This window comes from Mesorhizobium sp. YR577 (assembly GCF_900116595.1).
Taxonomy (GTDB): domain Bacteria; phylum Pseudomonadota; class Alphaproteobacteria; order Rhizobiales; family Rhizobiaceae; genus Mesorhizobium_M.
Genome location: NZ_FPBI01000023.1, coordinates 1 through 56224, shown reverse-complemented (window position 1 = coordinate 56224; position 56224 = coordinate 1). Strand labels below are relative to the sequence as shown.

Below are 56224 nucleotides of genomic sequence, written 5' to 3'. Positions count from 1 at the left end.
AATTCGTAGCCGTCGTACGATGAGGATGGCATTTTTCTGCGCTGCGATTGCAGCAGTGACAGCTGGGTGCACATCATCGCCAGATATGTCTGCCACGACATCATCGGTATCCAATGTTTCCGGCTATCCTGAACTTTTGATCGACAAGAAGCCGGTAGTACAGGAGAAGGCGAGCAAGAGCGTGTTGCCGGTCAGGCTGACCAGCGGTGTCTATGCGGGCCGAGCGCCCTATATCTGCACGCCAAGCGGATTTGGCCGGACATCAAGCTGTTTTCTTCGCGGCTCTGCATCATAGTCCAGACCACAACTGCGGCCGAGCTGGGCCATCGCAGTTGCGGGATTTGGATCCGATCAGCTAGAGCGGGCATGTTACGTTGTCTGGCTATGAACGCGCTGAGACCTGCGGCGCTGTTGTCAGCTGACCACGGTCTCGGCTTTCCACTCCGCCATGGTCTGCGGGCGGTGAATATGTGTGGCGAGAGCGGAGCGTTTTGAGCGAGGTGGAACGAAGAGGTTGCGCCGTGTTCTGCAGGTAATTGACGTCAGTTGCCGGCGCGCGGCCCAACTGGCCCAGTTCGTCGAGAATATCGACAGGAGGGCCGACCGGATCGTTCATGATGATCTCGGTCCCGACGCAGTTCGATACAGAATGATCCGTCCGGTCGGTATGATCTGGGTAAGGAAATCAAAGTCGCGGACGTTGCCGGTCAGTACGCTCGCGCCCAGCTGACGCGCCTGCAGGAACACGAGGGCGTCATTGATGAAGCGGCGTTCGTGCCCCTCGCCCTTTGGCAGATTGCTCAGCCGAAAGAGTAGGCCCGCCAACACGCCGGCCTGCCCCCAGATGGCTGCGTCTGGCGCATGAAGTCGATGGTCCGGAATGTCTTTTACCGTGGCTACAATCGTCTCGAGAACAGCTTTTGTGGAGGCATGCTTTGGGTCCAGCCGACCAAAGGCGTGGGTCAGCTCGGACAGGCAGACAGCGGAATGGTGGCATCGGCGATAGGTAAGCAGCCTATCGACTTCAACCGGCGATCGTCCCTGCAGGACATCCAGATAGACGCTCGTATCCAGAAACATCGGCCCCCCGATCGCGGCTTCGTCAGCAATCCATGGGAGATCGTCATCGGCCCTGCGCTCCAGCGTTCCGTTGTACTTTTGCGGCTTAAGTGATCGGAGGGTTTCGGAAAGATCAAACCCCAAGATCTATGTCCGCGGGGATGCTGCCCTTACGTCCAATCAGGCGGGCACCAAAGTCATCTTCGAGGGCCAGGCGCGACAGCGCCAGTTCCAACAGCTCCGTGTCCGAGGTGACATGGGCGCGCTTCTTGGCCGCCTCGATCAACTCCGAGGGCACCCGCCCCGAAAGACGGGTATTCTTCGCGGCACCAAGGAGTCCGGCGGCTTTCGCTTGCTCGAGCACGAGCTTATTGCGGGTCGATGCGACCTTTGCTTCGCTTTCTGCAGCGTTCCGTGTTTGCGCAACCATCAGAATCTCCTGTGTTGAACAGAATATAGATTGCGTTGAACGTCTAAGCAAGGCTTATTAGTCGCAGGCCAGCGTGACACAAGGCAGCCGAAGCAGATTCATCATAGTGATAGAATGGGGGAGACCGATGGATTCTGTGCAAACCGAGATCGCACGTTTCCTTGCGGAAAAAGCGATGCGGCAAACGCGTGCGACGTATCAGCAGGTGGGAGACTCCGTCGGTTGGAACCATCCGACTGGTCGCGGTCTGAGCAAGAAACTGGAGGTCGTCCTCCACGCGTTGCATGATCGCGGACTGCCGCCGCTCACGGCGATTCTAGTCAAGCGCGGCGAGAGACATCCGGCGCCCGACGCCATGGCCTATATCCGCGGAGCCTTGGGCGATATCAACATCAAGGCCGCCCAGCGCGAAGTGTTCGCGTTCGACTGGCGATCGCTTCCAGACTTGGCTCCTGAGAGGGTGTCGGCGTTTCTGTTAGAAGCCGAACCGCTCTAAATTCTCGGCGACATTCGGGCGGCATAGAGGTGTCGCTCAAACGAGTCCGATCTTTTTTGTACCCTTGAGCGGAATAGCCCGCTGCGTCGCCTTGGTACGGACAGCACTGGGGGTTCTTCCCAGTTCCTTTGCTATCGCGTTCAAATCGACGCGCTTGGCCGCCAGTTGCTTCAGTTGCTTCAGTTCTTCGCGCGTCCAGCGACCTTTCGACCGATCTCTTTCCATCCAAACCACCCCCATTGCCCGTCACTCCATACACTCAAAATTCCGGTAGCCCGACGCTCTCCTGCTCATCCGTCACGCGGCGTCGCAGGAGAGTGATGTTTCTGTCGGGGACCTATTTGCTGCCCGATAGCCGCGCCTCGACCCGCTTGAAACGAGCATCGACATAGTTGCCCAGACGCAGCTTGCGATACTCGTCGCCTGCCTGCGCTCGCGCATGTTTGAAGACGTACCAGTCGCCGTCAGGCTCCCGCTTCTGGAAAACAACCCCGTTCTTCTCGCGATGACTGAAGCAGGTCAGAGCCGAGGACGCGCCGTCCTTGGCATACCATTTAGCGTCAAAGCAGAGTTTTCCCGGATCGGTAATGAACCAGCGCCCGACCGCATAAGAACCTTTGCTGCCGTTGCCGGTCGAGGCGACAAAACGGCGTTCCTTTGCCGGGAAATAGCCGGAGCCGTCCTTCCACATCCACGACCTATTGGCGTAGAGGCGATAAACCTCTTGCGTCGAAAGAGGCTCGGCAGATTGAGCGGCCACACTGTCCTTGCTTGGGGCCGCTGCTGCTGCCTCCTGGATGGCAAAACCCATGCCTATGGCTACCAGGGCCATGACTGTTGAAAGCTTTTTCATGATCGTTCTCGTTGCCTGAGTTGATTTGAGGTGCCTTAGTTCACTGCCGGTCCGCCGACCCGCCAGTTCGGACGGCCGTAATTGCCCGGCCACGGATAGACCTCACGATCGTTGAAATAGACAACGCTCGTCAGCTTCGGGAATGCGGGATTGGACTTGGCGACGTTTTCGGCCCAGTTGCGGACATACCCTTGGTCGCCCTCGTAACCGAGTTCGGCCACGACGATTGGCTTGCCGTAGGCCTCGGCCAGGCGATAGCCGGGCTCGAGTGCCTCTGCGAAGGTTCGGTCCTTTCCGAAATTATCCTTGTCAAACTGCTGCAGGCCAAAGACGGTCAGGCCCACGACATCGACATAGTCGGCGCCTGGATAGAAATCACCCATGTCGGGATTCCCCAGCGGCGACCACATGTATTTCGCCGTCTTGTTATGGTCGCGGCATACCGTGATCATTCGCTGGTAGGCAGCAACATAACTCTTCGGTTCCCAGTGAGCCCATGTGAACTGGTTATTTGTTTCGTCCATTTCCTGGGCCCAGCGAATGGTAACCGGGCTTTTCAGATCTGCGGCCGCCGAACAGACCGACGCCATATAGCTGTCATAGCGGCCGGCCAATATTCCCTTCAAAAGCTCGTCCGACGTTACACGCCAGTCGACCGACCACGACCATGGCTCGACCGTTATCAGGAGTGACCGCCCGCGCTGCAGAGCATACTCGTCTGCGAGAGCCAGCGTGGAGAGATCGACGTCTTCCCAGGGCAGGAAGAGATGTTCGATCTTCGAATTCGGATCGTCACCGAAATCGCCGTGCGGATCATATGCCCCGAAAACAATCGAGTTGTTCGTGATGATCGGGCGTTTGTCCGTAGCCTCGCCCGTCGTTTGCGTGACACTGCCGGGAAGACCGCGGGGTTTGCTCGCGGCCAGCACTGCTCCTGACAGGGCCAGCGAGGCGAATGAGAGCGCAATCACCAGTGAAGCGCTTTTTCTGCTCTTACTCATGGCTGAATACTCCAGTTGATGTTGGCCTCTAAACGAGGTTTCTCAGGCTTGATCGTGGGTCTGATCTTCTGCAGTTTCGAGGAGACCAGATCGCCCCTGACCAATTTGTTGAATTCGTCGTCCTGCGCGGGCGTCGCATGTTTGAAGACGTACCAGGCCTGCGCGGGCTCCCGCCTCTGATAGATTGTGCCGCCGACCCGCTTGTGACTGAAACAGGTCGTGGCCGGGCCGACGCCGGATGAGGAGTGCCATTGGGCCTTGAAACAGAGCTGGCCGTTGTCTGAGAGCGTCCAGCGCCCTTCTGCCCAGGTGGCCTTATCGCCTGATCCGGCCCAGGCGGTGAAACGGCGTCCATCGGACTGCATCCGCCCCGCGCCGTCGCTCCACTGCCACGATCTGTCGCGGTAGAGCATGTAAAGCTCTGCGCTGGTCATGGCCTGCGCACCATGCGGCAGGACCGAGGCTTCGCTGTCGGCGGCCTGCGCCGCACCGGCGATAGCAAGGATCGAAACCATCGCCGATCCGACGACAAGACGCCACCGTAAGCGAATGCCCTTCGTTTTGCTGGTTGAATTAAAGAACGTTGCCATAGCGTCAGCCCTCCCGCGCCGTTTCGGTCAATACGGCATGTGACATCGGCGCAGATCCTGACTCCTGCCGGACCGGCCTATGACCGGAGACCGAAGGGACCTCGCCCGACATGATGCCGGATAGCTGCGGCACAGGCTGACCGATACTCGATACATGAAAGCCGGCTGCCTGTGCCGCGCCCCGCCCAAACGCATTGCGAAGATCGATCATGATCGCAGACCGCATCGCTTGTTTGAGGCGATAGAGATCGAGCTGGCGGATGCTCTCCCATTCCGTGACGACAACCACGGCGTCCGCGTCGCGAACACATTCGTAAGGGTCGTCGAACATCGCGACGTTCTCGAGGATGCGAGCGGCGTTTTCCATCCCGACGGGATCATGCGCCTGTACGTTGGCGCCGAAGCGCTGCAGGGTTTCGATCAGCGCCAGGGACGGCGCCTCGCGCATGTCGTCGGTGTCCGGCTTGAAGGTCAGGCCGAGCACCGCAATCGTCAGGCCGTCGACATCGCCACCGACCGCGTCGAGAACCTTGAGCGCCATCTTGCGTTTACGCGCCTCGTTGGCGGCGACGGTTTCCTCGACGACGCGCAGGGCGACGCCGTAGTCCTGGGCCGTCCGCAGAAGCGCCAGCGTGTCCTTGGGAAAGCACGAGCCGCCATAGCCCGGTCCCGCCTTCAGAAAGGCCCTGCCGATGCGATGGTCAAGCCCGATGCCGAGAGCCAGTTCGCCGACATCGGTGCCGACCTGCTCGCACAGATCGGCGAGTTCATTGATGAAGGTGATCTTTGTCGCCAGGAACGCGTTCGACGCATATTTGATGAGTTCGGCAGCGCGACGCTGGGTGATGACGATGGGCGTTTTTGCATCCGCTAACGGACTGTAGAGCACGGCCATTTTCTCACGCGCCACGTCATCCTCGATTCCGATGACGACACGGTCGGGAAACAGGAAATCGTCGATCGCCGATCCTTCGCGCAGGAACTCAGGGTTTGAGGCGACGGAGAAGCTGCCCTTGGGGCGGATGGTTGCGATGATCTTTTCGACGGCATCGCCGGTGCCGACCGGAACCGTCGACTTGACCACCACCACCGCGTGGCTTTCCAAGGCATGCCCGATCTCCTTTGCCGCTCCATAGACAAAGGAGAGATCGGCATCGCCATGGCCGGGCCGCGGCGGCGTGCCGACCGCGATGAAAACGACGTCGGCGCCAGCCATCGCCTCTGTGATGCTGGTCGTGAAGACCAGGCGGCCGGTCGCATGGTTGCGAAGCACGAGCTTTTCCAGGCCCGGCTCGTAGATCGGCAGCTTGCCCTGCCTGAGTTGCGCGATCTTTTCCGCGTTCTTGTCGACGCAGACGACCGTGTTGCCCCATTCAGCAAAGCAGGTTCCGCTGACAAGACCGACATATCCGGTTCCGATGACTGCAATTTTCATGATCTTCAGCGCTCCCTGGCGCACTTGTGGTCTAGTGATTGAAACGCGGCTCATCGCTGAGCCACCGGGGTCTGAACGTGATCTTGCGAAGAGCCTCGCCGCCATTTCCCGCGCCGGCGACGGCATATTTCTCATCAAACAGGCTGACGCGGCCGAAACCGAATGCCAGAGATTCCAAGCCATCCAGGCCGCGTTCGGCAGTTGCCATGCCCGGCAGCAGGAAAAGCGAAAGAAGGCCTGCCGCCATCGCCGACCGATAGGAACGATGCGAAACCCTGACGACGTTTTCGCGAGAGTGTTGGACCACGATCACCAGCAGCAATATTGCGTAGAGCGCCGCATTGATGATCGCGAAGATGTAGAAGCCGCGCGCATCGCTCGCATCCTTCACCAGCAGGACCGGGACCACCGAGGCGATCGAGAGGAAGCCGTAGGGCGCCAGGACGCGCAGCGGCAGCGGATCGACTTCCGAGGTGCCCTTCGGCGTAATGCGAAAGTCCACGAACGAGCCGGTGAGCCAATCGCGAATGGCGGCGATGGTTCCCGCCAGCGCCCAGGGCCACCGCGCGAAGAGGAAGAGCATGAACTCCCAGCTCAAGATCCTGGCGTCGACCGGCCGGAACGAGCCGCTTGCCCGCCAGCGATAGGCCAGAAGGATCAGGATCGCGGAAAGCGGAGCGAAATGCGCCAGAAAGCCGGGATAGGTAACGCTGACAAAATTCTCGCCACGAACCAGCGCCACGATCGGCAAGGCGAACATCAGCGCCATGAAGAGCGCGAACAGCGGATACCAGAACTGTGAAAACACGAACTGGAGCTTCAGCCGCATCGGCAGCCGCGGAACATAGACCGGAGAATATTGCAGAAGCAGCGTAACCAGGCTTCGCGACCACTGGAATTCTTGCGTAACGAGATCAGCAAAGGTGCGCGGGCCATCGCCATGGGCGATCGCGTCCAGCGCATGAACGCCGCGCCAGCCATATGCGTTCATCATCAGCGTGGTCGAGTGATCCTCGGCGAGTTCCGGCCCGAGACCACCGATTTCCTTCAGCGCCGCGGTGCGTACCGCATAGTGCGATCCGATGCAGAGCGGGGCGAGACCGCCATTGTAACCGGCCTGCAGCGAACCATGCATGCTGGCCTCGGCATAGAGCCGTCCACGCGCCGACCAGCTCTCGGCAGCGTTGCTATCACAGATGCTCGGCGCCGAGACATACCCGACAGCCGGATCGGCAAACGGACGCAGCATCTCGCGCAAATAGCCAGGCTCCGGAACATGATCGGCATCCAGCTGGACGCAGAAGTCATAGAGTTCATAGCCGTAGTGATCATAGAAGAAGGCAAGGTTGCCTTCCTTGCAGCGCGTGCGGCGCGGCCAGGTGGCGCGATGATAGTCGGCCCTGCCCTTGCGCGTCGAAACGAGCACGCCGTGCTGCCGGCACCAGTCGAGCGTCTCAGTCGAGGGGTCTTCATCTGCAAGCCATGTCTGGTGAGGCACGCCCTGTGCCAACATTGCCTTTAGCGTCACAGCCACCACCGAAAACGGTTCCGAAGGCGCCTTGGTCACGACCATGGCGACGCGGCTGCCCGCCGGCAGCCGCAGCGGGCCGTTCGGCTTGCGGGCACGATAGAAGATGGCAAGGAAATAGCCCGGCAGAAAAGTGACCCAGGCAAGCGGCAGCGAAACCGCGAGAAACCCGAAAAGTCCAAGGTAGTGCGCGGGATCGATCCACCACGCCCAGAAGTAAACGAGCGCGGCGAGCCAGACACAGGCGCCAGCCAGAAACTCGGCGCGGCCATAGCCGGTAAGCAGCGAAACCATCAGCGGTTCGGTTGCCCGGTCGCCGATATCCGTCGCGCGCATGGCTGTTGACGTCGTCACGCCCGTGCCTCCAGCCCGAAGAAGGGAGCGGCGGTGCGTACGATCGTGTCGAGATCGGAAAACTCGGTCGAAAACCCCAAGGTCTTTTCAGCCAGGGTCGGGTCGGCATAAAGCGTGGGCGGATCGCCGGCGCGCCTGGGGTGGAGTTCTATCGGAACTTCCCGTCCGGTGGTCCTTGCAACGGCATCCAGGATTTCCCGGATGGAAGACCCTTTGCCTGTGCCGAGATTGACCGCCAGGTTTTCACCGCCGGCATTCAGATAGTCGAAGGCAAGCAGATGGGCGCGCGCCAGATCGTTGACGTGGATGTAGTCGCGAATGCAGGTGCCGTCGGCTGTCTCATAGTCATGGCCGAAGACAGTCAGGTGCGCAATTCTGCCGCCCGCCGCAAGCAGCGCGCGCGGGATCAGATGCGTTTCGGGATCATGCCATTCACCGAGTTCGCCATCCGGATCGGCACCGCAGGCGTTGAAATACCGTAAGGCGACGTAACGCTGGCCATAGGCTGCGGCATAGTCCTGCAGCATGTGCTCGGCGATCAGCTTCGTCCTGCCGTAAGGATTGATCGGAGCCTGCGGCGTCGTCTCCTTGATCGGAAGGGTCGCCGGCACGCCATAAGTGGCGCAGCTCGAGGAAAAGATGATCTTGTCGACCTTCGCCAGACGGCAGGCGTTCAGAAGCGACTGCGTCCCCGCCACATTGTTCCGATAGTATTTCGAAGGATCTTCGACGGACTCTCCGACATAGGCCGAGGCGGCGAAATGGATGACCGCCTGCGGCTGGTATTGCATCAGCGTCTGCGCCAGATGCGTTGTGTCGAGAATGTCGCCATGAACGAACGGTCCCCAGCGCACCGACGAGCGGTTCCCGGTCACCAGATTGTCGTAGACGACAGGCTCCAGGCCCTTCGCGCTGAGCAATTTCGCCGTATGACTGCCGATGTAACCGGCGCCGCCGGTCACCAGAACGCGGTGCGTGGACATCATGCCGTCTCCGCGAGCTTCCGCGATTCCCGGGTCAGCAGGTCATCGAAATAGAGGATGGTCTTCTGCAGGCCGACCGTCAGCGCCACTTTCGGCGACCAGCCCAGTGCGCTTGTTGCAAGCGAGATATCGGGACGGCGCTGGCGCGGATCGTCGACCGGCAGCGGACGATAGACGATCTTCGAACGCGAGCCCGTGAGATCGACCACCTGCTCGGCAAGCTCGCGAATGGTGAATTCGCCTGGATTGCCGAGATTGACGGGAGCAGCCGGCGCATTCGGCGATGTCATGAGTCGCAGGAAGCCATCGATAAGATCATCGGCGTAGCAGAACGAACGTGTCTGCGAGCCTTCGCCATAGATGGTTATGTCCTCACCCTGTAGCGCCTGCACGATAAAGTTGGAGACGACACGGCCGTCATCGGGACGCATGCGAGGACCGTAGGTGTTGAATATGCGGGCGATCCTGATGTCGACACCATGCTGCTTGTGGAAGTCGAAGAACAGCGTTTCGGCGCAGCGCTTGCCTTCGTCATAGCAGGAGCGCGGACCGAACGAATTGACGTTGCCCCAGTACGATTCCGGCTGCGGATGGACGTGCGGATCGCCGTAAACTTCCGAGGTGGAAGCCTGAAAGATGCGGATGCCGCGTTCCTTTGCCAGCTCAAGCAGGTTGAGTGCGCCGAGCACGCTGGTTTTCATCGTCTGAATTGGGTCGGCCTGATAGTCCGGCGGCGAAGCCGGGCAGGCCAGGTTGTAGATCTCGTCAACCTCGGCAGCCAAAGGCTGCGCGACGTCATGGCGGAGAACCTTGAAGTTCCGGTTGTTTCTGAGGTGGTCGATGTTGCTGAAACGGCCCGTCAGGAAATTGTCGACGCAAAGAACTTCATGTCCTTGCGAAAGCAGCTTGTCGCACAGATGTGATCCTAGAAAACCGGCGCCGCCCGTCACAAGGACACGGCGCGGCGCCAGAACCGGGCGAGAAATGCGGACATCACTCGACCTTGGTTCGGCGACAGACGTCGCCGATACCGAACGCAGTATTGTCATAATTAACCCCAAATGCCCTTGCTATACTTGTAGTTCGATCGATACGCTTTCTAAGCTTGCGATCTACACAAATACAGCTACCCAGATACGCAGTTACTCTTTACGCTACGCACTTCAGTTTACTTGAAGGTTTCGGACAAGTTTTAAAAATTTCGAAGAAGCATTTCCTCCGCCTTCTTGTGTTTTTATATGCAATGGGAGCCACTATGTCGTTATCTTCGAATCCAAAATATTGTCATGGAATACATATCTTGAGCTAATACGACGGAGTTGCCTACTTGACCGACCGGCGTAAGGCTCCCACCCGTTATGATCTGAACTTGCGGCCCGGGGCCGATCAAAGCGCCCGCCCGGCGGGGCTGGGCAGAACATCTTGCTATATCCAGAAACTACGCCACATAATTAACTGGGGCTGGGGCATAACCGGATTCGGATATGGCACCACCTGATGGGGAAGTGACTAAACCAAACGACGCGTCGGAAGGGCTCAGCGAGCACCCGCACCGCGAGAGACGCCGTTGGCCGCGCGACGATCGGCAGCAAATGGCTTCACCCGGACCGCCAGCGCTTGAACCGCTCGTTTTTTCGACCCGGGAGCTAGAGCCGACACAGCAGTTTGCGGCTTGGCAGGCGCATGTGGCAGCGCTCGTGGACGTAAAGCTGCCGGACAACAAGTCCATCGACGACGGCTTCCCGGCCGACCACACCGCCTGGAACCTTGGCCGCATGCTGATCGTGCAACAGACCGTTCCAGGCCACAGCTACGTGCGATCCGCCGCGAAGCTTCGATCCAGTTCGATCGATCACTGGAACGTCGTCTTGCCGCGCACTGGGCGGGCCTGGACAGAGGTCAACGGCCGTGTCGTCGAAGCTCCACCGGGTGGCGTCCAGATCAGATCGCTTGGCTATCCCTTTCGCGGACGCGCGACGGACTCCGAAAGCCTCTGCCTCTATTTGCCCCGTGATCTGTTTACCGATGCTACGGCGCCCTTCGATGCGAAGAACAATTCAGTCCTGTCGGACAATTTCGCCAATCTCCTCATCAGCTACGTCAATGGCATCGAAGCAAGGCTGCGGAATCTGGCCGCCGATGATCTGCCCCGCGTCGTGCAGGCTACGCGCGATATCATCATTGCCGGTCTTTCGTCGCCAGCCGAGCACGACGCAGCTTTCGAACACCTGACGGGCGTGGCGCTGATGGAGCGGGCGCGCCGTTACATCCAGACCCATCTCGACGCGCCTGACCTGACACCGGAGGTGATGTGCCGGGCACTCGGCGTTTCGCGCTCGCGGCTCTATCAATTGTTCGAGCCGAGCGGCGGGGTCGCGCACTACATCCAGAGGCGGCGGCTTCTGGCAGCGCACGCCGCCCTGAGCGACCCGGTGGATATCCGGCGCATCATCGATATTGCCGAGGCAGTCGGTTTCAACTCGTCTGCCAATTTCAGCCGGGCGTTTAGCAAGGAATTCGGCTATAGCCCCCGCGAAGCGCGCAATGCCGAGGCCTGGCTTCGGCCCGCCCACTCGAACTCCTTGGCCGAGCACGAAAAAGCCGGGTCGTTCGAAGACTGGCTAAAGGCTTTGGGGAGCTGACGGCGTCCCCGTCAGTCAACCCACCAACAGCGTCAGATCGGGATGCAGTTTCTTGAGATTGGGCAATGATTTCGATTGCCACGGTATCTCCGACGTTCCCCGCACCGTCAGACGCACGCCGGGATGTTTTCGTGCCTCGATGGTGAATTTCGCCAGGAGATTGATGCCGGACGAGTTGAGAAACTGCAGGTCCGTCAGGTTGAGCGTTATCGCAGGCGGTTCGGCGGCAAGAACGCTCATCGCCAGCGACAGAATAGGTGCATATTCGGCCGAACTGGCCAGCCGCATGATGCCGTCGAAATAAATATCGTTTCCGTCAGCCCATACCCGGTAGTCTTCTGTCTTTATTTCCATGGCGTGGCGTTGTTCCGCTCAATTATGGGTTTGCGAGATAGGGATAGAAGCATAAGTTTCTAGACAAATACGATCATTTTCATCCGTCGGGCTGAAAATCCAGGCCAGCCGTGCGCCATAGTCGCTCATCAAGGTCAAAAGCCCAAGGCCCGAACCAGTCATCTCCGGATCGGCGGCGTTCGCCTCGATGCGCTGAATGAGAAGATCGCCGGGATCACCGACCGTTATCTCAGACAGAAGTCCCTGGAAACCGGAGGCCACATCACCTTCGACGACATTGGAGACTTTTACCTTGAAGGTTTCCGCGTCCATCGACGCCTCCACCATAATCTCACCCGGAGCGCGAAACTTAACCGCATTCTCGATGAGTTCATTGACCAGATAGCCGATGCTGTGCCGCACTTCCCTATAGTCATTGCGGGATGCCTGAAAGCGCACGGCAAACAGATCGGCAATGAAATCCGACGTCGTGGCGCAATGGTGCCAACTCAATTCCAACGGTCCATCGAAAAGTCGCACGCGACTGAGGCCTCCGCCCATTCCGATTGCAACGTCGGCTGTTCCAAAAAGCGTTGTCATCTACCTATGCCTCATGATCACGAGGGTTATGTCGTCGTGGATCTTCTGAGTTCCGATATAGGCCATCAGATCATCGATGATTCCGGTCTTGATCTCCTCCGCGCTGCCACCGTGATGTTCGCTTGCGCTCTTGCAGAGGCGGTCCAGACCAAACAGCTTGCCCTCCATGTTCTCTGCCTCGGTCACACCATCGGTATGAAGAACGATGACATCGCCGCTGGCGAAGGGGATATCGCGTGTGGCGATAAACGGCTTGATATCCTCCTCCAGCCCAACCGGAAGGCCAAGATCGATCGTGTCGATGCGCTCGACCTCGCCAGCGCCTCGCACGACCAGAACCTCTTCGTGCTGGCCCGACAACGTCACCCGTTCATCCCTGAAATCGAGGAAGGCCAGCGAAAGATGCTTGTCCGTGTTCGTCCGCTCGATGTTCTTGAAGATCGCTCTGTTCAGGCGATCCAGGAACTGCCGCGGATCGCCCTCGCCCGTCTCCTGCAAGGCGCGCGCGACGGACTGGACCATCAGCATCAGGACGCCGCTCTCCAGCCCATGCCCGGTCACGTCGCCGATCCCGATCTTGACGTGTGCTCCATCCTGCAGAACGTCATAATAGTCCCCGCCGACCTCGTCGGCAGGCCGCATATAGGCAGCAATCTCCACCTGCGGCATCGCTTCGAGTTCGCCTGCTTTCGGCAGGACCATCATCTGTATGTGTCTAGCAACAGCGAGCTCGGCACCGAGCCGGACATTCTCGTCGCGCAACTTATTGTTCAGGGCCGAGATTTCCTTGTTTGCGCCCTCGAGTTCCTTGGTTCGGTCGTCGACCAATTGTTCCAGGTTTTCGGTATGGAAGCTGATTTGCTCGGCCATACGGTTGAAAGCGGCCCCCGCCTCTCCGACCTCGTCGCGCGTTGGAATGTTGACCCGGACGGAGTAGTCCTTTGCCTGAAGCCGCTTGGCAGCACCGGCGAGCGCACTGAGGCCGGCGGTAATTCTCTTCGAGATTCCGGCTACCGCGGCAAAGACGATCAGAAGGGAGAGGGCGATTGCCGCGATCTGATAGAGCAGGATACGGTTCGTCGCACGCGAAATGCTGCTCTGTGCGGCAAACAGCGATGCATAGATTTCCCGTTCCGGCACGACGATACCCACTGACATCGTCTCGGGCTTCACCGGCCCGGAGCTCCAGAGATTCGTCGGATTGAGCTTTTTGAGAACCACTATGTAGGGAACGTTCTCGCCTTGCTGGTCGAGCATTATGTGCTGAATCGCACCATCATTGTTCCTGTCGAGCGGCAGGGAGGCGATGGCAGGCTGCGTGCTTCCGCGCAGCGACCGCTCCAGCCCGGTGACGCCCTGCGTAGCCTTGTCGCTAGAAGATTTCAGGCCGATGACCGATTCGCCGGCCGGGTTGATGGCTACCACATTGCCGTTCGACATGGTCAGGAAGCCGAAACCGGTATCTGAGATCTTCACGCTCTCGACAATCTCGGCAAGCTGATCGAGCGTGATGTCGGCCCCCGCCGTTCCGGCAACGCCAGTGCGGTCACGCGTCCACAGCGGGCTGAAGAAGCTGACGATCAGCTTGCCGGTGATCGCGTCGGTATAGGGTGCAGTTTGTGTGATATCGTCCGCAACTGGACGCGACGCCGGGTTGGCAGCCCATTGCTGCCAGGAGCCGTAGATTCCGGGAAAGAAGAATTCCCAGAAGTCGGCCTTGTTGTGACCGGGATAGAGACGGTCAAATGTCTGGGCCTGGTCCGTATAGGGAGCCGTCCGGAAGATCGGCCGTTCCTTCGGACCGATGAAATACATCTGGAGCTTTGACGATCCGCCGGCAAGCAGGCTCGGCGCGACGAGATCCAGAACGGCGCTATCCTCGATTTCGTTCTGGACGGCGGGGAGCGGACGGTGATCAGGCCCCAATAGATAGCCCCAGACGCTCACCACCGATGGCGCGCCCGGAAGGTTCTGCGCCCACTCACCCTTGGGATCATAAACAACATCGACCGAGGCGGGCGCCTGATGCGCCAGACTTGCGCCGATCTGCTCCTGCCTTGCCGGATCATCGATCTGGCCTTGCAGAACACCAGCCAGGGCCTTGACATCTCCATACACCCTGTCGAGCAGGAGATCGACGCGCGAGGCCGTCGAGTTGGCATAGGACAGGATGTATTCCTGGTTTGCCTGCGTCAGGCCTTCGCCGACTTCGGACGTCGCATCCCGCGACAGCTTCTGGACATTCCACAGCGCCAGCCCGCCGCTCACCAGCAGGTCGAACAGGACGGCACCGCCAACAACCAGTATGAATTTGGCTCGAAAAGAGCGCAGGCCGAACCGCGGTGTCCGCTCACTTTCTGCGTTCATGACGGCTTACGCCCCGATGCGACCCAGATTGGCCAACCAGCATAACCCTTCGGATGCAGCGCCGCAAAAATGTGATCCTGGAAGCCTTGCCGAAAACGCTCGATCATCTCTGGATCGTCCCCGCGCCGTACCGCCATATCGCCGGCATAGACGTTTTCCCAGGCCGTGATGACGTCGGCGAAGTCCTGCGGATCGCCATCACCATTGGTGACCATGAAGGACTCAACACGGATGTCCTCGAAACCCGCCTCCACCAGATATCGCCGGCTCTTCGGCCCGAGTTCGACATCCATCTCGAAATGTTTGAACAGTTTCGCGACCTCGTTGTAGGTCCATTGGATACTGTCGGCGCGCGGTTCGCCGAGGCAGTGCGAATTCTTCTCATTGGTGATGTAGACGCGCCCGCCTGGCCTGCATATCCGGTAGAGTTCCTTGAGAATGAGCTCAGGCCGATTGAATATCTGGAGCGAGTGCCGGCAGGTGACCAGATCGAACTGATCATCCTCGAGCAGCATTTCGGACGCATCACCATAGGTATACTCAATGCCCCGTATGTCGAAATCCGCCGCGACGCTGCGAGCATAGTCGAGACTCGATCTGGAATGGTCGAGGGCAACGATCCGCGCCGGCTGGAACTCCTTCTGCACGAGCACCGCGAAATCGCCGATGCCGCAACAGATGTCAGCCATGACGATGCCCGGCTGCATGCCGTGGCGCGGCAAAATCTTGCGCTCGTGGCGCCACGTCATCTTGGTCTGCGTGCGCAGGATGGGAATGAAGCCACCTTCTTCAAGGAAACTCTGCCCGGGATAAAACTGGCTGTCGTATTCCTCCACCGTGATGTTCGGCTCAAGCCCGTGCAATCGGCCGAACTTTCGCGTCGTCCACCCAACCACACTTGACGTGATGACGACGAATTTGAGATCGGGCCGAGTGCGGCAGGCGTCGATGATGACCCGCGAGAAGGCGTGAAACGCAGTGTTGTTCATCTGCGTCAGGCGCCTGATATTCACATATAGAATGCCACGCACACGGGAAATGGAATCTTTCAGCAGCGTCAGGCTGGGCGCAAGCTCGTCGATCGACTGGGGCCGAACCACTCCGGAAATGGAAAACTCCTGATTGTTTGTGTCGTATTGCGCTCGAAAGCGCGGAATCAGGTCATACGGGTTCACTGGGCAGGTCCTCGAGCGGAAGATCCACGACCAGCTTGATCGTGTCAGCCTCTGTTTCCTCGAGCCGGAGCTTCGCTTTGTAGTCAACGGCCAGTTCCAGGAGAACGACTTCGCGGCTCGGCGCAAGGTCGCCGGAAACCGAATTCATGTATCGATCCCCGGATTCCGATCCGACGATCTGCGACAGCGCTTCCCGGTAGAATTGCCGTTCTTCGGGCGTGCAGGGGAAGGTCAACTCGATCCTGTCCACCCGGCCCTGCCGCGATACCCTGCATGCCAGTTCGCCGTCGGGATGGCGCGTGCGAAACGCAACCTCCAGCAATTCGTTCGCCACGGAAGAGAAGAGGTTTGAGTGCCGCACGGAGTCGGAGCGGTTATGGCTGACCATTCGTGCCAGGTAGGACGATATCTGATCGCAATACAGCCACATCGACAGGAAGGATTTTATTTCCATGTCGACCTGGATCATCGGTCCGAAATCGGTATCGCGAGAGGCAACAATCATCTTCATTCCTCGCTGTTTGCAGTCTTGCAGATTCACATGCTAGGCGCAGTCTAAACTGCTCGATTTCGCTCCTCCTTTCCGCTGCTCGTCATATGCGCCGAGCGCCGGACGAAATTGCGCGCCGCCTCCCCTCCCATCGGCCGTCCCAGCAGATTGCCCTGCAGGCAGTCACAGCCTTCCTTCTTCAGCCACCGCGCCTGCCCCTTTGTCTCGACGCCTTCGGCGGTGACGCTTATCCCCAGTCCATGGGCAAGACCGATGATGGACCGGACTATCGTCTGGCTTTTCCGGTCGGTCTCAAGGTCGTTTATGAAGTACTGGTCAATCTTCAACGTATCGAAGGGGAAGTTCTTAAGATAGCTCAACGAAGAGTAGTAGGTGCCAAAGTCGTCGAGCGAGATCCGAATACCCAACACGTTCAATGTGTTAAGCGTGTCGAGATTGTCGATCGTCTGCTCAAGCAGAACCGTCTCTGTTATTTCGAATTCAAGCCGGTCGGCACGCAGCCCGACGGCATCGATGACTTGAGCAACGCTGTCGGTAAGCGACCCGCTGAGGAATTGCGCCGGAGACAAATTTACCGAAACCGTCAGTGAAGAAGGCCACGTCGTTGCTTCGCGGCAGGCTTCCTCAAGCACCCAGCGCCCGATCTCGTCCATCAGGCCGTCGGCTTCGGCGATCGGTATGAACACACCCGGAGGGATTGTGCCGATCTCGGGATGACGCCAGCGTAACAATGCTTCGAAGCCGACGACTGACGAAGGCGTGCTGAAGAGAGGCTGATATTCCAGGTAAAGCTCATTGCGCTCGAGCGCCATTCGCAGGCTCCGTCGCAGATTTTCGCGTTGTTCAAGCAAAAGCAGCATCGAGCGATTGAAGATCCGTGCACAGCCGCGCCCGTCTCTCTTGGCCGCATAGAGCGCAATGTCGGCCGCTTTCATCAACTGCTCGCTTTCGGTTCCGTGCTCCAGCCCGAAAGCGATGCCAATGCTAGCGCCGATGAACACCGGAATGCCGTTGATCACGAATGGCGCCTTGAGCGCGTCGATCAGCGCGCCCGCAAGACGTTCAGCTTCGCCAGGCTGCTCCTTTCCCGACTGGATGACGGCGAATTCGTCGCCCGCGTACCGGTAAGCTGATTCGCCATCTCGCAGCGTGTCCTGTATCCGACCAGCGGCGAGTTGGAGCAAGGCATCACCCGCGCCGTGGCCGAGCGTGTCGTTGACCGCCTTAAACTCGTCGAGGTCGATTTGCAGGAGGGCCACCTTCTCCAGCGAATCATCAACCGCACTCAAAGCCTGCTGTAGCCGCTCACTGAAGCGCCGGCGGTTCTGCAGGCCGGTCAGAACGTCGTGTGTCGCTTGATGAAGGAGCGTTACATGTTCCTGCTCTTCGGCAATCGTCCGTCCGCCCTGCCCGGTTTGCCGGGATTCAATGATCCCCACACCATTCACGACGCCAAAAACGAAAGCCGATCGCGGCGTTTCATCGCCAGAGGCACGAAGATCGATCGTCGTCGGAGAGCCGCCATGAAGCACGCGGTCAAGCTCGCCGCGAAGCCTCGTGTCGAGAAACCCTGGATAGACTTCCCAGACCGCGGCGCCTGCCGCGACCACGTTACCCTGGATGCTCTTGAGCTTGGTGGTGTAATGGGTCAGGCGGAAGTCGCGGTCATAGAATGAAACGATGTCAGTGGTGTTCGTCAAATGATCCGCGAGGCGCGCTTCGCTCACCGAGAGAGGGTCGCCTAAGGAAAAACCGTCCGTCTTCGCCCCGACTCCCCAAGTCTTTGGACGTAAGAGCCGGTTCCATAAACGGTATAAATTCCGCATCGCTTCACCTTAAGGTGAAGGTAGAAATAGCATAACCACGGAAGCGCGTGCAAATATCCGCACGCGGGAAAGATAAACGCTTTCTTTACGCGCGAAAGATCGTCGGCGTTGTCGCGACAATCATGCTTGCTCGGTCAAGTTGTAAATTAGCCTAAGCTACAGACGTCATCATGTGACCTTGTCAGTGACCAAGCCGAATGCCGGATTGCCTGTCGAAAACATATATCTGGCCTGCTGTTGCCGATACGTCGAACCGTCGCCCCACGGCTGCGTCATGCATGCCATCCACGACCGCCACGACGTCTTGCCCGGCATAGTTGAAGATCACATGGGTCTGTGCGCCGGTCGGCTCAACAATACGGGTCGCACCGGAGAGGAGACCGCCTTCACGAACGGGCGTCAGGTGCTCGGGTCGAATGCCGACCGTCAGCGCCTGCCCTTCCTTCAGCGCCGCAGAAGCTGTTGCAAGCGGCAGCAAATTGCCGGCGGCCAGCTTCGCGGCCAATCCTTTCGGGGTTGAAACGGCTGTCGCCTCGAGGAAATTCATGGCTGGCGAACCAATAAAGCCCGCCATGAAAAGATTTGCCGGGTTGCGATAGAGATCGAGCGGGCTGCCTTGCTGTTCGATACGCCCCCCATTCAAAACGACGATGCGATCGGCAAGCGTCATGGCTTCGAGCTGGTCGTGGGTGACATAGAGCGAAGTCGTCGCCACCTTCTGATGCAGCGACTTGATCTCGGCACGCATCTGGACGCGGAGCTTGGCATCGAGGTTCGACAATGGTTCGTCGAACAGAAAGATTGCAGGGTTGCGCACAACGGCACGGCCCATGGCGACGCGCTGGCGCTGTCCGCCGGAAAGCTGGGCTGGGCGGCGGTCGAGCAGCGCGGTCAGATCGAGCATGCGCGCCGCCTCATCGACGCGTGCCTTGATTTCGGCCTTCGACTTGCCGGACAGTTTGAGATTGAAAGCCATGTTCTGCGCGACCGTCATATGCGGGTATAGCGCGTAGCTCTAGAACACCATGGCAATGTTGCGCTCGCGCGGGTTGAGGTCATTGACGAGCTTGTCGCCGATCAGGATGTCGCCCGCTGTTGCCATTTCAAGGCCCGCGATCATGCGCAGCAAGGTCGACTTGCCGCAGCCGGACGGCCCGACCAGAGCAACGAATTCGCCGTCGCCGATCTTGAGGTCGAGATTGTGGATGATGTCGACTGCACCAAAGGATTTCTTCAGGCTGCGCAGTTCAATCGAGGCCATATGGTTCGGCTCCCCAGGAAGAATTCGGGCGGCGGCCTGCACCGCCGCCCGAAACTTTTACTTCTCGCCGCGCATCTTCGCCTGGAAGGCTGGAAGATGCTTCTTCTGCGCCTCGAGCATGCGCTCGCGGTAAACGCCGTAGATGACGTCGGTATCGTGCAGCGTCACGCCGGCAATGGTCGGCGAAGCGAAGGTCGGAAGCTCGATGCCGCGGTCGGCAAGGTTCTGCGCGGTGCGGGCAATCAGCTCATGCGTCATGATCATAGCCAGAACGGTCGAAGAACCCGACACCGGACGGCTCCAGCCTTCGACCGGCACTATGGCATCCTCGATCGGAGAACAGGTGTCGATGACGAGGTCGGCGGCGTCCGCCAGCCGCTTGCCCGAGGAGTGCGTGGCCGGCTTGTCGAGATTGTTTTTGCTAGTGATCGCCACGACGAAGATGCCGCGCTTCTTGGCATAGAGCGCGGTTTCAATACCGGATGCATTGCGGCCGCTGTGGCCGAAGATGATGATACTGTCGCCTTCGTTGAGCGGCTGATGATCGAGGAATTTCTCGGCGTAGTTTTCGGTGCGCTCAAGCCACAGCAGTTCCCGCACGCCGCCGGCGCCGAGCACATTGTGCCACATGACACGGGGGTCGGTCAGCGGGTTGAAGCCGACATAGGTGCCGTAGCGCGGAAAGGCTTCCTGGCAGGGCAGAACCGAATGACCCGAGCCGTAGAGATGGACCAGGCCACCGCCGGCAAGCGTGTCGGCGAAGCGGCCGGAGGCGGTTTCGAACGCTTCGGCATTGGTTTTCGAAGCCTGTTCGATCAGGGCAGCCAGACGGCCAATATAGAGGTCGGACACAATAATTCTCCTGTTGGTGATTGTTAGGAACGCAGCGTCGAACGGATTTCGTATCGATCGCCGCGCATGACCGAGACGGTGAACTCGAACGGGCCGCGCTCGTCGGTGGTGATGCGCTCTACGACGAAGGCCGGGGTTCCGGCAGGCAGGTCCAGCAGTGCGGCATCCTCGGCGCCCACCGAAGCCACGCGATAGATTTCTCGCGCCTCCACCGGGTTGATGCCGTAGCGTCTGCTGAGAGCCTCATAGAGCGAACCTTCAGGTGGGCCGGGTTCGAGAAAATCAGGCACCCGCGCCACAGGAAGCTGCGCCGTCTGGATGCCGATGGGCGCGTCGTTGCCAAGGCGAAGGCGCCGGATGCGCACGACCGGTTCACCTTCCTCGATTTCCAGGGCAGCGGCCGCCGCGGCGTCCGCTGTGGTCAGGCCGAAGTCGAGCAGGCGCGAGCCGACGACCAGGCCGAGATTGCCCATCTCCTGCGTAAAGCTTGTCAGCTCACGCGTGCCGGCAACCAGCTTTGTACTTCGCACGAAGGTGCCACGGCCACGTTCGCGACGCAGAAGGCCATGCTCCTCAAGATTGCGCAGCGCATGGCGCAGCGTTATGCGGCTGACGCCAAACATGGTGCCTAGGCGGGGCTCGGCGGGAATCTGGCAGCCGGTGGGCCACTCGCCGCTCTTGACGAGGGCGCGGATGGCCTCCTCCACCTGATACCAGAGCGGTTCGGGTCGACGGCGATCGGGTTGGGAATAGGTAGCCTGGCTCATCGTATCTGTCTCCAGTTTTGTCCGGCCGCGCCGGCAAGTGCTGCGCCGACTATTCCTGCGCGTGCGCCGAAGGTTCCGGCCCTGATCTCTATCGGACGCAAATGCGCCGGAAGCTGCCGCCGCATCGCGTCAAGTACCGGTTGGGCTAGCACATCGAGTGCCGCGGAAACTCCACCGGCGATCAGAATAACCTCCGGATCGAGCAGCGCGACGGCGCCGGCCAGCGCCGTACCCAGGCTTTGAACCGGCTTTTGTAAGGCTGCAATCGCAGCCGGGTCACCTTCGCGCGCCGCAGCAATCAACTCAGCGCCATTCGCCTTGCCCAGACGAATGGCAATGTCATCAAGCGCCCGGCCCGCCGCCTTGCGTTCGAGCCAGCCGCTGCGGTCCTCGCCGGGATCGTCCATGTCGGCGCAGGCCCAACCGAAGGAGCAGGCACCACCCCGCGCACCGGCGACGATCCGGCCATTGGCGAGAACCGCTGAGCCGATGCCGGTGCCAATCGCCAACAGGATCGCGTCGGAATTACCGCGTGCCGCACCGGCTTGAGCTTCAGCCAGCAGGGATATCTGGGCATCGTTGCCGAGTCCGATCTGCAAATCCGGGAATAGTGTCGCGATGTCGAGACCGTCAAGATAGGGTAGATTGGGAATCCAGCGACATTGCGTATTCTCAACCAGACCCGGCACGGCAAGGCCGATTGCCGTCACATCGCCGGCTGCCGCCCGCAACGCCGTGAGGCGATCGGTGAAATCGGTGAGGCTGGCCGGTGCCGGCTCCCTAGTGAGGTCGCGCAGCGATGCGGGCTCGCCATTGGAGATCGCCGCGCGCAGCTGCGTTCCGCCAAGATCGATGGCAAGGACCTTCATTGGCTAGGTCTCATCGCACGCTACGGTATGAAACCGTGCCCTCATGAGCGGCCTGACTTCCAATGATGCGATCTCCCATCCTGCCGCGCGGGTCTTGTGCGTCCATGTAGATCATGTTGTTATAACGTCATAAGGACTTGCAGGCAAGGCGATTTGGACGGCCGAAACCGGGAGTTCAACCGGGTTTTCAAAATCAAAAAACACTCGGATCAGTTTTCTGCCATTCCATCATTGACTGCTGAAGATCGTCCGAGCGCCAGCCTTGCAGATATGAGTATGACGTTATAACCTCTTGCCAAATAATGCTACCCGGGAACATAATCAGATCAGTTGGAGGACCTATTTCATGAAACGCGTCTGGACGATCAAATACGCGCTCGCGGCAGGAATCATGGCGCTGCCGACGACGGCTTTTGCCGAGGCGGTGAAAATCTCATACCTCACCCATTGGGCACCAGAGACCGTTGCCCTTCTGGAAGAGGCGGCGAAGGAGTACGCCAAGACCAATCCCGACGTGTCGGTAACGGTTAGAGCCGTGCCGTTCGGCGATCTCCTCACGACGCTGCGCTCACAAGGAGGCGGCGCGGACGGCGCGACCATCGCCGGCATCTATGATCTGTGGCTGCCCGAGCTCGCGCGCGACAAGCTGGTGGCGCCTGCGCCCGATGCGATTGCAACCGAGGTGAAAGGCGCCTGGCCGGCGGGTGTCGTATCGGCGGCAAGCGTTGGCGGCACGCTTTACGGCATCCCCAACGAGATCGACGTTTACGCGCTCAACTATAACAAGGCGCTGTTCGCAGAGGCCGGCATTTCAGGCCCGCCCAAGACCTGGGACGAATTCAAGGACACCGCCGCCAAGCTGACCAAGAAGGACGCCGGCCAGCAGGGTTTCGGCATGATCAACTCCTGGGCCGCAGGCGTCGTGCACCCGTTCTCCTCGCTGCTCGTCTCCAATGGCGGCGATCTCGTCACCGGCGGCAAGCCGATGCTCGACAGCAAGGCAGCCGGTGAGACGTTCCAGCTCTACGACGATCTGATCAAGGCCGGGTCCAGCGATCCGGCAATGGCCACCGCCGACGCGAATACGACCGGGCCATTTCTCGACAATTTCGTGTCCGGCAAGACCGCCATGATCATCATGGCCAATTGGTGGGAAAGCGCACTGAAGACGGGCATGGGCGACAAATTCTCCAACATCGCCACCGCGCCCATCCCGGTTGGCCCGAGCGGCGACAAACCGCGTTCCATCTCATATTCGTGGATGACGGTGATCAATGCCGGTGCCGGTGAGGCCGAGCAAAAAGCGGCCTGGGATTTCCTTGCCTGGCTGAACGGCGCGAAATCGGGACCGAACGGCTCATCGGCAATGGCCAACATCCTGATGTCGATGGGCATCCTGCCCTCGCGCACTTCCGACGTGGATGCGTTCAAGGATAAGCTCGGCTCTGAATTCCTCTCCGGCTATGTCAGCGTGCTGGCCGATGCCAAGCCATTCCCGGTGGTGCTCGGCGGCCAGGAATTCAGCGAATCCCTGCAGCAGACGATCGAGGCGCTGCAATACGGTCAGGTTACGGCCAAGGACGCGCAGACGAACGCACAGACCGACGCCGTTTCCATTTTGGAACGCGCCGCGAAATAACCGGTCGGACCGAGCAAGCGGGAGCCGGTCACAAATGGCTCCCGCAGCATCTACAAGGCAACTTCATGACGACTTCCTATCGCGGCTCCGTGTGGGTGATGCTCACCCCGGCCGTTTCGCTTATCGGCATATTCATTCTGCTGCCGATGGCGCTCACGATCTGGCTGTCATTGCAGGACTGGTCGACGCAAACCGGTTTTCAGACCGCGCGCTTCATCGGGCTCGACAATTTCCTCGAGATTTTCGGCCCGACCTCGATCGGCCGCGATTTCAAGGGCGCCTTCGTCAACACGGCAATCTACACGGCCTTGTCCGTCGTACTGATCCTGCCGCTTTCCGTCGCGCTCGGGCTGCTCGTTTACCAGCGCAACGTTGCCGGCGGCAATTTCCTGCGCGCCGTTCTGTTCTCGACCTATATGGTGCCGATGATCGCGGTAGCCCTGGTCTGGTCGAAGCTCTATTCGCCGAGCGAAGGCCCGTTCAACCAGATGCTCGGCTGGATCGGAATCGGGCCGCAGCCATGGCTTTCCTCGCCCGGCACCGCATTGATATCCATCGTCTTCCTCAATGTCTGGCAGCAGGTCGGCTACTTCACAGTTCTGGTCATCGCAGGCCTGACGCAGATTCCCCAAAGCATCTATGAGGCGGCCCGGATCGATGGCGCACAACCGCATCAGCAATTTTATGCGATCACCTTGCCGCTGTTACACCGCACACTGCTGTTCAGCGCGGTGATCGCTATCATCAATGCCGTGCAGGTGTTCGAACCGGTGGCGCTCATCACGCAGGGCGGACCAGTCGGCTCGACCAATGTCCTTACCTACCATATCCGCCGCGTCGGCATCGAACGCGCGCAAGGCGGCTTGGGGTCTGCCATGGCGGTGACGTTGATGCTGTCGCTGATCGTGGTGATTTTTGCGCTGTTCGCATTCGCCAGACGGAAAGACGAAGAATGAGTGCTACGACCAATCAAGCGCCGACGCGGGGACTGATTTTCCGCAGGGTGCGGCCTACGGGCGGCGACGCGATCGTCGCGACGCTGATGCTGGTTGTGGTCGTCGCATCGGCCTTTCCGCTTGTCTGGATGGTGCTTTCAAGCTTCAAGACGACCGCCGAAACCATGCAGGTGCCGCCCGTCTGGTTGCCGCGCACGCCGAGCCTTGATGCCTATAACAAGGTTGCCGGCGTCATCAATGTCGGCCGTTCGATGTGGAACTCGCTCGTCATTGCTGCGGTGACGACCGCCGGCATCCTGCTGACCAGCCTGATGGCGGGCTATGCCTTCGCCAAATACCGTTTTCGGGGCAACAACCTTCTCTTTGCACTGCTGATCGCAACGATGTTCCTGCCGCCCATCGTGACGCTCATCCCGCTCTATCGAATCGTCGGTTCGCTCGGATTGAACGCCAGTTTGGCCGGCGTGATAATGCCTAACCTCGCCAATGCATTCGGCATCTTCCTGATGCGTCAGTTCATTGCCGGCGTTCCCGACGACCTGATCGATGCCGCACGCGTCGATGGCGCATCTGAACTGCGCATACTCTTCAGCATCGTGGCGCCGAGCGTGATCCCGGCGATCGCGGCGCTGGCGATGTTTGCCTTCGTCTATCACTGGAATAGTTATCTCTGGCCTTTGACGGTGCTTCAGGGAGCCAGCGATCAGTATCCGATCGTCATCAGCCTGAGCCGACTCCTGAGCTACAACCGCGGCGCCATGAACACCGGGCTGGTCATGGCCGGGGCGACGCTTGCTGTCCTGCCGCCTCTCGTCCTGTTCGTCTTCCTGCAACGCTTCTTCGTCGACAGCATCGTCGGTTCCGGCGTGAAGGGTTGAAGGAGCTTTCCTGGCGTGACCTAATCAGGCTGCGTCAGCCGGCTTTTCCTTCTTCCGGTTCTTTTTGACCTCCAGAAGGATTTGACGGGCGGCTTCGGCCTCGCTCTTGCTCAATCCAGCAAGAAGCCGATCGGCGAAAACAACCGGCTCATCCAGTTCGTTGTCCCAGACGGTCCATAGGTCGGTTGGCTCCAGGACAAGTTCAAAGCGCTGTTTCATATTGGGCTCCAAGAGAGCGCCTCAAGGGAGAGGCACGAATGGAGCGTGCGTGATTCTGCTCAACGAAAAATTAGCAAAATCAATAAGATAAGATTAGAATTTTAATGACTGCTGATAAAATTTATCAGTATTCGCTACCACTATGGCGCCAAATTGTAGGCTCGAAGCCCATTCCTTTCGGACGCTTTTAGAGCAGCATTCCGGCCGCAAGAACTGCACCCAATATTGCGATCGTGATCAAAACCCACGCGGCGATCTGGAGACGCCTGTGTCGGCGCACCCTGGTGCCGGTCCAATCGTAAGGGGATTCGTAGTTCATCGTTCCGATCTTTCGATCAGCACCAGTCCACGAACATTGCTCGTCGACCGGTGCTGAAATGCGCACTCAATACACAGCGCTCGAAGAAAGATGCCGGACCTATGGTTAAGAACCTCTGAACAAAACAGTCGGCCCACTGACGGTATCCGACCATGGATGCGATACATGTCATGCCAGCTTCATGTGCGGGGCAGACAATCATCGCTCACATTTCCTGATCGCGTGTGACGCAATGCTCTCTACGGCCAACCCGACCGCGCTGAAGCTTCTCGACGCATGCGAGCATGTGCTTTGCGAGGTTGCAGCGTTGGAAGACGTCACGGTCAGGCGGGTCGCCGGCGAAGCCAATGCCAATCCATCGGCCATAAGCTATCATTTCGGCTCGCAGGAAAAGCTCATCATAGCAGTGGCACACCGCGTCTATCGGCGATTGAATGCCGAACGTCTTGTCCTTCTGCAAAAGGCTGTGGCGCGGCGCATGCCGGCACCGCCCGATCTCGAAGAAGTCATCGCTGCCCTGATCGGTCCTTCCGTGCGCTGGAGTCTCGACCCCGCATCCAGTTATGCCGTGCTGACCCATTTCACGCATATGGCCCAACGCAGCCGCGACCCGGAACTCTACCGCACAATCGTCGAGGGCGTAGAGCATCACATGGCATTCGTCCCTTACCTCCGGCGGATTGCGCCTTGGCTGGACGAGGCGGAAGTCGGCTGGCGCATCAGTTGTGCTCTTGGCATCCGTTCGCAGGTCATCCACAGCCGCCTACGCACGGAAGTGCTGACCAACCATACGATCGATCTCAACGATCCCGGCGAGGCAATCCGGCGCATGGTTGAGGTGATTGCGCCGATGTTTCGTCGCACCGCCCGTTCCTGATCTGCCGCCGGTACCGGCATTCCGGTGGTCGGCCGGCGTGTTGGTGGCAGCCCCATTAGAACATTGTTCGAAAACTGTCATGAGACGGAAATGGGTGGCCTCTATCGAGACGCCAGAATGTTGGCGATTGTCGAAGGAGCTCACTCCCATGGACGGCATCGAGATTTCGGCCCTCCACAAGATCTACGGAAAGACGCCCGCAGTACGCGGCGTCAACCTGTCGATCGAACCGGGCGAATTCGTCGTCATTCTTGGCCCTTCGGGCTGCGGAAAGTCGACGCTGCTGCGCATGATCGCCGGTCTTGAGGACATAACATCCGGCACGATCTCCATCGGTGACACGATCGTCAACCAGGTTGAACCCGGCGGACGCGGCTGCGCCATGGTGTTCCAGAACTATGCGCTTTATCCGCATATGACGGTTGCAGAAAACATCGGCTATGCGCCGAAGGTCGCAGGTGTTTCCAAACTCGAGCGCCACGCCCGCGTTGCCGACGTCGCCGCCATGCTCGGATTGCAGGGCCTGCTCGATCGCCGTCCAGGACAATTGTCCGGTGGACAGCGTCAGCGCGTTGCGATGGGTCGCGCCATGATCCGCGCGCCGCGCGTCTTCCTCTTCGACGAACCCCTATCGAATCTCGACGCAAAACTCAGAATCCAGATGCGGCTTGAGATCAAGCGGCTCCATCGCGAACTGAAAACCACGAGCATTTTCGTGACCCACGATCAGATGGAGGCGATGACGCTTGCCGACAAGCTCGTGGTGATGAATGGCGGCCTGATCGAACAGGTCGGAGCGCCGACAGACATATACCATCGCCCGGCCACGCGTTTCGTGGCGGATTTTCTTGGTTCGCCGCCGATGAATTTCATTCCTGGCCGGATCGGCGCCGAGGGCCGCGCCGTGGCAAATAATGGTCTTCTACTGTGTGCCGATGCCTTTTGGGAGCTGGCGCCGAACACGGAGATCGTCATCGGAATAAGGCCTGCGGCCCTACAAATCAGCGATTTCAAGGCTTTGGGCGGCCTGCCCTTCGATATCGAAATGCAGGAAGACCTGGGCACCGAGCTCCACATTCACGGCGTGGCTGCCAGCCAGCGCGTGACCATGGTGCGGCCGGCAGACAGTCCACTTCCGACAGATCCTTTCGCAGTCTCGATTCCGGCCCGCGCAATCCACCTCTTCCGCGTGAGCGACGGCAAGCGCGTCGATCCGCATGTCATCAACCTTCCCGAAACACTCAACGGAGATTCTCGATGGAACGCGAAACAACTTTTGTCCATCTGACCGACCTGCATATCGGACGGCCGGGCTATGAGGACCCGCATCTCTTCAGCGACACGACAGCGACGCTGGAGACAATCCTGGAGATGGTCGCAACGATCTCGCCAAAGCCGAGTTTCATCGTCGCCAGCGGCGATCTGACCAACCGTGGCGATATCGAGAGCTTCGGCGAACTAAAGCGGATCATGGGCGCGCTGGACATTCCAGTCCTCTACGCGCTCGGCAATCACGACACGCGTGAAGGTTTTTATGAGGGTTTCCTGGAGCAGGGAGAGCATTCTTCCGCCCCCTATTTCCATGATCGCGTCATTGACGGCGTGCATGTCATCGCGCTGGATTCGTCCATTCCCGGGCAGATCGGTGGCAATATCGAGCCGGAACAATTCGCCTGGCTGGAACAGGTTATCGTGACGAATCCCGGGCTGCCCAAACTGATCGTCTCGCATCATGCGCCGGCAATCGGCAACGAAAATGAATTCGCGCCGTGGCGCTCGATCCGGGTCGAGGACACGCAGCGCCTCGCCGATATCCTGAAAGGTCGCAATGTCGTCGGCCTTCTCAGCGGGCATGTTCACTACGACCGCGTTTCAGTTTGGCACGGCATCCCGGTCGTCATTGGTATGGGTCAGCACGCCGCCACCGACATCCTGCAGAAGGACGTGCTGCGCATGGTCAATGGCGCCTCTTTCGCCATCGGCACCATTCGCGATTCCGGCCTGACGGTAAGTTTCGTGCCGCTGCCTTCGGACCGCGCCGAACTCAACCGCTATCCCCTCGATTTCCTGCGCAAGCTGAATGAAGGCGAGACACTCGCCGCAGAGTGACAGGCCATATCCGATCACAAAGGACGATCACGATGCTTAGAAGAGAATGCCTTAAGCTGATGCTTGCCGTCGGAACGGGCCTCGCCATTCCGGCTGGTCTGGCACAGGCGCAGATGGCCGAAACCGTCGACAAGCCGGTCACCATCACCTTCTACAACTACAATCTGGCATCGGCGAGTGCTGGGGCCGATGCCACGCGCGAACTCCTCAAGGAGTTCATGGATGCCAATCCGAACATCAAGGTCGAGGGCATTCCGGTGCCTTCGAATGAGATTCTGTCACGGGTCCAGGCCGACATCGTCGCGGGTCAGCAGCCGGATGTCGCCCAGCTTGTTTTCCGCGACTTGATCTACATCGCCAACGATCTCGGCGCGAACGCCCTTGAAGATATGGTGCCGGCTAAAGAACTCTCCGAGCATCTCTCCGGAATGATCCCGCAGGGCCTGGAACTCGGCAAGTTCGACGGCAAAACCTATGGGCTCGCCTACACCTTTTCCACGCCGATCCTCTATTACAATGCAGACCTCTTCCGTCAGGCAGGGCTCGACCCAGATCAGCCACCGAAGACATGGGCGGACGTCAAGGCCGCTGGCGAGGCGATCAACCAGAAGACCGGCAAAAACGGCTTCTTCCCCGGCGCCTACGGTCCGGTGGACGGCACCTTCGTTTATCAGGCCATCGAAATGTCGAATGGCGGAAATGTCCGCGACGGCAACACGCTCACCTTCGCCGACGGCGGTGCGCTGGAAGCCGTGAAGATGCTGCGCGACATGGTCGACAGCGGCGCCCATGCCCGCATCGATGTCGGCAGCCACATGGACACGATGGCGAGCGGCAATCTCGGCATGTTTCTCTACACCAGCGCTGTGCAGAACAGCCTGTCGAAATCAGCCAAGGACAATTTCGATCTGCGCGTCACCGCTATGCCGTCCTTCGGCGACAAGCCGACGCGGCCGACCAACTCAGGCAGCGCACTCTACGTCTTCAGCAAGGATCCGGCCAAGCAGCGCGCGGCCTATGAACTCCTGAAGTTCCTGACTTCGAAGCACGCTTACACGATCATCACCTCTAAGATCGGCTATCTGCCGCTTCGGCTCGATATCGTCGACGATCCCCAATATCTCGGCGAGTGGGTGAGGGCCAATCCGATGATCCGCCCGAACCTGGAACAACTCTCTCGGCTGACGGCCAATGTCGCTTTCCCCGGTCCGAACTACCGGCAGGTCGAAAAGATCATGATGGACGGCGTTCGTGAAGCGATCTTCGGCGAAGCGGATGCAGAAGCCGTTCTGAAACAGGCGCAGGCGGATGCGCAAAGCCTGATGCCGCAATAACCAGCAGATAACAGGATGCGGGCCAACTCGCCCGCGTCCGCCAGTTCGAGGTCGATAGCCATGAGTTTTACCGTAGCTGCGTATTCCGACGCGGGCTCCTACGCAGGGGGCCGACGCTCGCTGTTGAAGCGGCTTTTTACCGACCCCCGGATTGCGCCCTGGCTCTACCTCGCGCCCGTACTCGTGACACTGATCATCTGGATTTACGTTCCGCTCTTCGAGGCGTTCCAGCTCTCGTTCTACCAATGGAACATGCTGCCGACCGCACCAAAGGCCTTCGTTGGCCTCGAAAATTACCGGCGACTGTTCATCCTGCCGGAGATGCAGCGCGCGCTATGGAACACGGCGATCTATATCATCGGCCTGTTTCCGATGTCCGTCATCATTCCGCTTGCGGTGGCGATCTTCACTCAGGACCTGAAAGGGCCGCTGCGCAACCTCTACCGTACGTTGATTTTCGTGCCGATGATCATCGCGCCGGTGGTCGCCGCGATCGTGTGGCGCTGGCTGCTCAATGAAGATCACGGTCTCGTCAACCATGCACTCGTCGGTCTCGGCCTGTCGAAAATCGGCTTCCTGCAGGACCCGAAATATGCGCTCGGCACTCTGATCTGGATAACGGGATGGAAGCTGATCGGTTTTTCGACGCTGCTGTTTTCGGCCGCCAATGCCAGCATCAATCCGAGTTATGTAGAGGCTGCCCGTATGGACGGCGCGACGCGCTGGCAGATCATCCGCGATATCCGCCTGCCATTGCTGTCGCCGACCATCCTGCTCTTGTCGATGATGACCATCCTGTTCGGTGCGCAATGGAGCTTCACCTATATCAACGTGCTGACCCATGGCGGCCCGCTGAAATCGACTACCAACATCTTTTACCTGCTTTGGGACTATGGCTTCGGCAGCCTGTCGGTCGGCTGGAGTTCGGCCGCCGGTATGATCGCCTTCGCGGGCTTTTCCGCGATCGCCTTCGTTTGTCTGAGGCTCATGCAGAGGCGCGCCGTCTATGACAATTAGCCAGGACTTTTCCACTACCCGCCTGGATGTTTCCCGGCAAACGACCGTTCGCCGGACGATTTCCGTCGGGTCGATCGCCGTCCATGGAACAATGATCCTTCTCGTCGTGATTGCGATTTTTCCGGTCTACTGGATGGTCGCCTCCTCGCTGAAGCCGGAAAACGAAATTTTCTCGACAACGCTCTGGCCGCTCTCGCCTTCGCTCGAAAACTACAGCTTCGTGCTGACCCAGATTCCGATGCTGCGGATGCTGGCCAATACGACAATCGTGTCTGCCGCAACGGCGGCGTTCCAGGTTCTGACCGGGCTGCTTGCGGCCTATGCGCTGGTGCGCTGGCGCTTCCGGTTCTCGGGGTTGGTCTATGGCGTGATCGCACTGTCCTGGCTGGTTCCGTTCCAGGTGACGATGATCCCGAATTACGTGCTTGCCTCCCGGCTTGGGCTGCTTGACACATTGACAGGTCTGGTGGTGCCGCATGCGGCGGCGGCCTTCGCCGTGCTGATGCTCTACCATGCCATGAAGTCGTTTCCGACCGAAGTGATCGAGGCAGCGCGTATGGATGGGGCGAGCCACTTGCGTATCCTGTGGGAGATCGTCGTGCCCAATATGCGCGCCTCCCTTGCTTCCCTCGTCATCCTTGCCTTTATCTCGGCATGGAACGAGTATTTCTGGCCACTGCTTCTGTCGCGCAGCATCGAAAATTCGGTGGTCCAGATCGGTCTGCAGATGTTCATGACCCAGGAAGGAAATCTCTGGGGACCACTAATGGCTGCTTCGACGCTTGCCAGCCTGCCCATCCTCGTCATCTACCTTATTCTCCAGCGGCAGGTGATCGAATCCTTCATGAAATCGGGACTGCGTTGATGACCAATTCCCCTGCCCGCCTCATTCGCCTCGCCGGCGCACATAATGTTCGTGATCTTGGCGGTTATGCCACAAAGGATGACGGCGAGACGAGATGGCGCGCGCTCCTTCGCGGCGACGGTCTGCACCTCTTGAACGAGAACGACATGAGCGTTCTGGTCAATGAAGGGCTGCGCACCGTCATCGACCTGCGTAGCGTCCACGAGCTTGCGATCGAGCCCAATCCATTCGCATCGCATGCCATCATCCAATATCGCAACATTCCGCTCTTTGGCGCCCTTTCGCCTATAGATGCCGTGCGCGAATCGAATGGTGCACTGTTCGACATGGCGGCTCGCTATCGCGATGCCATCGATCAATGCCGGGAGCCGATCGCCACTGTACTGACTGCCATCGCCGAGGCTGACGAGGGCATCGTGCTCTTTCATTGCAGTGCGGGCAAAGACCGGACCGGCATCATCGCGGCCCTATTGCTGTCGCTCGCGGGGGTCGAAGACGACACGATCATAGCCGATTATGCATTGACGACTTCGATCGCCGCACCGCTTATCGAGCGCCTGCGTGCACAGGCTCTCACACGCGGCACAGACCCGCATCTGGTGGAAAGCTTCCTTGCCTGCCCCCCCGAAACGATGCGCGCGACGCTCAGCCACCTTAACGAAAATCATGGTGGCACATTCCACTATCTTGCAGGCATGGGCCTCGATGAGCGGGCACTTCGAAAGCTGAAAAGCCGCCTTGTTCCAGTCAGCGCGTCAGCCGGGAAATCCGGATCGTCGGAAGAACTGCACAATTCAGAGCAATTCAACGGTTGACAACTCCCGGCACATTCATCCACCCTTGACCCTCACCAGGGGAGTCCCGACAAGGGGCTGAGATACTGCTGGCTTTCGCAGCGCAGTGACCCGTTGAACCTGATCCAGTTCATACTGGCGTAGGGACGGTGCGGAAGCTTCGCGGGTCGCAGACCCAGGCAGAATCATCCCGGGCAGATTCCCGGATTCAGCAGGCGAAGCCTCTCTATCCTCCTTTCGGCATAGGACTGGGTCTCCAATGCGACCAAGCAAAGGAGGTCCATATGAATGCCTTGACCCCAACCGTGACCGTTGGCGAACTGCCGGCTTCGCGAAAAATCCACAAACCGGGAATCATCCATCCCGAACTGCGCGTGCCGCTGCGCGAGATTTCGGTGCATCCGAGTGCAGGCGAGCCACCCGTAACGGTCTATGATCCTTCCGGCCCCTACACCGACGCTAACGTCAAAACCGATATCGAAGGAGGGCTTGAGCGCCTTCGCGAAGGCTGGATCGTCGCGCGTGGCGATGTCGAGCGCTACGAGGGCCGTGTCATCAAGCCGGAAGACAACGGCTTTGTCTCCGGCAACCGGCTGACGCCGGAGTTTCCGGTGCGCAACCAGCCCTTGAAGGCTGAGGGCGGCAGGGCCGTCACGCAACTTGCCTATGCACGCGCCGGCATCATCACTCCCGAAATGGAGTTCGTCGCCATTCGCGAAAACCTCGGCCGCGAGAGGGCGTACGCCGCGCTGGAGCGCGACGGTGACAGTTTTGGCGCAGCGATTCCCGATTATGTCACGCCGGAGTTCGTGCGCGACGAGGTGGCGCGCGGTCGTGCCATCATCCCCTCCAACATCAATCATCCCGAAAGCGAACCGATGATCATCGGCCGCAATTTCCTGGTCAAGATCAACGCCAATATCGGCAATTCCGCAGTCACCTCTTCCATGGCCGAGGAGGTCGAAAAGATGGTGTGGGCGATCCGCTGGGGCGCCGACACGGTGATGGACCTGTCCACCGGCCGCAATATCCACAACATTCGCGAATGGATCATCCGCAACTCGCCGGTTCCGATCGGCACCGTGCCGCTCTACCAGGCGCTGGAGAAGGTGAGCGGCATCGCCGAAGACCTAACCTGGGAGGTCTATCGCGACACGCTGATCGAGCAGGCCGAACAGGGCGTCGACTATTTCACCATCCATGCCGGCGTCCGGCTGCCCTACATTCCGCTGACCGTCAATCGCGTCACCGGCATCGTCAGCCGCGGCGGGTCGATCATGGCCAAATGGTGCCTGCATCACCACAGGGAAAGCTTTCTCTTCGAGCATTTCGAGGAAATCTGCGACATCTGCCGCGCCTATGACGTTGCCTTCTCGCTCGGCGACGGCCTGCGCCCCGGCTCCATCGCCGACGCCAACGATGCCGCGCAATTCGCCGAACTGGAGACGCTTGGCGAACTGACCCAGATCGCCTGGGCCAAGGATTGCCAGGTGATGATCGAAGGTCCTGGCCACGTGCCGATGCACAAGATCAAGGAGAACATGGACAAGCAGCTTGCCGTCTGCGGCGAGGCCCCCTTTTACACGCTTGGACCGCTCACCACCGACATTGCGCCCGGCTACGATCACATCACCTCCGGCATTGGTGCAGCCATGATCGGCTGGTTCGGCACGGCGATGCTCTGCTATGTCACGCCGAAGGAACATCTCGGCCTCCCCGACCGCGACGACGTCAAGACCGGCGTCATCACCTACAAGATCGCCGCCCATGCCGCCGATCTTGCCAAGGGGCATCCTGCCGCCAAAATCCGCGACGATGCTTTGTCGCGGGCGCGTTTCGAGTTCCGCTGGGAGGACCAGTTCAACCTCTCGCTCGATCCCGAGACGGCGCGGTCGTTCCACGACCAGACGCTGCCCAAGGAGGCGCATAAGGTCGCGCATTTCTGCTCAATGTGCGGGCCAAAATTCTGCTCGATGCGCATCTCTCACGACATCCGCGCAGAAGCGCAGAAGGAGGGCATGGCGGCGATGGCCGCGAAATATCGGCAGGGCGGCGATCTCTACATGCCTGTCGATGAAGCCGGAAAGCCCGCCGTTGAAACGGCGCTGGTGCCATGAAAGCGCTGGTCAAAGGGGCCGGTGTTGCCGGCCTGACTGCCGCCTACGAACTTGCGACGCTGGGGGCGATCGTTACCGTCGTCGACCCGCGCCGCGACACCACGGGCACTGCGTCGTGGTATGCAGGCGGTATGCTGGCTCCCGATTGTGAGCGCGAGAGCGCAGAGCAGATCGTCCAGGATCTGGGCCTCAATGCCGCCGACTGGTGGGAAACAGCATTGCCGGGCTATGTCACCCGCGCCGGCACACTGGTGGTGGCTGCTGGCCGTGACGCCACCGAACTGGCCCGCTTCGCCTCACGCTCCAATGGGTTCCAGACATTGGGCGAAGAAGAGATCAGCGCGCTGGAGCCCGATCTTGGCGGTCGCTTTCGCCTGGCGCTGCATTTTGTCCGCGAAGCGCATCTCGACCCCCGCGCGGCACTCACGGCACTTCGCGACAGGCTGGAGCGGAAAGGCGTGTCGTTCGTCGAAGGCGCGCCTGGGTGGACGAAGCGTTTCGACGTCACCATCGATTGCACGGGAATGGCAAGGGCGAAGGCCGATCCGCAAATTCGTGGCGTGCGTGGTGAAATGGTCATCCTGCACACGCCGGATGTGTCACTGTCGCGGCCCATCAGGCTGCTGCATCCGCGCTTTCCCGTCTATGTCGTCCCGCGAAACGACCATCACTTCATGGTCGGCGCGACGATGATCGAAAGCGACGCCATAGGCTCGATCACCGCGCGCTCGATGATGGAACTGCTGAATGCCGCCTACACCATCCATCCCGCTTTCGCAGAATCGGAAATCGTTGAGAGCGGGGTCGGCATCCGCCCGGCCTTTCCCGACAATCTGCCGCGCGTGACGCGCAACGGTAACGTCATCCACATTAACGGGCTTTATCGCCATGGCTTCCTGCTGGCGCCCGCCATGGCGCGGCAAGCGGCCGACCTGGTCTTTAGCCGACAGACGACAACGGAGCGTATCCATGAAGCTTGTCATTAATGGCGAGGTACAGGAGGTGGCGGCCGACACTCTGGCGGCGCTAATGGCCGAACTCGACTACGAGGGGAACTGGCTGGCAACGGCCCGCAACGGCGAAGTCGTTCCGGTGACGGAACGAAATCTATGCCGGCTCACAGACGGCGACCGCATCGAAATCCTTTCGCCTATGAAAGGAGGCTGAGCAATGCTCTCCCTTTACGGTACCGAAATGTCCTCACGCCTGCTGCTTGGCACGGCACTTTACCCCTCACCCGCAATATTGGGTGATGCCGTCACAGCCTCGCGAACGGAAATCGTCACCGTGTCACTGCGGCGCGAGGCGGCGGGCGGCAGGACGGGCGAAAAATTCTGGTCACTGATCCAGTCACTCGGCATTCGCGTGCTGCCCAACACCGCCGGCTGTCATTCGGTCAAGGAGGCGGTCACCACGGCCAAAATGGCGCGCGAGGTCTTTTCAACCAACTGGATCAAGCTTGAGGTGATCGGCGACCACGACACGCTGCAGCCCGACGTTTTTGGGTTGGTCGAAGCCGCACGCATCCTTGCTGCGGATGGTTTCGAAGTATTCCCCTACACCACGGACGACCTGGTCGTTGCCGAACGTCTTCTGGAAGCAGGCTGCAAAATCCTGATGCCCTGGTGTGCGCCCATAGGCTCTGCGCGTGGGCCGCAGAATATTGAAGCATTGCGCAGCCTTCGCGGTCATTTTCCCGATACGCCGCTGATTGTCGACGCCGGCATCGGCCGGCCGTCCCATGCCGCAACCGTAATGGAACTCGGTTTCGACGCGGTGCTTCTCAACACGGCGGTCGCCAAGGCCGGCGATCCCATCGGCATGGCAACCGCTTTCGCCAAGGCGATCGAGGCAGGTCGCTCGGCATTTCTCGCAGGCATGCTCGAACCACGCGATATGGCCGTTCCCTCCACCCCTCTTATCGGCAAGGCGGTGTTCTCGTGACACTCGACCCTTTCTATCTCATCGTGGACAGCGCCAACTGGATCGAACGCCTGGTTCCGCTCGGTGTAAAACTCGTGCAGCTACGCATGAAGGACATGGAAGAGCCTGCCCTGCGGCACGAAATCCGCGCGGCCAAGACCATCTGCGTGCAATATGGCTGCCAGCTTATCGTCAACGACTACTGGCGGCTAGCAATCGAAGAAGGCTGCGATTTCGTCCATCTCGGGCAGGAGGACCTTGCCACGGCCAACCTTGGGGCGATCAGGCAGGCCGGTCTCAAACTCGGCCTCAGCACGCATGACCACTTGGAACTGGAAACAGCGCTGGCCGCCGCCCCGGATTATATCGCTCTCGGCCCAATCTATCCGACAATTCTGAAGGCGATGAAATGGGCGCCGCAGGGGCTCGACCGCATCGCTGAATGGAAGACCCGCGTTGGAGACCTTCCGCTCATTGCCATAGGTGGCCTTAATATCGAGCGGATCGACGGCGTCTTCGCTCACGGCGCCGACAGCGCTGCAGTCGTCACAGACATTACGCGCAATTCCGATCCGGAGGCGCGAACCTGCGAATGGATTGCGGCGACCGCACGATGGCGATGAACGGCGATCCGCATGTTCTCATCGTTGCCGGTTCGGATTCTTCAGGCGGGGCCGGCATCGCCCGCGATGTTGAAGCCGTTTCTGCGCTTGGGTTGCGGACCTGTCTTGCGGTCACCGCCGTGACGATTCAGACGCACCGCTCGGTCGAACACATCGAATATATAGCCCCCGATCTCGTAGCCGCGCAGATGCGCGCCGCGCTGGCTTCCAACACCATCGCCGCAATCAAGATCGGTATGCTCGGCACTGTCGGAGCCGTCGAAGCAGTGGCTTCGGTTCTGTCGGAACATCCGTCCGTTCCAGCGGTGCTCGACCCCGTGATGGCTTCCTCCTCAGGACGATTGCTTCTGGCGCAAGAAGCAATCGACACCTTGAAAACCGACCTCATGCCACTTTGCCGGCTGGTCACACCGAACTTGCCTGAACTTGCCATTCTCACCGATACGCTGCATGCCAGAGATGAGACGGAAGCGCTCCATCAGGGTCGCTTTCTGCTCAATTCAGGTTTGCAAGCCGTACTGATCAAAGGTGGTCATTCCCCGGGGCCGAATTCGACCGATGTCCTGCTGTGCCCCGATGAAACCCCCGTCCGCTTCAACGCACCTCGCATAACCGGAGAAATGCGTGGAACCGGCTGCATGCTTGCCAGCACAATTGCCGCGCATCTGGCGCTTGGCGACTCGCTCGAAGACTGCGTTCGCAGTGCAAAACGCTACGTCTTCGACCGCTATCGTCAGCTCGCCTGATCGACAGGTTCAACCCCAAGCCCGTTCGCCGCTGCACCATTGCAGCAAACGCGTCCTTCCTATCGTCATTTATGGGTAACGATTTCCGGGCAGATTTTTGTAGGTACGCGGGTGAAAAACTGCCAAGGATACACACATGGTGGCCTGCCAGCGCGAATCTAGGGCCGCATCTGGGAGATCAAGGCGGGACAAGACAGCCAGGCGATGAAAGAGACCGAAAGAACCCACGAGCGTCACGCTGTCGCCGCCGATCTTATCGCCGTTCTGGTCGCCGTCACCAATGGTCAGCCGGCCGTTCTGACTATTCAGCAGGCCAGCGCCCTGCCCTCGGGTCCGTTCGAGCTCAGCCATCGCTCGTTGCAATCGGGGTTGCGGGACTGGGTCGAGCAGCAGACCGGCCATCCGCTCGGCTATATCGAGCAGCTCTACACTTTTGCCGACCGTGACCGGACCGGCGGCGAGCGCACGCAGCGCGTCATCTCGATCAGCTATCTCGGCCTGACCCGGGAAGACCAGGCGTATGGTTCGAAGCAATCCGGCTGGCGCAGCTGGTATGATTATTTTCCCTGGGAAGATCACCGTGCCGGGACGCCGACAATCCTGTCCGAAGTTCTGGCACCTCGGCTGCGGCTCTGGGCCGACGAGGCGGACGATATGGAAACGCGCCGCGACCGCTGGCAGCGCGCGAGCATTGCCTTCGGCCTGGACGAGCGTGGTTGGAACGAGGAGTTCGTTCTGCAGCGCTATGAGCTGCTCTTCGAGGCTGCCCTCGTCGAGGAGGCGCTGCGCGGCCGCAAAAGCAGCAACGCGCAACTGATCGCCGGCAGGTCGATGATCGCCGATCACCGGCGCATTCTTGCGACCGGCATTGCCCGGCTGCGAACCAAGATCAAATACCGTCCGGTCGTGTTCGAACTGATGCCGCCAGTATTCACGTTGCTGCAATTGCAGCGTGCCGTCGAGGCGCTGGCCGGACTGCTCGTTCACAAGCAGAACTTCCGCCGCCTCATCGAACAGCAGGACCTTGTCGAGGAGACCGGCGAGACGACCTCCGATACCGGCGGGCGGCCGGCCAAGCTGTTCCGCTTTCGTCACGCCGTGCTTGCGGAACAAACCGTCGCAGGAACAAAATTGCCCCTCTCACGGACTTGACAATCCTTATGCTCAAGGTAAGCATATGCCTATCTTATACTCACTTCGAGCATAATAGGGTTGGAAAATGTCCGGCATGTCGCTTACCGCAGCTTCGCTCTACGACCGGGTTCAGCGGGTCATTCCGCCGATCGAATGGCCGGTCTTCTCCGACGACATAGATGCCATCCTCGCGCTCAAGCGCGAGCGCAACGCGGTCATCCTGGCGCATAACTATCAGACGCCGGAAATCTTCCACTGCGTTGCCGACATCGTCGGCGACAGTCTGGCGCTGGCCCGCAAGGCGATGACGGTCGAGGCCGATGTAATCGTTCTTGCCGGCGTACATTTCATGGCCGAGACGGCCAAGTTGCTCAATCCGGGCAAGACGGTGCTGATCCCCGACATGGCGGCCGGCTGTTCGCTGGCCGACTCGATTACGCCTGAGGACATCCTCCTGCTGCGCCAGCGCTATCCCGGCGTGCCAGTCGTCACCTACGTCAACACATCGGCTGCAGCGAAAGCCGAATCCGACATATGCTGCACCTCCGGCAATGCGAAGGCCGTGGTGGAATCGCTTGGCGTGCCGCGCGTGCTCATGCTGCCCGACGAATATCTGGCGCAGAACATCGCCGCTCAGACCGACGTCGAGATCATCGCCTGGAAAGGCCATTGCGAAGTGCATGAGCGCTTTACGCCGCGCGATATCCACGAGCTGCGCGAGGCTCATCCCGGCATCACGGTGCTCGCGCATCCCGAGTGCCCGCCGGACGTTGTCGCGGAAGCCGACTTCGCCGGCTCCACCGCGGCCATGTCCGACTATGTCGGACAGAAAAAACCGGCGCGGGTCGTGCTGATTACCGAGTGCTCGATGAGCGACAACGTTGCCGTCGAGCATCCCGAAGTTGATTTCATCCGCCCCTGCAATCTCTGCCCGCATATGAAGCGCATCACACTCGGCAACATCCGCGCCGCGCTGGAACAAAATCGGCACGCCGTGACGATCGATGCCAGCGTCGCGGCGCGTGCGCGGCTCGCAGTCGAGCGCATGCTGGCCGTATGACCATTGACGCTCACGATCTTTCCGGTCGCCCCATTATCATCGGCGCCGGCATTGCCGGCATGATGACCGCGCTGGCGCTGGCACCCGAGCCGGTCGTACTGCTCACCAAGGCACCTCTGGGTGCGGAAGCATCCAGCGTTCTCGCCCAAGGCGGATTGGCGGCGAGCCTCGGTGCCGACGACAGCCCCACCCTCCACCTTGCCGATACACTCGCCGCCGGCGACGGGCTCTGCGACCCGGCAACGGCAAAGCGAATTGTCGAGGCGGCACCGGCCGCGATCGAAACACTTGAGCGCCTTGGCGTCGCCTTCGACCGAACGACCGCCGGCATGATAAGGCTCGGTCTTGAGGCCGCCCATTCACGACGACGCATCGTTCATGCGGCAGGTGATGCCACCGGTGTGGAACTGGTTCGCGCGCTTGCCACTGCCGTGCGTCGCACGCCGACGATCACGCTTCTCGAAGGGTTGGAAGCGCGACAGCTGTTGATCGAAGACAACGCAATTGCAGGCGTGCTCGCTGCTGGATCATCTGGCGACGTGGCACTTATGACGGGAAGGGTCGTTCTTGCCACCGGCGGCGTCGGCGGGTTGTTCCACGATACCACCAATCCACTCGGCAGCTTTGGCCAGGGGCTGGCGCTGGCTGCGCGGGCAGGTGCGGTTCTTTCCGATCTCGAATTTGTCCAGTTTCATCCGACCGCGCTAGACGGCCCAACCCGGCCGATGCGGCTCATCAGCGAGGCGGTGCGCGGCGAAGGCGCAGTGCTGATCGATGAAAATGGCTTCCGCTTCCTCAAGGATTTGCCGGGTGGCGAACTGGCGACACGCGATGCGGTGGCGCGCGGGGTCTTTCGCCACCTCGCCAAAGGCCACCGCGTCTTTCTGGATGCACGCGAAAGGCCCGGCGCGAATTTCGCTGCCCGCTTCCCGGCAATTGCTGGCTTCTGCCACGAGGTGGGACTGAACCCAGCATTGGAGCCAATTCCGGTGCGCCCCGCAGCGCATTATCATATGGGCGGCATCGCCGTCGACGAAGCTGGCCGTAGTTCCATCGCCGGCCTGTGGGCATGCGGCGAAGTCGCCGCAACGGGATTGCATGGCGCCAACCGTCTCGCCAGCAATTCGCTGACCGAGGCGGTTGTCACGGCTGGCTGGGTTGCTGCGAGCGTAGCTGAAACGGCAGCCCGCTCTTGTCGGCCCTCAATGCCCGCGCGCATAGCACCGCGACCCGACGCGTCTTCCGTGCGGTCGACTGTGTCTCGCGCGCTCGGCGTCGAGCGCAACGGTGACGAACTGCGCGATGCCATCGCAGCCCTCCTGTCACTGGTGTCGAACCAAGACGCAGCCTCTGATCCGGCCGCGGTCGGACTGATGATGGCCGTCAGTGCGGTGCAGCGCCAGGAAAGCCGCGGCGCGCATTACCGGAAGGACTTTGCGCAGAAAGCTGCCGTCGCACGGCGGTCGTTTATCAGCCTCGATGAGGCGATCGATTTCGCACGCAAACTGACTGACGAATTCCCAATGCAACTGGCCCGGAGTGCCTGACGATGAACCTTTCGCCACTGCCAGCCGTCATGCTCGAACCGCTGGTGCGGACCGCATTGCTCGAAGATCTCGGCCGGGCCGGCGATGTCACCACGGATGCGATCGTTCCCGCGGACCAGCAGGGGCGGATGGTGTTTTCCGCGCGCCAGCCGGGCGTGGTGGCCGGGCTCGATCTTGCAGTGCTGGCCTTCCGCTTGATCGATCCCACAATCGAGATGGAAATAAAACAGCCTGACGGTAACGCCATCCGGGCCGGCGATATCATTGCCGAGGTGAGTGGTTCTGCGCGTAGCCTGTTGATTGCCGAGCGAACCGCTCTCAATTTTCTCTGTCATTTGAGCGGTATCGCCACTGCGACCCATTCAGTCGTCACAGCAGTGCAGGGACACAAGGCAAAAGTCGTCTGTACCCGCAAGACGACGCCCGGACTGAGAGTCCTCGAGAAATACGCGGTGCGGGCCGGTGGCGGCTCCAACCACCGGTTCGGTCTCGACGATGCCGTGCTCATCAAGGACAACCATATCGCCATTGCGGGCGATATCCGCACGGCCATAGAACGTGCTCGGGCTTACGCCGGCCACATGGTGAAGATCGAGGTCGAGGTCGACACCCTTGATCAGCTTGAGATCGCGCTTGCCACTGGCGTGGATGCGGTACTTCTGGACAACATGTCGACGGATGACCTGCGCCGCGCGGTGGCGATGGTCGGCGGACGCACCATCACTGAGGCTTCCGGCCGCGTGACGCCGACAACAGCCCCCTCTATTGCGGCAACTGGCGTCGATCTTATCTCCATCGGCTGGCTGACCCATAGCGCGCCGGTACTCGACATCGGGCTGGACGTGCTGGCACACTGATGAGCGATGTCTTTTCGACAGACCGGTTTCCGCTCCTCAGACCACGCCCCATGCCTGAAACCGCTTGCGGCCCGTTATCTCGCGCAGATTGAGTTCGCCGACCAGGTTCAGCACGCCTTGCCGCGTAAGTTTGAGCTCCGACTGGATCATCGTCGTCGAGACCAGCGGCCGCGCCAGCACCAGTTCAATCAGGCGGGGCAGATTGGAACTCGACCGGCGATTTTTCAAACGCCGCTCCATCTGCTCGCGCGCCAGCATCAGGCGATCATGTTCCTTGAGACCGGCGAGCGCCGATTGATGAATGGCATCGAGAAACGCCAGCAATCGTGTGGCCCTGTCGCGTGAACGGCGGCGCTCGATCGGGATGTTTCGCAGCCCGACGTTAAGGCAAGCGAGATGGTTGGTGGTGATAGCCGTCTGACGCAAAAGCGCCGCGACGAACAACGGACCGAGCCAGGACGCGTGCTGCAGGACTTCAATCTCACTCCAGGCGTCGCTGAGAATGGCCGCGCGCAGCACGGCCGGCAGGCCTTCGGTTTGCGCGGCGACTGTGTTCCATTCGGACAGTCTTTCTCCCTCGTTCCAGTCGCGATCATAGACCAGGGAATCGCGCTCCGACGCCGAGGGCGATTCCCTGGTCTTTGTCTCAAGCCCATCAAGGACCGCCCGTGACCGCTCCAGCACGGCATCGATCGTGGCAAATTCTCCTGCGAGGGGGCCTGTGGATTCATCGTCATCAAAACCGTCAAACGCCTCTTGGCCGACAGTGCCCTGCCCTCCCCGGACAGCTGCGTCGTCCGGCTCCTCCACTATGGCCCCACTTCCGGCGAGTTGGCGCATTCCATCCCTGCTGAGCGCCCAGTCCGCTTTGTTGGCGAGTATCTTGCGGCGGGTGCGCAGCATTGAATGCGCGCGCGTAAGCTCATGCGTGGGCGCACGGATATCCATCCGAGCATCATGCAGGACAAGATCCTCGATGTGGACCAATTCACCTTGAACCCACAACGCCGCGACCGCGTCATGAAAGTGCATGCGGCCAATCCAGCCCTCGCAGACCGGGGAACGGGCAAGACGCTCGTCGAGCCGCGTCAAAGCCTCGCCGGCCCGCGAAACCGGAACCAGAAGCTTCTCAAGAGACAAAGGGGTGAAATCGTAAGCCATTGAAACCACAATAGCTCAGCCTCGTTAGTCAAGCTATATGGTTTTTACGTTGACTTGCTGCGGGACCGCATTGATCGCTTGTTTGGTGACCGAAACATGCGGTTTTGACCATCTCAGGGTCAGGCGTATGACGAGCGCGGAACGCAATGCAAATCATAGCCACAGAACGTTACGAAACATTGTACGACGCTTTCGGCGTACGGCAAGCCCCTTCTTACCCACCGGCTGGCGAATGTCATTTCGCGCAAAGCGGGCCACCTTTATGCGGAGATACTGCTGCGCGAAGTTCGCGCACCACAGCCGTGACCCATAAGGCATTCAACAGCTCCGTGCGGACATATCCCCGTCTTCGCAAAAAAGAACACATGCCCCGAGCGCTCTCTGTGCCGCTCCGAGGCCTCGACATCGTGAACCTCATCGTCGTTTTGATCTTGTATATCAGAATCTTGTATATCAGATTCGGCGCCTGCCCGCGCGGCTACAGCCGTCAGCGCCCAGCCGAGAACTAAGTAACGGAGGGGCGTGCAATTGAATAGCGCCGGCTCTCACCCGCATTCCGGTCACGACATTTGGATTCCGGCGAGTCTTCCTTCATCACCAAACGTGTATTAAAATGCCCCAACGAGAGAGTTTACGGCAGTAAACCCGCAGCATTGAATCGGCGTTAACCTTTTGTTAACCCTAAACTCCTTGCTCCCATATCCGAATCGGGACAAAATGCGCTTTCTTTGCGGATGATTTGAAAATTCGCATTTTGGAAAAGGCGCTCATGAATATCGCACCCGGCTTCAACAACGCGCTGTCAGACTTCGACCAGCTCATCCTCAAACAGGGTAGCGAGTTGTCGAAGCGATTGCAAAAGCACCGGCTGGACAGCTTTCCACCCAATGCGCAAAAGACCTTGCGGCCTTTCCAGCTTGCCGAAGTTGCAAGCTATCTGGGCATCAGTTCCGGTCACCTCAAAAACCTCTCGCTGGAGGGCAAGGGGCCTCAACCTGCCGTCACGCCGACCGGCCGCCGCTCCTATACGGCAGAGCAGATGCAGGAAATGCGTCACTGGCTCGACAAGAACGGGCGCTCCGAGGTGAAGAACTACGTACCGCACCGGCGCGGCGAAGAGCATTTGCAGATCGTGGCCGTGGTGAATTTCAAGGGCGGCTCGGGCAAGACAACGACGACCGCGCATCTTTGCCAGCATCTCGCCCTCACCGGGCATCGGGTGTTGGCCATAGATCTCGATCCGCAGGCTTCGCTATCGGCACTCCACGGTTTCCGGCCGGAAATTGACCAGGATGAGAGCCTCTATGAGGCGCTCCGCTACGACGACGGGCGCAAACCGCTTTCGGCGCTCATCAAGTCTACCAATTTCCCGGGACTGGACATCGTCCCCGCAGCACTCGACCTGCAGGAGTTCGAATACGACACGCCGCTGGTTCTTGCCGAAAAGGGCACGCGGGACATAGGCCGGGTCTTTTTCACTCGCCTCGATACTGCACTTGCCGAAGTGCAGGACCGCTATGACGTGATCGTCCTCGATTGCCCGCCGCAGCTCGGCTACCTGACGCTGACAGCGCTCTCCTCGGCAACGGCAGTCCTTATCACCGTGCATCCGCAAATGCTCGACGTCATGTCCATGTGCCAATTTCTGCTGATGCTCGGAGAGATTCTTAATCCCATTAAGCGCGGCGGCGGCAACATGAACCTCGATTGGTTCCGCTATCTCGTCACGCGCTTTGAGCCTGGCGACGGTCCTCAGGCACAAATGGTGCATTTCATGCGCGCGCTGTTTGGCGACTACGTCTTGAAGAACGAAATGGTGAAAAGCACCGCCATCTCGGATGCCGGCATCACCAAGCAGACGCTTTACGAGGTTGAGCGGAACCAGTTAACCCGATCAACCTATGACCGGGCAATGGAAGCCTTGCACTCCGTCAATGGCGAAATCACCGACCTGATCCATCAGGCTTGGGGGAGGGTATGACGATGTTTCCCGGTAAAAACCTGACAGGAGGGCTTCAAGATGTCACGTAAAGGTCTTCTGGCAGGCCTCCTCGAAGAGGACGAGTTTACGGCAGTAAACCCTGACGCCCCAACCGCTCCTATCCCGTCGCCTCGCAGCGGCAGGGGCGCCTTCGGCATGATGAGCCGGGCGGCCGATGAAATGGCGACCAAGGTAGAAGCTGCGCAAGAGATCGAGCGGAAGCTGCTCGCCGGGGAAAGCGTCATCGAGCTCGACCCAGATCAAATGGACAGCTCTTTCGTGCTCGATCGCATGGAACAGGATGATGCACGCCTGGACGAGTTGGTCGAAGCGATCAAAGAGCGAGGGCAGGACTCACCGATCCTCGTGCGGCCGCATCCAACGTCAGAGAACCGCTATCAGATCGTCTTTGGCCATCGCCGCGTCAAGGCGGCCAGGCTGCTGGGAAGGCCGGTTCGGGCGGTGGTCAAGCCCCTCACCGATCGCGAGCATGTCGTAGCCCAGGGCCAGGAAAACAGCGCACGCGCCGATCTCTCCTTCATCGAGCGTGCGATATTTGCCGCAAAACTCGCCGAAAGCGGCTTCGACAACCAGATCATCATGAACGCGCTGTCGGTAAACAAGACCGTCGTGTCGAAGATGGCCTCGGTGACCAAGCAGATACCGGTGGCAATCATTGAGGCCGTTGGTGCAGCGCGCGGCATTGGCCGCGACCGTTGGTACGACCTCTCGCTCAAATTCCGCATTCAAGGAAACGCCGGGAGGGCCATGGCTTATGTCGCACGGCCTGAATTCGGCGAATCGGATTCGGATGAGCGGTTCAACAGCCTTTTCGATTTTCTTCCGTCAGAAGAGCCAAAGGATGGAGCCCCCATCCATCAGGACAAGACCCAGGCAAGCACCACGTCATGGGTGCCAGCCGACAAATCCCTCAGCGTAACGATGAAAACCACCGGAAAGGCGTTCACGCTCGCCTTGAAGGACAAGGATGGCACGCGCTTTGGCGATTGGATTTCGCAGAACCTGGACGGGCTGTATCAGGCCTTCAGGCAAACCGAAAAGACCAAAACAGGAGACTAAACCGCAAAAGAAAAAGGCCCCCGAACGTTGCCGTCACGGAAGCCCTTCTCAAGTCTGTAGCAAGCTGAGAATCGCAAATCCGCGAATCACTGTCAAGAGTCATTGGCGTCGTTTTGGCGAGCAGATTTCTTTTGCCTGAAAAAAGGTGAGAGAAAAATGGGAGTAGTCCTCTCGTCGACGCCCTTTGGGCGGCGAGCGCTGTCGTTTGCCATGGTGGCAGGACAGGTAACAGCCAATGAATGTCCGCCAGAAACCACCATCAACAAATGGCAGGCGTTCCGAACCATATGCGAGGCCAAAGCAGCGATCGGCGTCACAGACCGTTCGCTCGTCGTTCTCAATGCACTGTTGTCGTTTCACCCCGAAACCGACCTTTGCGCCGGCAACGACCTCATCGTTTTTCCGTCAAACGCACAATTGGCGTTGCGTGCCCACGGAATGGCGCCAGCGACGTTGCGAAGACATCTGGCAGTGCTTGTCGAATGCGGACTTCTTGTGCGTCGCGACAGCCCGAATGGTAAACGTTACGCCCGAAAAGGGCAGGGCGGCTCGATCGAGCAGGCCTTCGGCTTCGACCTCATACCGCTGGTCGCCCGAACAGCAGAATTCGCGCGTCTTGCAAACGATATCCGGGCCGAAAGGCGTGCCCTCCAGCTTTGCCGCGAAAGGATCACGCTCTACCGCCGCGACATCGCAAAAATGCTCTCATTCGGCCGCGACGATAACGTTGCCGCAGATTGGAACCGACTTCAAATCGAATATCAGGCAATAATCGCTCGGCTGCCCAGAACAGCCACGCTTCTCGAGCTGGAACCATGCGAAGAAGGCCTTGCTGCTTTGGCCGCGAAACTGCGCAACATTCTGGAAACACACGTAAAATCGAAAAAACCAAGCGCCAATGAGTCTCATTTTGAGCGGCACATACACTATTCAAATCCGAATCCAGATGAAGTTGAATCTCACCAAAACACGCATGTTGAAGCAATCACCGAGCCTACGACGACGCCCAAAAACAAAATCGTAACCGACTTTTCGCTCGACCTCGTGCTGAAGGCGTGCCCCGATATCACCGGCTATGCCAGGAACGGTATTTCTCGTTGGGGCGATCTCATCGAAACGGCAAACCTTGTCCGCTCCGCTCTTGGCGTAACGCTCGATGCATGGAACCACGCCAATCAAGCGATGGGGCCTGTCGATACAGCGATCCTCACGGCAGCGATGCTGCAACGCGCAGGAAAAATATCAAACCCTGGCGGCTATCTGCGAAGCCTGACTGAAAAAGCAAGGAGCGGGAATTTTACTGTCGGTCCTGCCTTGATGGCCCTGCTCAGAAGGCAAAACGGCATCAACGAAACAATCGCCGCCTAAACGGAAGATAGGGATATGCATCGAGACAATCCGCTCATTTTCAAACAGCATAGCAGAAGCGATCATCGGCACTATTGTGCACCTAGGGCTGATAGATCTCAGCCCACCCAAGGCCGACGTCGCAATGAGCTTGCAGAGAACCGTTCGCCGCGCTCCTGCTCAGACAAATCACCGCGAACGCCGGCAGCAAGCGCTGCACGCTTAACCAACCGGGCAACTTCCTGGTCGTTAAGGCGGTCGTCCCCGACAGCTTTGCCCTTGCCGGTAACACGCCGAAACAGCGGTCCAGAAGCAATCCGGGCAAATTTGAGCCAAGTCTCGAGCGCCAACACAGGACAGGACTGGTCGGAAGAACCGCGACCGATCTCAACCTCGCGCGAGCCGGTCTTGCCACGCAACGTGACGAGAACGCTCTTGTCGCGAACCTCGATCCAGCCGAGACCGTCTTTCGTCTGGTCTTGGCCAACGTCGAGCCCCACGAGTTCGGAGCGCCGCAGACCACCTGCAAATCCGACCAAAAGCATCGCTCGATCTCTTAAGCCGCGCAAAGTGCCATGATCAAGCGTCGCCAGCATAGCCAGAATATCCCCCGGACGAATGGCTACCTTCTTAACTTGTGGGGTGGCTCCGTTTTTGCGAATTCCAGCCATCACCAAGGCGATATGCCCGTCCTTCCTGTCAAACGGCTGGCCACGCTGCGCAAAATTCCAGGTCAGAGACGACAGACGACGCTCGATCGTCAGGACAGAATCGGGTTTCCTGTCTCCAAAATCAGCGCCAGATGCGCAGGCTGCAACGTAGAGGCCGACAATCTGTGGATCGGAGGGCAATATCTCGAAATTCCGGCGGCGTGCCCACCCACAAAAATGCTTCCAATCAGCAGCATAGGCCCGGCGTGTATTGGCCGAAATGACCGGTTCTGTATCACAGCGAGCGCCATCGGTAAGCTTCTTGCCAAGCGACGGGGAGAAAGGGGAGGCGTCAGCAGAAATCAGCGCACCGTCCGACAACGGCGACGACATACTCCCAGCATCATTATTCAACGCTTTGGAGATCTGCCACGCGTTTTTCTCGGTATTCTGATCGACGGGAGAGGTCATTGCCCCAGGGAATCACACAAAGACCGATAATGCAATTATCGTTCGTTTTAGGATGTCGACACCCTGTGCGGTTTGATGTGAAAGAGATGGCATAAACTGCACGGGCGCTGTAAGCTGACCGGCATGGATTCGTGCACCGCTCGACCCGATTTGGCCACTGTGCCAACCGCACCTCTCCCCGCCTGGGCTTTGCCGCGTGGTCGCGAGACTGGCGAGGCCGATGCCGCCTTCGCCGCCGGCATTGCTTTGAAAGCGCTTGACGATCTTTTGCGCGCCGATCCCGCCTGGGCCGGCTGTTTTCGCGCCCGCCAGGCGCTTGCCTGCGCTGCCGCCGCAGTTCGCCTCATGGGCCGGGGCGAAGATGAAGCAGCGCTCCGCGATGCCGTGTTGCTGACCGCGCCCGGCAGTGATCCTGGCCCCGCCGGCAATCTTTTGCGTGGCTTCCAGAAACTCGCCGCGAAAAAACCTGTTCTGTCGGTGACGGTTGCGGCTGAGCTCGCTGCGCTGTTCGGGATAGCCTGGGACAATCGCCTGGCCGCTGCCCTCGATCACGCTGCCGGCGTGCAGCAAAAATCTGGGCGCGCTGTGCCCTTTGCCGTCGCCGAGTTTGTGATCGCCATGCACGCCGAGCGCCCCGATGCCGAAGTTTTGGCCTGGGCGCTCGCCGATGTTCTTCTGGCCGAAAAGCTGAAGTGGCAAAAGACCGTGCCGCTGTTGATGACGGCCCGGTTTGGGCCCGCCTTTCGAACGCCCGGCGGCACCGGTCGGGTGCGACCAGGCGAATCTTCTTTCCAGCGCGCTGTCTGCACGGCTTTGGTCGAGGCCATAACTGCGGCCCTGCGGTCGGCGGAAAACATCGCACGCCGCGCCGAGTTTCTTGTCGCTGCGGCGCCGAAGCTGCGCACCAAAGGGGCCGACGCCGTGGTCAGAAGATTGTTGGACGAGGACGCTGTGCCGGCCTCGGCGCCCGGCACTAACCTGTCGCGCTGGGCGGCAATGCGGCTGTTCGAACGGCTGGAAAGCTTCGGGGCGGTGCGGGAGCTGTCCGGCCGCTCGTCGTTCCGGATTTTTGGGTTGTGACGATGCGCGGAGCCACGAAAACAGCGCGCGCTCAAAAAACGACGGTCGGAGGCGAAACGTCGGGACACAACGTGTCGTTCGATCGCGAACTGGAAAATCTGCCACCGGCGTTGCGCTGGCGCGAATGGATGCTGCGGGTCGAGGTCGTTTTGTTCGCTGCCGCCGAGCCCGTCGACCGTGAGACGCTAGCGCGGGTGGTCGGGAAAGATTGCAGCATCGACCTGCTCATTGATGATTTGCGCGAGGAGCTCAGTTCCCGGCCCTATGAGTTGGTCGCGGTCGCTGGCGGCTGGCAGCACCGCAGCCGCAGCAAATTTGCCGAGACCATTCGCGCGGCAGCAACGCCGACCCGCTCAGCCACAGAAACCCTCTCCGACGGCGAGGCCATCTTGCTGATGGCAATTGCGTATTACCAGCCGGTGACGCGGGGCGAGCTGTCGAAAATCTTCGGGAAAGAAATCTCGCGCGACACAGTCGCCGGCCTGCGCGATGCCGGCTTCATCGCCTCCGGACCGCGCAGCCCGACACCCGGCGCACCCTACACCTACGTCACGACAAAACACTTCCTGTCCGCATTCGGCCTGGAAACGCTGCGCGATCTGCCGGAGCTCGAAATGCTTCAGGATGCCGGCCTGCTAGGGGAGGGAGGTGGCGGGACGGAACACGGGATGTTTCCCGCGAACCCTGCTGATTCGGCGGATAGGCTTGGGGAAGATCTCTGGCCTTAACGTTTGCTCAACACGGCTTACTTCAAGGCTTCTTCAAATAGCCGATCGGTCCCTCAGCAGAGCCAGCAACGCCGGATTGATATAAAGGCTTTCCCGGCCGACTTTCATCTGCTCAAGCAGCCCTTGCTCTGCCATGGCCTGGAGATAGGTGGACGCCGCTTGTCGCTTGGCGATGCCGGCCGCGACCAGATCGCTGATGCGGCAATAGGGATTCACAAATATCACCTCGGCCAGCTCGCGCGAATAGATCTTCGGCAACTCGTTCCTCATTTTCTCGGCAGTTTGGTCGAGGAGATTACGGATCGCGCCAATGCGCGCGGTAGACCAGATAGCTGTCTCCCGAACCGCTTCGAGCATGTACAGTATCCAACTCTCCCAGGCCCCATCGGTCGTGACGGCGAGAAGTCCGTCATAGTAGGCACGCTTATTGGCAATGATGTAGCGGCTCAGATAGAGCACCGGGATTTCCAGCAATCCCTTATCGACGAGGTAGAGAAGGTTGAGGACGCGACCGGTTCGACCGTTGCCGTCGACGAACGGATGGATGGCCTCGAACTGGTAGTGCATCACGGCCAGCCGGATGAGCGGATCAACGTCTTCGGCGTCGTGAATGAAGCGTTCCCAGTTGGCCAGTTTATCGCGCAGCAGCTTCTGCCCTTCCGGCGGCGTATAAATAACGGTGCCGGTGGCCTCATTCATCAGAGCCATTCCCGGTGTCGCCCGAATATCCAGGTCTACACCTTTGATCGTGCTGCAGACGGCGATTGCCGTCGACGTCGATACAGGGCGGCGGCGCAGCATGTCAAAACCTTCGCTCAACGCTGTGCGATAGCGGAGCGCTTCCTTGGTCGCAGGATCGGCTTGTGCGCCGGCTTCGTTAGCGAATCGGAACAGTTTGTCAGTCGTCGTGACGATGTTCTCGATCTCGGAACTGGCTTGGGCTTCCCGCAGTGGAATGGAGTTGATCAGAACAGCCTGGTTTGGAAAGAGCTGTCCAGAGACCTTGAGTTCAGCCAAGGCTGCGCGCGCGGCAATGCAGGCTTTCAGAACAGCCTTCGTCTCGATATCCGTAGCAGGAGGCAACGGCGGTAGGTCGTTGTAGGGAATGTCTGGCCGAAACATCATGTCGATTAACCCCGCCTCAATCGACGCATTGCCAGCACATGTCGTCGTCATCGACACGTCGTCATGTCTATGGGCCGCCATTTTGATCGATCTGTGATCCTGCTGTGCGTACACCGGTATCTGACCTACAATCTGAGCTTGCGCGATCTGGAAGAGATGATGGCCGAACGCAGCCTGAACGTCGATCACTCTACCGTGCATCGCTGGGTCGTCCACTTCTCACCTCGACTGCTGGAGTGTTTCAATCGGCGCAAGCGTGTGGTCACTGGCAAGTGGCATATGGACGAAACTTATATCAAGGTTCGCGGCCAATGGACGTACCTCTATCGCGCCATCGACAGCGTTGGTGCCACGGTCGAATTCTTCTTCAGCGAAAACCGTGACCTGCCGGCTGCAAGACGCTTCCTCCGGAAGGCGTTGGAGCGCCACGGTCGACCGGATCGCACTGTTATCGACGGTAGCCAGACAAATCACGAGGCGATTATTTCCTGCGACGCTGAAAACCGTTTGCTGGATCGATCGCGACGCTCACCAAAACCAATCCGCATCCGCATCCGCATCCGCAAGAGCAAGTACCTCAATAATCGGCTCGAGCAGGACCATCGACGCGTCAAGCGCCGCATCCGCCCCATGCTCGGCTTCAAGTCGATGGCAAGCGCCGAGGTCATTCTTTCCGGCATCGAGATGGTTCACATGATGCGCAAACGGCAGGCGAGGTTTGCCTACAATCCATGTCCGTCAATTGCCGATCAGTTCGAGATCCTTGCCGCCTGATCATCGGCTCAAAAGCGTCGCGTTGTGACCGAAAGTACGATTTGCGACAGAACCCTCGCTCTGCCGGTTCAGCTGTTGATGTTCGCCGAATTTTCGAACAGTCTCATGGTGCGAAGGATTGACCTGGCAAAGCTGCGCGGGATGTCACATGGAAAGGTGCTGGCGGTTGGGTCTCGCATTCCCAGCATGAGAAACTGTCAGGGAATTTCATGAATCATGATTTTCTGAGATGTAAGACGACTATAATGTCAGTTCTTGGTAGCCACCATAAATACCGAGACGTTCTGTGCAACCTTTCGCAAGGGAATGAGTGACGGTGCCTGTTTCCCCCAGTTGTACATGACATTGTCGGGATTGGTCGCTAGATCACAGGTGAAACGAAACGGACCTCCGTAAACGTCACCAACCGGGGTTAGCCGGGTATCCTTCATCCATGCCCTATAGGCCTCAAATCTCTCGACCCAATAGGGACTAGGCTCATCAGACAGGTATAAATCGATAGCGTGTATCCAAAGCCCTCCCGGTTTCAGTATACGCAAACCGTCGTTCAGAAAAGTAGCCAGATTTGGTGTCTCAACATGTTCCACGACAGAGACGGAAAAAACGACATCAAAAAAATCATCCTGGAGCCGGCTGGAAAACTCACCTAGGAAGACTTGGACGTTCTGGACTCCCGGAACCTTTATCTCGTCAGCTGGTCCACCGTCTGCACCTTGGAACTTTTCGACATTGAAACACGTATTGTCGGGAGCAAGCTTGGGAAGTATTCGCGAGGCACCGCCCCCAATTTCAGCAATGAGTTTGCCCTGACTGCCTTTGATAAAATCATAGACAGCCAAGTCCTGGATATTTTTCAGCTGAAATCGGCCTTTTTCAGAAAGATGACGGTCAATACCCCTATCCCATGCGCTCCATAGAAAGGTTTTCCGTATCAGATCAAACATTTTCCCCTCCAAAAAAGTCCCGAACTATTAACAGCGAAGATCGTGAAACCAACTTCTGTCTGCAGTTGCACCAAATCGTCTACTGTATTTTGTGCGACAGCTTTAGGTTAGGAGCAACAGAATATTGAATTCTCGGTTCGTGGAACCGCGCAACGTCACTTCGCCAAGGGCCGTTTTTCTATCACTCGATCGCATTCCAGGCTTGGGCGAGATCGGCGGTTGGGAATTGCGTAGTGATGCGCACGTCTACTCGGTAAGGCTGCCTAAAAAGGCAAACGCGCCTTCGGTTTGGAGCGCTGCGGCTACCTTGTCCTTCAAGATGGAGGAACTCGGCACTTTAGAAGTCGTGTCATTTGATATCCGCATTGGCTTCTATTGGAACAATGCCCCCACTGCGAGATTGAGAGATCAGTTGCCTGTAACGGAAACTAATGCTGCGAAATTCCGCAGTCCGCCGGATCGGCATTAACCTTGAACCGTATCCTCCCACCGTGAACCTACTGCTCGCGATAGCGCGCCACGGCTTCCGCGGCGTCATTGGCGGACGCAATACCCCAGACTGCTCAAAACGCTCTGAAAGCCGTGTCGCGCGGCGTCGTAGCTGTGACGCAATAAGGCATGGTAGTACGAAACTTGAGCTTCTGAATGCATTTTTTAGCATGAATATCGTCTATCTCGGTTGCCTTTGTCGAGCATTTCGATAAGTGCTGCTCTCTGAATAAACGTCGATCGGATATAGTTCTATGACAGATAAGACAGCGCTCATCACCGGGGTTACAGGTCAGGACGGTGCATATCTGGCCAGACTCTTGCTAGACAAAGGGTACATTGTTCACGGTGTAAAGCGGCGCTCCTCATCGTTCAACACCGAGCGTATTGACGGCATCTATGTCGATCCGCACGAAACGGGTACGCGTTTTTTCCTGCATTATGGCGACCTCACCGATTCCACCAACCTGATCCGGCTGGTGCAGGAGACGCGCCCGACCGAAATCTACAACCTCGCCGCGCAAAGCCACGTGCAGGTGAGCTTCGAAACGCCCGAGTATACCGGTAATGCGGATGCGTTGGGTACGCTTCGGCTTCTGGAAGCCATCCGCATTCTTGGCATGGAAAAGACCGTCCGCTTCTATCAGGCATCAACTTCCGAGCTCTACGGCAAGGTGCAGGAAGTGCCGCAGTCGGAAACCACGCCCTTCTATCCGCGGTCTCCCTACGCCGCAGCCAAGCTTTACGCATACTGGATCGCGGTCAACTACCGCGAGGCCTACGGGATATTTGCCTCGAACGGCATCCTGTTCAACCATGAAGGCCCAACGCGCGGCGAAACCTTCGTGACGCGCAAGATCACCCGCGCCGTTGCCGGCATTCAGAACGGGCTTCAGGAAACACTCTATCTGGGAAATCTCGACGCCAAGCGCGATTGGGGACATGCCCGCGACTACGTGGAAGGCATGTGGCGTGTCCTGCAGCATGACGAGCCGGATGATTTCGTTCTCGCCACCGGTGAAACGCATGCGGTGCGCGAATTCGTCGAACTTGCATTTGCCGAAGTCGGCCGCACGATCGAATGGAATGGTACGGGCGTGGACGAGGTCGGTCGCGACAAGGCGTCCGGGCAGGTCGTGGTGCGTATCGATCCACGCTATTTCAGACCGACCGAAGTTGACCTCCTGATCGGTGATCCGTCCAAGGCGAAAGCGAAGCTCGGCTGGCAGCACACGACCAGCTTCCGGCAGCTCGTTTCAGAAATGGTCGCATCCGACATCGCACTGATAAAGCGTGAATCTTGGCGCAACGACCGCTCGGCATGATATGAAGTAAATCATAGCGGTTCTCTACTCCCTGAAAAACAAGCGCGTCTTCGTCGCGGGCCATCGCGGCATGGTCGGATCGGCAATCGTGCGCAGGCTGAAGGACGAGGATTGCGAGATCCT

56 protein-coding genes, 2 pseudogenes and 1 riboswitch (1 of these 59 cut by a window edge) are annotated in these 56224 nt (G+C 59.3%); of the genes and pseudogenes, 32 read left to right on the top strand and 26 right to left on the bottom strand.

Going from position 1 to position 56224, the window contains the following annotated elements:
• Positions 1–295, top strand: partial view of a hypothetical protein gene (locus tag BM413_RS32740; protein WP_139238652.1) — the 3' portion only. Its footprint begins 59 nt before the window's first position; 295 of the gene's 354 nt are visible here — the last part of the coding sequence; the start codon falls outside the window, past its left edge; its stop codon occupies positions 293–295.
• A 119-nt stretch (positions 296–414) separates the two neighbouring features.
• Here the strand turns inward: BM413_RS32740 and BM413_RS32735 are convergent.
• The 3 genes and pseudogenes from BM413_RS32735 to BM413_RS25970 form a co-directional block, all read right to left on the bottom strand.
• Positions 415–519, bottom strand: a pseudogene (locus BM413_RS32735) (IS6 family transposase); the annotation flags it as partial.
• 93 nt (positions 520–612) lie between these two features.
• Positions 613–1203, bottom strand: a complete 591-nt coding sequence (locus BM413_RS25975) for a type II toxin-antitoxin system VapC family toxin (protein WP_091917761.1) — start codon at positions 1201–1203, stop codon at positions 613–615.
• Positions 1193–1489, bottom strand: coding sequence for a hypothetical protein (locus BM413_RS25970; protein ID WP_091917760.1), 297 nt, complete (start codon positions 1487–1489; stop codon positions 1193–1195). Before BM413_RS25970 ends, BM413_RS25975 begins: the two co-directional genes overlap by 11 nt.
• A gap of 127 nt (positions 1490–1616) precedes the next feature.
• On the opposite strand from BM413_RS25970, the gene BM413_RS25965 reads away from it, so the two are divergent.
• On the top strand, positions 1617–1985 hold the full coding sequence (locus tag BM413_RS25965; protein WP_091917759.1) for a hypothetical protein: 369 nt from the start codon (positions 1617–1619) through the stop codon (positions 1983–1985).
• Between the two features lie 36 nt (positions 1986–2021).
• On the opposite strand, the gene BM413_RS25960 is transcribed toward BM413_RS25965, so the two are convergent.
• The 8 genes from BM413_RS25960 to BM413_RS25925 form a co-directional block, all read right to left on the bottom strand.
• Complete coding sequence (locus BM413_RS25960; protein ID WP_091917758.1) at positions 2022–2225, bottom strand: SANT/Myb-like DNA-binding domain-containing protein; 204 nt, start codon at positions 2223–2225, stop codon at positions 2022–2024.
• A gap of 97 nt (positions 2226–2322) precedes the next feature.
• Positions 2323–2838 carry a DUF995 domain-containing protein gene (locus BM413_RS25955; protein WP_091917757.1) on the bottom strand — a complete coding sequence of 172 codons (516 nt, stop codon included), beginning with the start codon at positions 2836–2838 and terminating at the stop codon, positions 2323–2325.
• 35 nt (positions 2839–2873) lie between these two features.
• Positions 2874–3839 carry a glycoside hydrolase family 26 protein gene (locus BM413_RS25950; RefSeq protein ID WP_091917756.1) on the bottom strand — a complete coding sequence of 322 codons (966 nt, stop codon included), beginning with the start codon at positions 3837–3839 and terminating at the stop codon, positions 2874–2876.
• The gene (locus BM413_RS25945; protein WP_244538028.1) at positions 3836–4429 is read right to left on the bottom strand and encodes a DUF995 domain-containing protein; all 594 of its coding nucleotides are present in this window, start codon (positions 4427–4429) and stop codon (positions 3836–3838) included. Before BM413_RS25945 ends, BM413_RS25950 begins: the two co-directional genes overlap by 4 nt.
• 4 nt (positions 4430–4433) lie before the next feature.
• On the bottom strand, positions 4434–5864 hold the full coding sequence (locus tag BM413_RS25940) for a UDP-glucose dehydrogenase family protein (protein ID WP_091917755.1): 1431 nt from the start codon (positions 5862–5864) through the stop codon (positions 4434–4436).
• Positions 5865–5895: 31 nt separating this feature from the next.
• Positions 5896–7728, bottom strand: a complete 1833-nt coding sequence (locus BM413_RS25935; protein ID WP_091917754.1) for a glycosyltransferase family 2 protein — start codon at positions 7726–7728, stop codon at positions 5896–5898.
• Between the two features lie 14 nt (positions 7729–7742).
• Complete coding sequence (galE, locus tag BM413_RS25930; protein WP_091917786.1) at positions 7743–8729, bottom strand: UDP-glucose 4-epimerase GalE; 987 nt, start codon at positions 8727–8729, stop codon at positions 7743–7745.
• Entirely contained in the window at positions 8729–9778 is a 1050-nt protein-coding gene (locus BM413_RS25925; RefSeq protein WP_091917753.1) for a UDP-glucuronic acid decarboxylase family protein, read from the bottom strand. Before BM413_RS25925 ends, galE begins: the two co-directional genes overlap by 1 nt.
• A 543-nt stretch (positions 9779–10321) precedes the next feature.
• Between BM413_RS25925 and BM413_RS25920 the strand changes: the two genes are divergently transcribed.
• Positions 10322–11371, top strand: a complete 1050-nt coding sequence (locus tag BM413_RS25920; RefSeq protein ID WP_244538027.1) for a helix-turn-helix domain-containing protein — start codon at positions 10322–10324, stop codon at positions 11369–11371.
• Positions 11372–11386: 15 nt separating this feature from the next.
• Here BM413_RS25920 and BM413_RS25915 read toward each other — a convergent pair whose 3' ends face one another.
• The 10 genes and pseudogenes from BM413_RS25915 to BM413_RS25870 all read right to left on the bottom strand — a co-directional run bounded on the left by BM413_RS25915 (position 11387) and on the right by BM413_RS25870 (position 21932).
• Complete coding sequence (locus tag BM413_RS25915; RefSeq protein ID WP_091917751.1) at positions 11387–11725, bottom strand: slr1659 superfamily regulator; 339 nt, start codon at positions 11723–11725, stop codon at positions 11387–11389.
• Between the two features lie 18 nt (positions 11726–11743).
• Positions 11744–12304 (bottom strand): slr1658 superfamily regulator, encoded by a 561-nt coding sequence (locus BM413_RS25910; protein ID WP_175544442.1) that lies wholly within the window; start codon positions 12302–12304, stop codon positions 11744–11746.
• Positions 12305–14671 carry a SpoIIE family protein phosphatase gene (locus tag BM413_RS25905; RefSeq protein WP_091917750.1) on the bottom strand — a complete coding sequence of 789 codons (2367 nt, stop codon included), beginning with the start codon at positions 14669–14671 and terminating at the stop codon, positions 12305–12307.
• Entirely contained in the window at positions 14668–15846 is a 1179-nt protein-coding gene (locus tag BM413_RS25900; protein ID WP_091917749.1) for a class I SAM-dependent methyltransferase, read from the bottom strand. Before BM413_RS25900 ends, BM413_RS25905 begins: the two co-directional genes overlap by 4 nt.
• Entirely contained in the window at positions 15833–16351 is a 519-nt protein-coding gene (locus tag BM413_RS25895) for a ubiquinone biosynthesis methyltransferase UbiE (protein ID WP_175544441.1), read from the bottom strand. Before BM413_RS25895 ends, BM413_RS25900 begins: the two co-directional genes overlap by 14 nt.
• A gap of 50 nt (positions 16352–16401) precedes the next feature.
• Positions 16402–18183 (bottom strand): putative bifunctional diguanylate cyclase/phosphodiesterase, encoded by a 1782-nt coding sequence (locus BM413_RS25890; protein WP_091917748.1) that lies wholly within the window; start codon positions 18181–18183, stop codon positions 16402–16404.
• A gap of 181 nt (positions 18184–18364) precedes the next feature.
• A pseudogene (gene ugpC, locus BM413_RS25885) lies at positions 18365–19444 on the bottom strand (sn-glycerol-3-phosphate ABC transporter ATP-binding protein UgpC).
• A 57-nt stretch (positions 19445–19501) separates the two neighbouring features.
• Entirely contained in the window at positions 19502–20296 is a 795-nt protein-coding gene (locus tag BM413_RS25880; RefSeq protein WP_091917747.1) for a sugar isomerase domain-containing protein, read from the bottom strand.
• Positions 20297–20319: 23 nt separating this feature from the next.
• Positions 20320–21063 (bottom strand): GntR family transcriptional regulator, encoded by a 744-nt coding sequence (locus BM413_RS25875; protein WP_091917746.1) that lies wholly within the window; start codon positions 21061–21063, stop codon positions 20320–20322.
• Positions 21060–21932, bottom strand: coding sequence for an ROK family protein (locus BM413_RS25870; RefSeq protein WP_091917745.1), 873 nt, complete (start codon positions 21930–21932; stop codon positions 21060–21062). The genes BM413_RS25875 and BM413_RS25870 overlap by 4 nt, the downstream gene beginning before the upstream one ends.
• 346 nt (positions 21933–22278) lie before the next feature.
• Between BM413_RS25870 and BM413_RS25865 the strand changes: the two genes are divergently transcribed.
• The 3 genes from BM413_RS25865 to BM413_RS25855 all read left to right on the top strand — a co-directional run bounded on the left by BM413_RS25865 (position 22279) and on the right by BM413_RS25855 (position 25405).
• Positions 22279–23571 carry an extracellular solute-binding protein gene (locus BM413_RS25865; protein ID WP_091917744.1) on the top strand — a complete coding sequence of 431 codons (1293 nt, stop codon included), beginning with the start codon at positions 22279–22281 and terminating at the stop codon, positions 23569–23571.
• A 65-nt stretch (positions 23572–23636) separates the two neighbouring features.
• Positions 23637–24527, top strand: coding sequence for a carbohydrate ABC transporter permease (locus BM413_RS25860; protein WP_091917743.1), 891 nt, complete (start codon positions 23637–23639; stop codon positions 24525–24527).
• Positions 24524–25405: a carbohydrate ABC transporter permease gene (locus tag BM413_RS25855; protein WP_091917742.1), complete on the top strand. Its 882-nt coding sequence runs from the start codon at positions 24524–24526 to the stop codon at positions 25403–25405. Before BM413_RS25860 ends, BM413_RS25855 begins: the two co-directional genes overlap by 4 nt.
• A 24-nt stretch (positions 25406–25429) precedes the next feature.
• Here BM413_RS25855 and BM413_RS25850 read toward each other — a convergent pair whose 3' ends face one another.
• Positions 25430–25624 (bottom strand): hypothetical protein, encoded by a 195-nt coding sequence (locus BM413_RS25850; RefSeq protein WP_091917741.1) that lies wholly within the window; start codon positions 25622–25624, stop codon positions 25430–25432.
• A 551-nt stretch (positions 25625–26175) separates the two neighbouring features.
• Here BM413_RS25850 and BM413_RS25845 point away from each other — a divergent pair.
• The 17 genes from BM413_RS25845 to nadC all read left to right on the top strand — a co-directional run bounded on the left by BM413_RS25845 (position 26176) and on the right by nadC (position 42946).
• Complete coding sequence (locus BM413_RS25845) at positions 26176–26820, top strand: TetR/AcrR family transcriptional regulator (RefSeq protein WP_091917740.1); 645 nt, start codon at positions 26176–26178, stop codon at positions 26818–26820.
• A gap of 148 nt (positions 26821–26968) precedes the next feature.
• Entirely contained in the window at positions 26969–28108 is a 1140-nt protein-coding gene (ugpC, locus tag BM413_RS25840; protein ID WP_091917739.1) for an ABC transporter ATP-binding protein, read from the top strand.
• The gene (locus BM413_RS25835) at positions 28078–28929 is read left to right on the top strand and encodes a metallophosphoesterase (protein ID WP_091917738.1); all 852 of its coding nucleotides are present in this window, start codon (positions 28078–28080) and stop codon (positions 28927–28929) included. Before ugpC (BM413_RS25840) ends, BM413_RS25835 begins: the two co-directional genes overlap by 31 nt.
• Positions 28930–28961: 32 nt before the next feature.
• The gene (locus BM413_RS25830) at positions 28962–30263 is read left to right on the top strand and encodes an ABC transporter substrate-binding protein (protein WP_091917737.1); all 1302 of its coding nucleotides are present in this window, start codon (positions 28962–28964) and stop codon (positions 30261–30263) included.
• Positions 30264–30323: 60 nt separating this feature from the next.
• On the top strand, positions 30324–31280 hold the full coding sequence (locus tag BM413_RS25825) for a carbohydrate ABC transporter permease (RefSeq protein WP_091917736.1): 957 nt from the start codon (positions 30324–30326) through the stop codon (positions 31278–31280).
• Positions 31270–32145 carry a carbohydrate ABC transporter permease gene (locus tag BM413_RS25820; protein WP_091917735.1) on the top strand — a complete coding sequence of 292 codons (876 nt, stop codon included), beginning with the start codon at positions 31270–31272 and terminating at the stop codon, positions 32143–32145. The genes BM413_RS25825 and BM413_RS25820 overlap by 11 nt, the downstream gene beginning before the upstream one ends.
• A complete protein-coding gene (locus tag BM413_RS25815; protein ID WP_091917734.1) occupies positions 32145–32960 on the top strand; it encodes a tyrosine-protein phosphatase in 816 nt (271 codons plus the stop codon). Before BM413_RS25820 ends, BM413_RS25815 begins: the two co-directional genes overlap by 1 nt.
• Positions 32961–32987: 27 nt before the next feature.
• Positions 32988–33104, top strand: a riboswitch (TPP riboswitch).
• A gap of 119 nt (positions 33105–33223) precedes the next feature.
• A complete protein-coding gene (gene thiC, locus BM413_RS25810; protein ID WP_091917733.1) occupies positions 33224–35056 on the top strand; it encodes a phosphomethylpyrimidine synthase ThiC in 1833 nt (610 codons plus the stop codon).
• Entirely contained in the window at positions 35053–36042 is a 990-nt protein-coding gene (gene thiO, locus BM413_RS25805) for a glycine oxidase ThiO (RefSeq protein WP_091917732.1), read from the top strand. Before thiC ends, thiO begins: the two co-directional genes overlap by 4 nt.
• A complete protein-coding gene (gene thiS, locus BM413_RS25800; RefSeq protein WP_091917731.1) occupies positions 36026–36223 on the top strand; it encodes a sulfur carrier protein ThiS in 198 nt (65 codons plus the stop codon). The genes thiO and thiS overlap by 17 nt, the downstream gene beginning before the upstream one ends.
• Positions 36224–36226: 3 nt before the next feature.
• Entirely contained in the window at positions 36227–37000 is a 774-nt protein-coding gene (locus tag BM413_RS25795; protein WP_091917730.1) for a thiazole synthase, read from the top strand.
• Complete coding sequence (locus tag BM413_RS25790) at positions 36997–37602, top strand: thiamine phosphate synthase (RefSeq protein WP_091917729.1); 606 nt, start codon at positions 36997–36999, stop codon at positions 37600–37602. Before BM413_RS25795 ends, BM413_RS25790 begins: the two co-directional genes overlap by 4 nt.
• The gene (thiD, locus tag BM413_RS25785; RefSeq protein WP_091917783.1) at positions 37593–38348 is read left to right on the top strand and encodes a bifunctional hydroxymethylpyrimidine kinase/phosphomethylpyrimidine kinase; all 756 of its coding nucleotides are present in this window, start codon (positions 37593–37595) and stop codon (positions 38346–38348) included. The genes BM413_RS25790 and thiD overlap by 10 nt, the downstream gene beginning before the upstream one ends.
• Positions 38349–38552: 204 nt before the next feature.
• A complete protein-coding gene (locus tag BM413_RS25780; protein ID WP_091917728.1) occupies positions 38553–39500 on the top strand; it encodes an NUDIX hydrolase in 948 nt (315 codons plus the stop codon).
• Between the two features lie 67 nt (positions 39501–39567).
• Positions 39568–40542 carry a quinolinate synthase NadA gene (gene nadA, locus BM413_RS25775; RefSeq protein ID WP_091917727.1) on the top strand — a complete coding sequence of 325 codons (975 nt, stop codon included), beginning with the start codon at positions 39568–39570 and terminating at the stop codon, positions 40540–40542.
• On the top strand, positions 40539–42089 hold the full coding sequence (locus BM413_RS25770; RefSeq protein WP_091917726.1) for an L-aspartate oxidase: 1551 nt from the start codon (positions 40539–40541) through the stop codon (positions 42087–42089). Before nadA ends, BM413_RS25770 begins: the two co-directional genes overlap by 4 nt.
• A 2-nt stretch (positions 42090–42091) precedes the next feature.
• Positions 42092–42946, top strand: coding sequence for a carboxylating nicotinate-nucleotide diphosphorylase (gene nadC / locus BM413_RS25765; protein WP_091917725.1), 855 nt, complete (start codon positions 42092–42094; stop codon positions 42944–42946).
• 36 nt (positions 42947–42982) lie between these two features.
• Here nadC and BM413_RS25760 read toward each other — a convergent pair whose 3' ends face one another.
• Entirely contained in the window at positions 42983–44107 is a 1125-nt protein-coding gene (locus BM413_RS25760; protein ID WP_091917724.1) for an RHE_PE00001 family protein, read from the bottom strand.
• Between the two features lie 769 nt (positions 44108–44876).
• Between BM413_RS25760 and repA the strand changes: the two genes are divergently transcribed.
• The 3 genes from repA to repC all read left to right on the top strand — a co-directional run bounded on the left by repA (position 44877) and on the right by repC (position 48536).
• A complete protein-coding gene (gene repA / locus BM413_RS25755; protein ID WP_091917782.1) occupies positions 44877–46088 on the top strand; it encodes a plasmid partitioning protein RepA in 1212 nt (403 codons plus the stop codon).
• Positions 46089–46127: 39 nt separating this feature from the next.
• Positions 46128–47168, top strand: a complete 1041-nt coding sequence (gene repB, locus BM413_RS25750; RefSeq protein WP_091917723.1) for a plasmid partitioning protein RepB — start codon at positions 46128–46130, stop codon at positions 47166–47168.
• Between the two features lie 156 nt (positions 47169–47324).
• The gene (repC, locus tag BM413_RS25745; protein ID WP_091917722.1) at positions 47325–48536 is read left to right on the top strand and encodes a plasmid replication protein RepC; all 1212 of its coding nucleotides are present in this window, start codon (positions 47325–47327) and stop codon (positions 48534–48536) included.
• 98 nt (positions 48537–48634) lie between these two features.
• On the opposite strand, the gene BM413_RS25740 is transcribed toward repC, so the two are convergent.
• Positions 48635–49636: a tyrosine-type recombinase/integrase gene (locus BM413_RS25740; protein ID WP_091917721.1), complete on the bottom strand. Its 1002-nt coding sequence runs from the start codon at positions 49634–49636 to the stop codon at positions 48635–48637.
• Between the two features lie 123 nt (positions 49637–49759).
• On the opposite strand from BM413_RS25740, the gene BM413_RS25735 reads away from it, so the two are divergent.
• Positions 49760–50716 (top strand): DUF1403 family protein, encoded by a 957-nt coding sequence (locus BM413_RS25735; protein WP_091917720.1) that lies wholly within the window; start codon positions 49760–49762, stop codon positions 50714–50716.
• Between the two features lie 128 nt (positions 50717–50844).
• Entirely contained in the window at positions 50845–51444 is a 600-nt protein-coding gene (locus BM413_RS25730; protein WP_244538030.1) for an SMC-Scp complex subunit ScpB, read from the top strand.
• 33 nt (positions 51445–51477) lie between these two features.
• On the opposite strand, the gene BM413_RS25725 is transcribed toward BM413_RS25730, so the two are convergent.
• A complete protein-coding gene (locus BM413_RS25725; RefSeq protein ID WP_280141858.1) occupies positions 51478–52566 on the bottom strand; it encodes a protein adenylyltransferase Fic in 1089 nt (362 codons plus the stop codon).
• Between the two features lie 66 nt (positions 52567–52632).
• On the opposite strand from BM413_RS25725, the gene BM413_RS25720 reads away from it, so the two are divergent.
• Positions 52633–53343, top strand: a complete 711-nt coding sequence (locus tag BM413_RS25720; RefSeq protein ID WP_091917717.1) for an IS6 family transposase — start codon at positions 52633–52635, stop codon at positions 53341–53343.
• 248 nt (positions 53344–53591) lie between these two features.
• Here BM413_RS25720 and BM413_RS25715 read toward each other — a convergent pair whose 3' ends face one another.
• Entirely contained in the window at positions 53592–54287 is a 696-nt protein-coding gene (locus BM413_RS25715; protein WP_091917716.1) for a methyltransferase domain-containing protein, read from the bottom strand.
• 139 nt (positions 54288–54426) lie between these two features.
• Between BM413_RS25715 and BM413_RS32730 the strand changes: the two genes are divergently transcribed.
• The 3 genes from BM413_RS32730 to BM413_RS32725 all read left to right on the top strand — a co-directional run.
• On the top strand, positions 54427–54756 hold the full coding sequence (locus BM413_RS32730; RefSeq protein ID WP_139238651.1) for a hypothetical protein: 330 nt from the start codon (positions 54427–54429) through the stop codon (positions 54754–54756).
• Positions 54757–55030: 274 nt separating this feature from the next.
• The gene (gene gmd / locus BM413_RS25710; protein ID WP_091917715.1) at positions 55031–56101 is read left to right on the top strand and encodes a GDP-mannose 4,6-dehydratase; all 1071 of its coding nucleotides are present in this window, start codon (positions 55031–55033) and stop codon (positions 56099–56101) included.
• Positions 56102–56111: 10 nt separating this feature from the next.
• A partial coding sequence (locus tag BM413_RS32725) for an NAD-dependent epimerase/dehydratase family protein (protein WP_139238653.1) occupies positions 56112–56224 on the top strand: 113 nt, incomplete at its 3' end.

Excerpts from the sequence above, each read along its gene's own strand:
- BM413_RS25890 (WP_091917748.1), bottom strand. The coding sequence starts at position 18,183 with ATGCGGAATTTATACCGTTTATGGAACCGGCTCTTACGTCCAAAGACT.
- BM413_RS25825 (WP_091917736.1), top strand. The coding sequence starts at position 30,324 with ATGAGTTTTACCGTAGCTGCGTATTCCGACGCGGGCTCCTACGCAGGG.
- thiC (WP_091917733.1), top strand. The coding sequence starts at position 33,224 with ATGAATGCCTTGACCCCAACCGTGACCGTTGGCGAACTGCCGGCTTCG.
- BM413_RS25720 (WP_091917717.1), top strand. The coding sequence starts at position 52,633 with ATGTCTATGGGCCGCCATTTTGATCGATCTGTGATCCTGCTGTGCGTA.
- BM413_RS25915 (WP_091917751.1), bottom strand. The coding sequence starts at position 11,725 with ATGGAAATAAAGACAGAAGACTACCGGGTATGGGCTGACGGAAACGAT.
- BM413_RS25715 (WP_091917716.1), bottom strand. The coding sequence starts at position 54,287 with ATGTTTGATCTGATACGGAAAACCTTTCTATGGAGCGCATGGGATAGG.
- BM413_RS25735 (WP_091917720.1), top strand. The coding sequence starts at position 49,760 with ATGGATTCGTGCACCGCTCGACCCGATTTGGCCACTGTGCCAACCGCA.
- BM413_RS25845 (WP_091917740.1), top strand. The coding sequence starts at position 26,176 with ATGCTCTCTACGGCCAACCCGACCGCGCTGAAGCTTCTCGACGCATGC.
- BM413_RS25940 (WP_091917755.1), bottom strand. The coding sequence starts at position 5,864 with ATGAAAATTGCAGTCATCGGAACCGGATATGTCGGTCTTGTCAGCGGA.
- galE (WP_091917786.1), bottom strand. The coding sequence starts at position 8,729 with ATGTCCACGCACCGCGTTCTGGTGACCGGCGGCGCCGGTTACATCGGC.
- BM413_RS25920 (WP_244538027.1), top strand. The coding sequence starts at position 10,322 with ATGGCTTCACCCGGACCGCCAGCGCTTGAACCGCTCGTTTTTTCGACC.
- BM413_RS25970 (WP_091917760.1), bottom strand. The coding sequence starts at position 1,489 with ATGGTTGCGCAAACACGGAACGCTGCAGAAAGCGAAGCAAAGGTCGCA.
- BM413_RS25870 (WP_091917745.1), bottom strand. The coding sequence starts at position 21,932 with ATGAAGGTCCTTGCCATCGATCTTGGCGGAACGCAGCTGCGCGCGGCG.
- repA (WP_091917782.1), top strand. The coding sequence starts at position 44,877 with ATGAATATCGCACCCGGCTTCAACAACGCGCTGTCAGACTTCGACCAG.
- BM413_RS25860 (WP_091917743.1), top strand. The coding sequence starts at position 23,637 with ATGACGACTTCCTATCGCGGCTCCGTGTGGGTGATGCTCACCCCGGCC.
- BM413_RS25725 (WP_280141858.1), bottom strand. The coding sequence starts at position 52,566 with ATGTTTCGGCCAGACATTCCCTACAACGACCTACCGCCGTTGCCTCCT.
- BM413_RS25895 (WP_175544441.1), bottom strand. The coding sequence starts at position 16,351 with ATGATTGTTGCCTCTCGCGATACCGATTTCGGACCGATGATCCAGGTC.
- BM413_RS25935 (WP_091917754.1), bottom strand. The coding sequence starts at position 7,728 with ATGCGCGCGACGGATATCGGCGACCGGGCAACCGAACCGCTGATGGTT.
- BM413_RS25740 (WP_091917721.1), bottom strand. The coding sequence starts at position 49,636 with ATGACCTCTCCCGTCGATCAGAATACCGAGAAAAACGCGTGGCAGATC.
- BM413_RS25855 (WP_091917742.1), top strand. The coding sequence starts at position 24,524 with ATGAGTGCTACGACCAATCAAGCGCCGACGCGGGGACTGATTTTCCGC.
- thiD (WP_091917783.1), top strand. The coding sequence starts at position 37,593 with ATGGCGATGAACGGCGATCCGCATGTTCTCATCGTTGCCGGTTCGGAT.
- BM413_RS25865 (WP_091917744.1), top strand. The coding sequence starts at position 22,279 with ATGAAACGCGTCTGGACGATCAAATACGCGCTCGCGGCAGGAATCATG.
- BM413_RS25830 (WP_091917737.1), top strand. The coding sequence starts at position 28,962 with ATGCTTAGAAGAGAATGCCTTAAGCTGATGCTTGCCGTCGGAACGGGC.
- BM413_RS25770 (WP_091917726.1), top strand. The coding sequence starts at position 40,539 with ATGACCATTGACGCTCACGATCTTTCCGGTCGCCCCATTATCATCGGC.
- BM413_RS25960 (WP_091917758.1), bottom strand. The coding sequence starts at position 2,225 with ATGGGGGTGGTTTGGATGGAAAGAGATCGGTCGAAAGGTCGCTGGACG.
- BM413_RS25905 (WP_091917750.1), bottom strand. The coding sequence starts at position 14,671 with ATGAACGCAGAAAGTGAGCGGACACCGCGGTTCGGCCTGCGCTCTTTT.
- nadA (WP_091917727.1), top strand. The coding sequence starts at position 39,568 with ATGTCCGGCATGTCGCTTACCGCAGCTTCGCTCTACGACCGGGTTCAG.
- BM413_RS25850 (WP_091917741.1), bottom strand. The coding sequence starts at position 25,624 with ATGAAACAGCGCTTTGAACTTGTCCTGGAGCCAACCGACCTATGGACC.
- BM413_RS25780 (WP_091917728.1), top strand. The coding sequence starts at position 38,553 with ATGAAAGAGACCGAAAGAACCCACGAGCGTCACGCTGTCGCCGCCGAT.
- nadC (WP_091917725.1), top strand. The coding sequence starts at position 42,092 with ATGAACCTTTCGCCACTGCCAGCCGTCATGCTCGAACCGCTGGTGCGG.
- thiS (WP_091917731.1), top strand. The coding sequence starts at position 36,026 with ATGAAGCTTGTCATTAATGGCGAGGTACAGGAGGTGGCGGCCGACACT.
- BM413_RS25955 (WP_091917757.1), bottom strand. The coding sequence starts at position 2,838 with ATGAAAAAGCTTTCAACAGTCATGGCCCTGGTAGCCATAGGCATGGGT.
- ugpC (WP_091917739.1), top strand. The coding sequence starts at position 26,969 with ATGGACGGCATCGAGATTTCGGCCCTCCACAAGATCTACGGAAAGACG.
- BM413_RS25730 (WP_244538030.1), top strand. The coding sequence starts at position 50,845 with ATGCTGCGGGTCGAGGTCGTTTTGTTCGCTGCCGCCGAGCCCGTCGAC.
- BM413_RS25965 (WP_091917759.1), top strand. The coding sequence starts at position 1,617 with ATGGATTCTGTGCAAACCGAGATCGCACGTTTCCTTGCGGAAAAAGCG.
- BM413_RS25815 (WP_091917734.1), top strand. The coding sequence starts at position 32,145 with ATGACCAATTCCCCTGCCCGCCTCATTCGCCTCGCCGGCGCACATAAT.
- BM413_RS25795 (WP_091917730.1), top strand. The coding sequence starts at position 36,227 with ATGCTCTCCCTTTACGGTACCGAAATGTCCTCACGCCTGCTGCTTGGC.
- BM413_RS25910 (WP_175544442.1), bottom strand. The coding sequence starts at position 12,304 with ATGACAACGCTTTTTGGAACAGCCGACGTTGCAATCGGAATGGGCGGA.
- repB (WP_091917723.1), top strand. The coding sequence starts at position 46,128 with ATGTCACGTAAAGGTCTTCTGGCAGGCCTCCTCGAAGAGGACGAGTTT.
- BM413_RS25875 (WP_091917746.1), bottom strand. The coding sequence starts at position 21,063 with ATGAGCCAGGCTACCTATTCCCAACCCGATCGCCGTCGACCCGAACCG.
- BM413_RS25820 (WP_091917735.1), top strand. The coding sequence starts at position 31,270 with ATGACAATTAGCCAGGACTTTTCCACTACCCGCCTGGATGTTTCCCGG.
- repC (WP_091917722.1), top strand. The coding sequence starts at position 47,325 with ATGGGAGTAGTCCTCTCGTCGACGCCCTTTGGGCGGCGAGCGCTGTCG.
- thiO (WP_091917732.1), top strand. The coding sequence starts at position 35,053 with ATGAAAGCGCTGGTCAAAGGGGCCGGTGTTGCCGGCCTGACTGCCGCC.
- BM413_RS25925 (WP_091917753.1), bottom strand. The coding sequence starts at position 9,778 with ATGACAATACTGCGTTCGGTATCGGCGACGTCTGTCGCCGAACCAAGG.
- BM413_RS25950 (WP_091917756.1), bottom strand. The coding sequence starts at position 3,839 with ATGAGTAAGAGCAGAAAAAGCGCTTCACTGGTGATTGCGCTCTCATTC.
- BM413_RS25835 (WP_091917738.1), top strand. The coding sequence starts at position 28,078 with ATGGAACGCGAAACAACTTTTGTCCATCTGACCGACCTGCATATCGGA.
- BM413_RS25760 (WP_091917724.1), bottom strand. The coding sequence starts at position 44,107 with ATGGCTTACGATTTCACCCCTTTGTCTCTTGAGAAGCTTCTGGTTCCG.
- gmd (WP_091917715.1), top strand. The coding sequence starts at position 55,031 with ATGACAGATAAGACAGCGCTCATCACCGGGGTTACAGGTCAGGACGGT.
- BM413_RS25945 (WP_244538028.1), bottom strand. The coding sequence starts at position 4,429 with ATGGCAACGTTCTTTAATTCAACCAGCAAAACGAAGGGCATTCGCTTA.